Consider the following 55,098-nt stretch of genomic DNA (forward strand, 5'->3'; position numbering starts at 1 on the left):
TACCGCCTGTGGCGGTATTCGCCCTACAGGCCTGCGGAAACGCCGGCTGCCGCTCCAGCTCCGTAGGGCGAATAACCGCTCGCGGTTATCCGCCGCTTATCCGCGACATCGGCGGATAACGCCCGTGGCGTTATTCGCCCTACGGATCAGGACTTCGAAATGAACTCCTCTCTCAGGCTCATGGCGTCTCTCGTGGTCTTTCTCCGGCAACTCCGCACACCTGTCCGCTATGTCTCCGGTCCGTACAGACGCTTGCAAAAGGGGCTCGCCTGGGAAGGCGAAACGAGAAGCCGGGGCAGGCAAGGAAATCAGCTTGCCCAGCACATTCAGACTCAAGACCACGACGGCAGAAATGGCCAGCCTCAGGCCGGCAACAATGGCCGGCAGGCCTCGACGAAGCGCCGGCAGGCACCCGCACATTCGCGCTCCAGCGGCTCGTCGCCATCGCAACGCTCCGCGCATGCCAGGGCATAGCGCGCCGCCAGCTCGCAGGCGGCCGGCGCCCATGGGCTGCGGCGCTCCAGCAGCAGGGCAGCGAGGCGGCAGAGGTCGGCGCAGTCGCCGGCGTGCTGGCGTTGTTCCCTGCTGGACTCGATGCAGAGCGCCAGGTAGCGCTCGCACGCGCGGATGCAGGCCTGGGCTGCGAGCCGGCAGCGCTCTTCCGGCGCCTGGGCGGCGGCACCGCCGAGCAGGGCGTCGGCGTCGGTTTCCAGCAGGGAACCGGGGTCTTCGTTTCCGGGATCGTTGATGGCGCGGGTCATGGCGGCACCTCCTGGCGATTGCGCCCATGCGGGCCCTGTCCCTTGGGCCGGTCGCCCGCGCCGACAGTTCAGTCGATTTCGCCGTCGGCACCGCCGCTCGATTGCCTTGAACCCTCGCCTGCGGCGCCAGTCCTCACTGGTACGACCCCAGACACGACCAGGAGGCGAGAATGTCCAGCACGGTTGCCGATCAATTGCTCGAACGCTTGAGCCAGTGGGGGGTGAAGCGCGTCTTCGGCTACCCCGGCGATGGCATCAACGGGATCATGGGCGCCATGGGCCGGCGCGCCGAGGCATTCGACTATATCCGCGTGCGCCACGAGGAGATGGCGGCCTTCATGGCCGGCGCCCACGCCAAGTTCACCGGAGAGGTCGGGGTGTGCCTCGCCACCTCGGGGCCGGGCGCGATCCACCTGCTGAACGGGCTCTACGACGCGCGCATGGATCATCAGCCGGTGCTGGCCATCGTCGGCCAGCAGGCGGCTACCGCGTTGGGCAGCGACTACCAGCAGGAAGTCGATCTGCAGAGCTTGTTCAAGGACGTTTCCGCCTATGTCGAGACCGTGGTCAGCCCGGCACAACTGCTCCATGTGCTGGACCGAGCCCTGCGCGTGGCGGTCGGCGAGCGGCAGGTGGCGACGGTGATCGTGCCCAACGACGTGCAACAGATGGCGGCCCCGAAGCGCCAGCCCCACGAGCACGGCCACGTGATGTCGGCGGTGGGCTTCGTCCAGCCGCGACCCTACGCGCGCGACGCCGACCTGGAAGCCGCCGCGGCGATCCTCAATCGCGGCCGGCGCGTGGCGATCCTCGCCGGTGCCGGGGCCCTGGGCGCGCACCGGCAACTGGAAGCGGTCGCCGAGCGCCTGGCCGCCGGAGTGGCCAAGGCGCTCCTGGGCAAGGCGGCGGTTTCCGACGACCTGCCGTACGTGACCGGCTCCATCGGTCTGCTCGGCACCCGCGCCAGCAGCATGCTGATGGAGCATTGCGACACCCTGCTGATCGTCGGCAGCACTTTCCCCTACAGCGAGTTCCTACCCAAGGCCGGCCAGGCGCGGGCGGTGCAGATCGACCTGTATCCGCGCAACATCGGTATCCGCTATCCGATCGATCAGGCCTTGCTCGGCGATGCAGGGGAAACCCTGGAGCGCCTGCTGCCGCTGCTCGAGCAGAAAAAGCACGGCGCCTGGCGCCGCCGGGTCGAGCGGGCGGTGACGGCCAGTCGCGAGGAAGCCCGGCGCCAGGCCGAAGAGCCAGCCGACCCGATCAACCCGCAGCGGGTATTCCGTTCCTTGTCGGAGCAACTGCCGGACGATGCGATTCTCTGCGGCGACAGCGGCTCGCATACCAACTGGTACGCCCGCGACATCCGCATGCGCCCGGGCATGCTCGGCTCGCTGTCGGGCAAGCTGGCGACCATGGGCAGCGGCGTGCCCTACGCCATCGCCGCCAAGCTCGCCTATCCGCAGCGGCCGGTGGTGGCGATGGTCGGCGACGGCGCCATGCAGATGAACGGCAACGCCGAACTGGTCACCGTGCAGCAGTACTGGCAGCGCTGGGACTCGCCGACCTTCATCGTGCTGGTGCTGAACAACGGCGATCTCAACCAGGTGACCTGGGAGCAGCGTGCCCTGGCCGGCGACCCGGAGTTCAGCCCGGCGCAGGAAGTGATCGATTTCCCCTACGCGCGTTATGCGGACATGCTCGGCTTCAAGGGCATCCGCGTGGATCGCCCGGAGGATATCGACGCCGCCTGGGCCGAGGCCTTCGCCGCCGACCGCCCGGTGTTGCTGGAGGTGGTCACCGACCCGAACGTGCCGCCGCTGCCGCCGCACATCAGTTTCGAGCAGGCCAAGCACCTGCTTGGCGCCATGCTGCAGGACGATCCCAAGCGCTGGGGGGTGATTCGCCAGAGCGCCCGGCAGGTCCTCGCGCGGCACTGAGCAAGGCGGTCGCGGCGCTCAGTCGGCGCGGCCGCTACGCAACTGGTCGGCCAGTTCGCGGTGGTGGTAGAAGCGCGCCAGCCATTCGTCGGCGAAGCGGCGCAGGTCGGGATCGGCGGAGTTTCGGGCGATTCCCTCGAAGCGTGCGACCAGACGGTCCTGCTGGCGAATCTGCGCGTCGAGGAAACCGCGCTCGTCGAAGCCGCCGGGAGCGGCGGCCTGCCGTTCGGTCTGGCGCGGCGAGGGCAGCGCCAAGGCCTTTTCCCCGGCCAGGGCGCGCAACTGATGGTCGAACTCCTGCTGTTCGGTGAGTACGCGCTTGGCATAGAGCTGCACCGCCTTGTTTTCGGAACGGCGCATGGCTTGCTCGGCTGCCTCCACCTGGGCCTGGCTGTCGGCCAGGCTGTCGGCGAGCAGGGCGCGGGTATCAGCGGGTTCGGCCTGGACGGCCAGGGGCAACAGCAGGGCGGCGATCAGTGACAGGCGACTGGGCATGGCGAACCTCCGGACGGGACGAGTGTGCGGTGGACGCTCGCCATACCGCGCCGTTCAAAAAAACCGCCTATGCGTCCCAGGCCGCCAGCAGGCGTCGATGCTCGCGGTGCGCCGCCTCCTGCACCGTCGGCAGCAGCCGTACCCGCTGGCCTGGCAGGCATTGCGCCAGGCGCGCCAGCGCCAGCGGGGCGAGGGCGCCGAGACGGGGATAGCCGCCGATGGTCTGGCGGTCGTTGAGCAGGACGATCGGCTGGCCGTCCGGCGGCACCTGCACCGCGCCGAGGGCGATGCCTTCGGAGATCATCGATTGCTGCCGGCATTCCAGGCGCGGGCCGAGCAGACGTACGCCCATGCGGTCGGCGCGGGTATCCACCTGCCAGTCGCCGTTGAACGCATCGAACAGGCTCATGGCCGGGAAGTCGCCGATCTGCGCGCCGAGGATCAGCTCCAGGCGCGCTTCGCCGGTGCAGTCCATGATCCGTTCGCTGGGCAGGGGCAGCGCGCGCGGTCGCGCGCCATCGGCCAGCCAGCCGAGGCTGTCGCCTGCGGCCAGGGCCTTGCCGTCGGCGCGGGGGCCGCCCAGGCCTTCGCGGGCCACCGTGGCCAGGCTGCCCAACTGGCGCTCGCCGGCGAAGCCGCCGGGCGCCGCCAGGTAGGCGCGGGCGCCCTGGCGCGGGTGGGCGAAGGCCAGGCGCTGGCCGTCGCGCACGGCGAACGCGCCCCAGGCCGGCAGCGGCTGGCCATCGAGGGTCGCGCCGAGATCGCCGCCGGCCAGGGCCAACCAGCCGTCGGCACGGCATTCGGCGACGAAACCGCCGAGGGCGATCTCGATCACCGCGGCGTCCAGGGGATTGCCCAGCAGCCAGTTGGCCCAGCCCATGGACAGCCAGTCGAGGGCGCCGCCCTGGGTCACGCCGAGATGGCGGCAGCCGAAGCGGCCGCGATCCTGCAACTGGACCAGCGGGGTGCTCTGGCACACCCGCAGTCCGCCGTGGATGGAGTCGTTCATGCCTGGACCTCCAGGGGCGTGTCGTCGCCGCCGAGGCGGACGAATTCGGCGTGTCCGATGGGTTCGAAACGCACCCGGTCGCCGGCGCGCAGCAGGCTGTAGCCGTCCAGGGTGAGGTCGAACAGGCGCACCGGGCAGCGCCCGAGCAGGTTCCAGCCGCCTGGCGAGGCCTGCGGATAGACCGCCGTCTGGCGCTCGGCGATGCCGACGCTGCCGGCGGCGATGCGTTGCCGGGGAGTCGCCAGGCGTGGCGCCGCCAGGGCTTCCTCGACCAGCCCCATGAAGGCGAAGCCGGGGCTGAAACCGAGGGCGAAGACCCGGTACTCGTGCTGGCTGTGGCGGCGGATCAGCTCGGCGACGCCGAGCTGCTTGCGCCGCGCCAGGGGTTCCAGGTCGGGGCCGACCCGCGGGTCGTACCAGGTCGGCAGGACGTGCAGGCGGCCGCCGTCCTGGCGTTTCGGGCGCAAGTCGGACAGCGCCGCGGCGATCCGCGCGCGGGCTTCGCCGGGGTCGAGCTGGAGCAGGTCGTATTGCAGGAGCAGGGTGGTGTAGGACGGCACCAGGTCGAGCAGGGCGGCGCCGAACGCCGCCCGCAGGTTTTCCTCCGCCGCCAGCAGCCAGGGCATGTTGGCTTCGTCGATGCGCTCGAACAGGCGCAGGACGAAGCTGTCGATGGCGGCCACCTCGATGCGCGGTTGCGGTTGGCTCATGCCGCCTCCAGGGCGTCGCGGATGCGCCGCACCGCGGCCAGCGAGGCGGGGTTGTCACCGTGTACGCAGAGGGTCTGCGCCTCCAGCGCCAGGGCGCTGCCGTCGCTGGCTCTCAGCGGCGCGCCACGGGCCAGCAGGAGGGCCTGGGCGAGCACCGTCTCGGCGTCGTGGTGTACCGCGCCGGGCTGGCTGCGCGAGACCAGGTAGCCGGCGCCGTCGTAGGCGCGGTCGGCGAACGCCTCGAACCACAGCTCGATGCCGTGGGCCTCGCCCAGCGCGCGCGCCGCGGTGTTGTCGCGGGTGCTCATCAGCATCAGCGGCAGGGTGCGGTCGTAGGCCGCCAGTGCGCGCAGCACGGCGGCGAGGATCGCCGGGTCGCGCATCATGTCCTGGTACAGCGCGCCGTGCGGCTTGACGTAGCGTACCCGTTCGCCCTGGGCGCGGCAGAGTCCGTCGAGGGCACCGATCTGGTAGAGCAGCAGGTCTTCCACTTCCTGCGCCGAGCAGGCCAGCGAGCGCCGGCCGAAGCCGACCAGGTCGGGGTAGCCGGGGTGCGCGCCGATGCGCACGCCATGCTCCACCGCCAGGGCCACGGTGCGGCGCATGGTGCCGGGATCGCCGGCGTGGAAGCCGCAGGCGATGTTGGCGCAATCGATCAGCGGCATCACCTCGGCGTCCAGGCCCATGCTCCAGGCACCGAAGCTCTCGCCGATATCGCAGTTCAACAACAGGCTGTTCATGCTGGTTCCTTCAGGTCATTGCTCGCCGGACCTCACCACAGCGCCAGGCTGTAGCTGAGGATCAGGCGGTTTTCGTCGAGGTCGTTGGCGAAATTCGAACGCACCGTGGCGTTGCGCCATTTCACTCCGAGGTTCTTCAGCGGCCCGCTCTGCACCACGTAGCCGAGGTCGGTGTTGCGTTCCCATTCCTTGCCGTCGTTGGCCGCGCCGCGGGCGACGTTGTCGCCGGAGACGTAGCGGCTCATGAAGCTCAGGCCGGGCAGGCCGAGCGCGCCGAAATCGTAGTCGTAGCGCAGTTGCCAGGAGCGCTCGTCGACGTTGCCGAAGTCGCCGATCTGGATGAAGTTGACCAGGTACGGGTCGCTGCCGGCGATGTAGGGATAGGGATCGTCGCCGCTGATCCGCTGGTAGCCGGCGGCCACCGCGTGGGCGCCCAGGCGCAGGCTGAAGAGGGCGCCGAAGGCGCGGTTGTCCAGTTCGCGGAAGCCGCCGTCCTCGCTGGCCCGGGCGAAGCGCAGGTCGCTCTTGAGCGAGCGCTGTCCGCCGAGGTCGAGGGTGTGTACCAGGCCGGCGAAGGTCTGTCGGTAGATGTCCTTGAGCCGACCCTGGTGCAGGCTGGCGGTCAGCGCCGGGGTCAGGCGATAGTCGCCGCCGGCGAAGTCGAAGGCATCGCTGCGCCCGCCGATGCGGTTGGCGCTGAACACCTGGTAGTCGCTGGAGCTGTTCAGCTTGTTGCGGTCCAGGTGCGCGCCGCGCAGGGTCAGGCCGTCGATCTCCTGCACGTCGAGCAGCGCGCCGCGGAACAGTTCCGGCAGCAGGCGGGTGTCGTTGGCCGAGACCAGCGGGCTCTTGAAGTGCAGCGCGCCGACCTTGAGCAGGCTGTTGGAGACCCGCGCCTTGGCGGTCAGGCCGAGCTTGGCGTAGTCGTCCTGGGAACCCCCGGCGGAGCCGTCGGCCGGCAGCAGCCCGGTTCCGCCGCTGCCGCCGCCAGAGTCGAGCTTGAGGCCGAGCAGGCCGATGGCGTCGACGCCGAAGCCGACGGTGCCTTCGCTGAAGCCGGACTCCAGGCGCAGGAGGAAGCCCTGCGCCCATTCGTCGGCGTTGTTGCGCGCGCCGCTCTGGCGGAAGTCGCGGTTGAAGTAGAAGTTGCGCAGTTCGAGGCTGGCGTGGCTGTCCTCGACCAGGTCGGCCTGGGCGAGCAGCGGCCAGCCCAGCCCGCTGCCGACGAGCAGCGCGGCAGCCAGGCGGGGAGTGGGATGCATGCTGGGGTTTCCTCGGTCGACGGCTCAGAGTTCCAGTTGTTTGCCGCGGGTTTCCGGCAGGCTGAGGGCGGCGAGGATCACCACGCCGTAGGAGACCGCGGCGAAGGCGCCGATCCCCAGGCCCAGCGAGAGCTTCTGGCCGAGCATGCCGATCAGCATCGGGAACAGCGCGGCGATGGCGCGCCCGGCGTTGTAGCAGAAGCCCTGGCCGGAGCCGCGGATGCGGGTCGGGAACAGTTCGGTGAGGAACGAGCCCATGCCGCTGAAGATGCCCGAGGCGAAGAAGCCGAGCGGGAAGCCGAGCCAGAGCATGGCGCCGTTGCTTACCGGCAACTGGGTGTAGAGCAGGACCACGGTGAAGGAGCCGACGGCGAACAGGACGAAGTTCTTCTTGCGCCCGATCAGGTCGGTGAGGAAGGCACTGACCACGTAGCCGACGTAGGAGCCGAGGATCACCATCGCCAGGTAGCCGCTGGTGCCGAGCACGGTCAGCCCGCGCTCGGTCTTGAGGAAGGTCGGCAGCCAGGCGGTGATGGCGTAGTAGCCGCCGAGGGCGCCGGTGGTCAGCAGCGAGGCGCGCAGGGTGATGCTGAGCATGCCGGGGGCGAAGATCTCGTAGAAGCTGACCTTGTCGGCGCCCTGGTTGCGCTGCCTGGCCTCGCGGTAGATCGCCGGTTCCTTGACCAGCCGACGCACCACCAGGACGAACAGTGCCGGCAACAGGCCGAGCATGAACAGCGCGCGCCAGGCCTCCTCCGGCGGCAGCAGGCTGAACATCAGCGAGTAGAGGATGGCGGTGAGGCCCCAGCCGATGGCCCAGCCGGACTGCACCAGGCCGACCGCCTTGCCGCGGTCGCGGGCCTTGATCACTTCGCCGATGAGTACCGCGCCGGCGGTCCATTCGCCACCGAAGCCGAAGCCCATCAGGGTCCGCGCGACCAGCAACTGCTCGTAGTTCTGCGCGAGGCCGCAGAGGAAGGTGAAGAAGGCGAACCAGAGCACCGTCAGTTGCAGGGTCAGCACCCGGCCGATGCGGTCGGAGAGGATCCCGGCGATCCAGCCGCCGGCGGCGGAGGCGAGCAGGGTCATGGTGTGGATGAAGCCGGCTTCGCCGGTGCTGATCCCCCACAGGGCGATCAGGGTGGGGATCACGAAGCTCAGCATCTGGGTGTCCATGCCGTCCAGGCCGTAGCCGATCTTGCAGCTCCAGAAGGCCCGGCGTTCCTGCTTGTCGAGGGCGCGATACCAGCCGAAATGACCGTCCCGGGAAGCGTCCGGGCCGGCGTCGAGGGTCATGTGTTTTTCCATGGGGGCACCGATCGTCGTTATTGGTGTTATGAGGATTCGGTGGGCGCCGTCGCACCCGGTGGTCGCATTCTTCGAGGCTGGCCAGCGAGCGTCCAACTAATTTATGCGGCCGCCGGGGATAAGAAATTTCGATGGCGGAGCAGGCCGTCATGCGTCGATCATGTGCCGCCGGAAGGCGGGCGCTGGCATGGAAGCTGCTCGCTCCTGCCACCTTGTGTCCCTTGCCCGTCGGTGCCCGCCACATGAACCTGAAATTCCTCGAGACCTTCGTCTGGGTCGCGCGCCTGAAGAGCTTCCGCCTCACCGCGGAGAAGCTGTTCAGCACCCAGGCTTCCATTTCCAGCCGGATCGCCGTGCTGGAGGACGAACTCGGCGTGAAACTGTTCGTCCGCGACTCTCGCGGCGTGACCCTGACCCCGGAAGGCGACAAGGTACTGGCCTACGCCGAGCGCATGATGGACACCATGCACGCGCTGAAGCAGTCGCTCGACACCGGCGCCAGCACCCAGGGACGGATTCGCATCGGCGCCATGGACACGGTCATCCACACCTGGCTGAGCCCGTTGGTGGCCAGGGTCACGGAAACCTTCCCGGCGGTGGAGATCGAGCTGATGGCGGACACCGCGCGCAACCTCTCCGAGCAGTTGCAGAAGGGCTACCTGGACCTGATCTTCCAGACCGACTCGCTGCGCCACGAGTCGGTGCTCAACCTGGAACTGGGCAGCTACCCGCTGCGCTGGATCGTCTCCACCGGCTCGATCTACCACCGCGACTACGCCTCGCTGGCGGACCTGGCGCGGGAGCGGGTGGTGACCTTCTCCAAGCACTCGCGGCCGCACCAGGACGTGCTCGGCCTGCTGCACGCCAACGGCGTCGCGGCACCGCGCCTGAACTGCGTGAACTCGGTGGCGGCGATGACCCGCCTGCTGCGCGACGGCTTCGGCGTCGGCGCCTTGCCGCCGGCGCTGGTCAGCCAGGAACTGGAACGCGGCGAACTGACCCTGCTGCGCCTCGGCCCGCCGCCGCCGAACCTGCCGGTGGTGGTGTCCTGGCGCGGCGGCACCGGCCTGGAGCTGGTGGACGAAGTGGTGGAGCTGAGCAAGACGGTGCTGGCCGACTACGCGGCCAACGTCGGCCCGGAGTGCATGCTCCTGGCGCCGCTGAAGAAAGGAGTGGGGCGGCTGCGTTCGCGCTGATTCGGATTTTCCGATCGCCCCCGGCGGAAAAATCTCGTTGGACGCTGACCGCCGTCCGCTTCTACAAACCCGCCAACAACCACGTCCGCCAGCGCACGGAGCCGCCATGCCCGAACCGACCTTCCACGAACTCGCGCAACTGCCGCCGCCGGTCCTGCGCCAACTGATCCGCCGCGGCGACTACGCCGGCCATACCAGCGGCCTCGGCCAGCGCCACTTGCAGGCCAACCTGGTGATCCTGCAGAAATCCTGGGCCGACGAGTTCCTTCGCTTCTGTGCCCTGAACCCCCGGGCCTGCCCGCTGCTCGACGTCAGCGAACCCGGCTCGCCGCACTTCGCCCGGCTCGGCGCGGATATCGACGTGCGCAGCGACCTGCCGCGCTACAGGGTGCATCGGCGCGGCCAGGAGCCCGTCGAGGTGAACGACATCGGCGCGTTCTGGGAGGCGGATTTCGTCGCCTTCGCCATCGGCTGCTCGTTCTCCTTCGAACAGGCGTTGCTCGACGCCGGCATCGGCCTGCGCCACCTCGAGCTGGGCCGCAACGTGGCGATGTACCGCACTGCCATCGCCACCCGGCCGAGCGGTCGCCTGGCCGGCCCCACGGTGGTATCGATGCGGCCGTTGAAGGCCGCCGAGGCGATCCGGGCGATCCAGATCACCAGCCGTTTCCCGATGACCCATGGCGCACCGCTGCACCTGGGCGATCCGGCACTGATCGGCATCCGCGACCTGGCGCGACCCGACTACGGCGACCCGGTGCCGCTCGCGGCGGACGAGATCCCGCTGTTCTGGGCCTGCGGGGTCACGCCCCAGGCGGTACTCGCCGAAGCCCAGCCGGAGCTGTACATCAGCCACGCGCCGGGGCACATGCTGGTCAGCGACCGACTCTACGACGAACTCTGAGAGGCGTCGTCCTTCGCCGGACCGGGGATGATCGCCAGGTGGCGCAGGGCGTCCGGCTCCAGGCTGTAGCTCTTGCCGCTCGGCGCCTCGACGAGCCGGCCGAGGGCGTAGAGGGTGAAGTAGCGCACCGTTTCGGCGCAGCCGAGGATGTCTTCGAGGTAGCGCCGATGCGGATAGGCCTGCAAGGTTTCCGGGGCGACGTAGAGGAATACCGGCTTGCCGTCGATGCGGTCGCGGAACTTGAAGCGGAAGCCTTGCGGCCGGTTCGGCGAGCCGTAGCGCTTGGGCAGCAGGTCGGCGCCGCCGTAGAACACCTTGCCGGCGCTGCCCGGGGTGGCATAGCCGATGTGCTGGAAATAGGCGCGCAGCGCTATCCGGCCGAGGCCGCTGATGTGGATGTCCAACTGCTTGAATTCTTCCGCCGGTAGTTCGGCGCGGGCCTGGCGGAAGGTGTCGACGAGCTGTTCGAAATCGCGGGTGCGCCGCCGCCGTTGCGTTCTCTGCCGAGGCGCGGCGGGAGCGTCGGCGCGCACTGCGGCGGAGGCCGGCGGCTGTTCCTCGGCGTCCGGGTCCGCTGGTGGCGGCGCGGCTTCCTCGGCGATGGCCGGATCGAATTCCTCGACGTAGGCGTCCAGCTTGTCGCGGATGCGCCGCTGGCCGGCCTCCTCGGCGGATTCGCCCGGGCGCAGAGCGTCCTCGTCGTCCTCGACGAACCACTCGCAGTCCGGCAGGTGGGTGGAATGCGGGAACTTGCTGAAGTGCGCGGCCTTGCGGGTGTCCTGCGGCAGCTTGTCGTAGTTGCTCGCCGATACCTTGATCCCCTGTGCCCGGCACGCTTCGCTGGAGCAGAGGAAGTCGAAGCGTTTGCGCGGCTCGGCCTGGGAGAAGTATTCGCGGCGGGCACTGGCGATGGAGATCACTCGCTCCAGTTGCACGCAGTAGGCCAGTGCTATCCGTTTGAACGCCATGTTCCCAGTCCTTCCGCCGGTTCGAGCGGGCCATTATGGCGCCTGGCGATGGGTAGGCAAGCCGGCGGCCTCCCGCGCCTGCCGAAGCCGGGCGCACGGCCTCGCTCGAATTCAAGCGCAAGAACCGGAGTTCTTGCGCTTGAACGGCGAATTAGTCTGCGGGCATCATCCGCTCCCACAGGGGAAACGCCATGAGCCAGCAGCCCGATCCTTGCAACGCCTACCACACCGACGAACAGCGCTGGGCCGCCGTGCTGGCGCGCGACGCGGCGGCGGACGGGGCGTTCGTCTATGCGGTGAAGACCACCGGGGTCTATTGCCGTCCGAGTTCCTCGGCGCGTCGGCCCAGGCGCGAGAACGTCGAGTTCTTCGCCACTGCCGAGGCCGCCGAGGCCGCCGGCTATCGGCCCAGCCGGCGCGCCGCCGGCGACCGCAGCCTGGCGGCGGAGCAGCGCGCCGAGCGGGTGGCGCAGGCCTGCCGGATGATCGAGACGGCGGAGACGCCGCTGGCACTGGAGGCGCTGGCCGCCCGACTGGGCATGAGTCCGTTCCACTTCCATCGCCTGTTCAAGGCCGAAACCGGCCTGACGCCCAAGGCCTACGCCTCGGCCTATCGTGCCCGGCGCCTGCGCGAGCGCCTGGGCCAGGCATCCGCCTCGGTGACCGAGGCGATCTACGAGTCCGGTTTCAACTCCAACAGCCGTTTCTACGAGTCCTCGTCGCAACGCCTCGGCATGCGCCCGCGCGATTACCGCGATGGCGGCGCCGGCGCGGCGATCCGCTTCGCCATCGGCCAGTGCTCGCTGGGCGCGATCCTGGTGGCGCAGAGCCAGCGCGGCATCTGCGCGATCCTCCTCGGCGAGGAGCCGGAGCCGTTGCTGCGCGAGTTGCAGGACCAGTTCCCGCGCGCCCAGCTGCTCGGCGGCGACGCCGACTTCGAACGGCTGGTGGCGCAGGTGGTGGGCTTCGTCGAGTCGCCTCAACTGGGACTGGACCTGCCGCTGGACGTACGCGGTACGGCGTTCCAGGAACGGGTCTGGCAGGCGCTGCGGGAAATACCGCCGGGCAGCACGGCGAGCTATGCGCAGGTCGCCGAACGGATCGGCGCGCCGCGAGCGGTGCGCGCGGTGGCGCAGGCCTGCGCGGCGAACCGGATCGCAGTGGCGATTCCCTGCCACCGGGTGGTACGTCGCGACGGCGACATTTCCGGCTACCGCTGGGGCGTGGAGCGCAAGCGCGAACTGCTGCGCAGGGAAGAGCGGGATTGAGCCCAAGGCCAGGCGATACGCGGCCCGGAATGCAAAAAGCCCACTCGATGGTGGGCTCTATGCAATGGGGCGCTGGTCCTTCAGCTGGTTCCAGTATCCATGTCAGCGGTGAAAATTTCGTGAAATGAAACGACAACCCTGACCGTTCGTCCTTTCCTCCGTCGTTTCATTCGTCGCTGCACGCACGCGCCTGCTTCAGGTAGTGCAACACCTGGCGCTCGCCGTGGGAGTCCAGGTATACCAGGGTGGCGCGCACCACCTGGCAGGTATCGCTGGGCGCCTCGTCGACGCTCAGCACCCTGGCCACGTCCAGCGGCATGCCGTAGACGTAGTCGGCAGTCGCCGCACCGGCGATGGCCGGCACCAGCAGTAGTGCAACGCAGCAGAGGTAGAGCTTGGCTCGGTTCATGGACGGTATCTCTCCATCCCCCCGCGAAGCGACGGCGCAAGGGCGCCGCCGACGCCATGGGTGGAACCCGCTTCGTCGTTCGCGACGGGTTCGCCACCTCCGTCCAGCAGTATAGAACGGCGGCCTCAGCCGCCGTCGAGGGAAAGGATGTAGCCCAGTTGCGGTGCCGAGCGCCCGGCCAGCAGGTCCTGGTAGACCTCCAGCACCTCGCTGCCGCCGACACCGTGGCGGACCTGGATCCAGCCGCCGACGAAGGCCGAGAACTCGCCCCAGACTTCCGCCAGGCGCGCCTGGAACGCCGCGCCGCCCCAGTCCTTGAGGCGTTTTTCCGCCTGCGCCGGGGCGAAGAACAGCTTCGGCGTCGGACCCGGCAGCGCCTTCGGCAGGCCACCGCGCTGGTCCCAGTGGGCGGCGCCGACCAGGCAACTGTAGCGCAGGCGGTCGCCCAGGCGCTGGTGCAACTGGCCGAGCAGGGCGCCGTTGCCGGCGAAATCCACGCTCAGCGCGTCTCCGCTGGCGTCCAGTGCGTCCAGGCGGTCGTAGGCCAGGACCTCGTCATAGCAGCCCAGGCCTTCGACGAAGGCGCGGTTGCCCGCGGAGGTCAGGCCGACGATGCGGTAGTCCTGGCCGCGTTGCGCACGATTGCGCTGGAGGAGGAAGGCCAGGCCGATGGCGGTCTTGCTCGAGGCACTGCTCAGCAGCAGGTCGGTGGCGCCGAAGAAGGCATGCTCGGCGAGGAAGTCGTCGAGCAGGAACGAGGTGGTGAACAGCGGCCGCAGGAGCATTTGCAGGGCCTCGTCGGAGGCCCGGTAGAGCGGGTCGCTGCTGCAGCGCAGGTACTGGTTGTAGACCGACGGGAGGTTCCGGCGGTGCTCGCTGGCGTCGACGAAGCCGCTGCCGCGGACCTGCGCCGGCGCGACCAGCAGGTGGCTGGCCATCGGATAGTAGCCATAGAAGCGCTCGCCCGGTTCGACCCCCGGGCAGCGCGAGGCAAGCACCTCGGCGAAGCCCCAGACCGGGACGATGCCCAGCCCCTCGCCGGCCGGGAAGAACTCCCAGTAGCGCAGGGCATCGCCGAGGGCGGCATAGGTGACGTTGTTGGCGGTCAGGGCGAACTCGTCGACCGCCAGCAGCGCCTGGCCTTCCGCCAGCGCCTCCGGGGCGGGCAGGTTGCGCGTACGCAGGGCGGCGGTGGCGAGCTGGCGACGCTCGACGACGACTTCGGTGATGCGGGTCATGGCAGGTTCCTCCGCCTCAGGCCTTGCTCGCGGCCAGATAGGGCGCCAGGCGCCGGCCCATTTCCTCGCCGAGGGCCTGGAGGCCGCTCATGGGGCGGACCATCACTTCGAAGTCGACGATCCGGCCGTCGTCGTCGAAGCGGATCATGTCGATGCCTTTCAGTTCGCGTTCGCCGACCCGCGCGCTGAACTCCAGCACCACGCTGCGGCCGTCGGCGCTGGCCAACTGGCGGTGATAGGCGAAATCCTCGAAGACCGTGAGCACGGTATTCAGGATCATCGAGACCACCGGCGCGCCGGCATACGGCTTGTGCGCCATCGGCGAGCGGAACACGGCGTCGGGATGCAGCAGGCGCGGCAACCCGGAGAGGTCGCGGCGGGCGATCAGCCCGTGCCATTCGGCGAGGGTGGCGGCGGCGTTGGCTTCGAGCGGCAGGCTGGTCATACGGTGGCTCCTCTGGCGGGTGCTGGACTGTATCCCCGGGGCGGCCGGGGACCGGCAGCGGGGCGCAGCCTCACCATAGGGCGCGGGAAAGGCCTCGCTCAATGATCGAAAGTGACGGAAGACTGATCCTGGCGCGCAACCTGCGACTCAGCCCTGTTCGATCTGCACGATCTGCTCGCGCAGCCATTGCAGGCCGGGCGTCGCTTCCTGCTGGCGATGCCAGATCAGGTTGACCTGCACCGGGGCCATCTCGAAGGGGACGTCCGCCAGTTGCAGACCATGGCTGCCGGCGAAACGCTCGGCCAGGCGGCGCGGCACGGTGCCGAGCAGCTCGGTGCTGGCGACGATGGCCGGGATGGTCAGGTAGTGCGGCACCAGCAATTGCACCCGGCGCTGCACCCTGGCCGAGCCGAGGACGATCTCCAGCGGACTGCCGCGCCCCACCCGCGGCAGGATCGAGACGTGCTGCGCGGCCTCGTAGGCGGCGCGGTCGAGGCCGCCGCGGAAGGCCGGATGGCCCTGGCGGCCGATCACCACCAGGCGTTCCTCGCCGACCGGCCGGTAGGCCAGCTCAGGCTCGTCGAAGTACAGGTAGTCGATCGCCAGGTCCAGTTCGCCGCTGGCCAGCTGCGCCGGGATCGAGGCGCCTTCGTCGGGCCGCACCTCCAGCGTCACCCGCGGGGCCAGGGTCTTCAAGCGGGTCACCAGGCCCGGCAGCAGGCGCAACTGGGCGTAGTCGTTCATCGTCAGGCGGAAGCTCCGCGCGGTGTGCGGATCGAAGGTTTCCTGGGAGCCAAGGCCGGCCTGCAGCAGATGCAGGGCCTGGCGCACCGGCACGTACAGGGCGAGGGCGGCGGCGGTGGGTTCCAGGCCCTTGGCGGTGCGCCGGAACAGCGGCTGGTCGAGCTGTTCGCGCAGGCGGGCGAGGGCGTTGCTCACCGCCGGCTGGCTGCGATGCAGGCGGATCGCCGCGCGCGACAGGTTGCGTTCGCGCATCAGGGCATCGAAGACCAGAAGCAGGTTGAGGTCGAGCTGCTGCAAGTTCAGCTTCATGAATAATCCTCATTCTATTTATCCATTACCCTGATAAGACTGGCATCGCTACACTCGAATGCAAGCCCTTCCGCCCCGGCGGATCGGCCCGGTTCGCGGCCCAGCCAATAACAATCACACGCGAGATGCCGACCATGTCCTTCGATCCCCAACCCTTTCGCCAGCAGTACCGCGCGGCCATCCGGCCCGGCTACAACCCCTGGCTGCACGCCGGCTTCGTCCTCGCCTACGGCGGCGCCTGGATCGTCTTCTTCCTCTCCCGGCTCGAGCAGCCGAGCCTGCTGGAATGGCTGACGGTGCCGGCCGCGCTGGTGTTCTTCAACTGGGGCGAGTACCGCATCCACAAGTCCCTCGGCCACCACAAGCACCCGCTGGGGCGGATGTTCTACAAGCGCCATACCGGCGACCACCACAGCTTCTTCGTCGCCGGCCAGATGCGCTACGAACAGGCACGCGACTGGCGGGTGATCCTGTTCCCGGCCTGGCTGGTGGTGGTCTTCAGCCTCGGCGCGCTGCTCGCCTGGAGCCTGCTCGGCCTGCTGAACGACAACCTCGCCGCGCTGTTCGCCGCGACCCTGCTGCTGGGCTACCTCAGCTACGAGATCTTCCACGCCTGCGAACACCTGCCGCCGGAGCATCCGCTCAGCCGCCTGCCGTGGATCCGCCACATGCGCCGCCTGCACGAACTGCATCACCGTCGCGAGCTGATGCAGACGCACAACTTCAACCTGGTCTTCCCGTTGATGGACTGGTGCTACGGCACCCTCCACTGGGAAGCGGAACCCGCCGAGGAGCGCGCCATGACCCGCATGCAGCACCAGATCGAGATCGCCCGCGCGCCCGAGGCGACCCTCGCCTACGCCGCCAGCCCGGGGCTCTGGCCGGAATGGCATCCCTCGTCGTTACGGGTCGACGGCGCCTCGGGCCCGCTGCCGGCCGGCGCGCGCTTCGAGGAGGACATCCACGCCGGCGGCCGCGCCGGGCACCTGTCCTGGACGGTGGTCGAGTACCAGCCGGGACACCTGTGGCGCGCCAACGCCCGTGGCGACCGGGGGCTGCACCTGCGCCTGAGCTACGAATGCCAGCCGAGCGCGGCCGGCACCCGCTTCGTGCGCACCCTGGAATACCGCTTCGATGGCTGGTCGATGCGCCTGGCCAACCTGTTCCTGCTGCGCCGTCGCATCGAACGCGAGTCGGAGGAGTCCATGCAGCGCCTGCGCCGGGTCGCCGAGGCGCGGATAGCGGTGGCGGAAAGCGTATGATCGAGGGCCGCGGGGGCGGATCGCAGAAGGACACCGATGAACAAGTTTGCCGAAATGACCACCTTCGTCAGCGTGGTCGACGCCCGTAGCTTCTCCGAAGCCGCCCGCCGCCTGGGCACCACCAAGTCGCAAGTCAGCCAGCGTATCCAGCAACTGGAGAGGCGCCTGGGCCGGGTGCTGCTGAACCGCACCCGGCCGCTGAGCCTCACCGACCCCGGTCGCACCTACTACGAACACGCCTGCCGCCTGCTACAGGAGCTGGAGCAGGCGGAAGCCTCGGTGCTCGACGCCGACGACGACCTGCGCGGCCAGTTGCGCCTCTCCGCGCCGCTGGCCTTCACTCCGCGCTACCTGGCGCCGCTGCTGGCGCGCTTCGCCGAGCGCCATCCGCAATTGCGGGTGGACGTGCAGGCCGACGATCGTTTCGTCAACCTCCAGGAACCGCGCTTCGACATGGCCCTGCGCATGGGCCGGCTGGACGACTCCTGCCTGGTGGCGCGGCCGATCACCGCCAACCGCCACCTGCTCTGCGCCAGTCCCGACTACCTGGCGCGGCATGGCGTGCCGCAGCATCCCGAGGAATTACAGGCGCACGACGGGCTGGTCTACTACAACCGCGAGCCCGGCGGCATGCTCTGTCTGCCGGTGGACGGCGAACCGGCCTCGTTCCGCATCCGGGTGAGGATGCGCACCGACTCCGGGCACCAGTTGCTCGAAGGTGCGCGCGCCGGGCTCGGCCTGGCGATCCTGCCGAGCTTCCTGGCCGCCGATGCCTTGCTGGCCGGCGAGCTGCTGCCGGTCCTGCCTGGCTACTCGCCGGACGGCGGGCAGGTTTCCGTGGTCTACCGCAAGACCCAACGGACGCCCCGGAAGATCCTCGTCCTCGGCCAGTTCCTCGAAGAGGAAATCGGCGATCCGGCGCCCTGGGACCGCGCGCTCATCGAGCGTGGCCTGTTGCCGCCGGGCTGAGTTCGGAAAAACCGAACCAGCGGTTCGCCTTCCGCTGTCTGTCGCCGAGGGCGCGCCGGGCATAGCGTTGCTCCCGTCAATCGATCTGGATACGGGAGAACCCCATGCACCAACCCGAAAACCCGGCGCGCCGCACCTTGCTGGCGCAGACCGTCGCCGGCTCCGCCGCGCTCGCCCTGGGCTCGCTGCTCGGCGGCGCGCCCGGCGTGGCCAGCGCCACGGCGGAAACGCCCCGCAAGGCCTTCGATGGCGGCAGGATCGATGTGCTGATCGTCGGCGGCGGCTCCGCCGGCGCGGTCCTCGCCCGGCGCCTGAGCGAGCGCGGCGACCGCCGGGTACTGTTGCTGGAAGCCGGCCAGGCCTATCCGGCCTGGGACTACCCCAGGATCATCGCCAGCAGCGACAGCGTCGGCGGCGACCCCGCCAGCGACTGGGGCTACCAGTCCCAACCGGGGGCGATCGGGCATCCGATCCATGCGATCCGCGGCAAGGTCCTCGGCGGCAGCTCGGCGATCAACGGCGCGGTGGCGATCCGCGCGCGGCGCGAAGACTTCGCCCGCTGGAACCTGCCGGGCTGGTCCTACGACGACCTGCTGCCGGCGTTCCGCCGCCTGGAGACCCGCCAGGGCGGCGACCCGGCCCTGCACGGCGGGGACGGACCGCTGCCGGTGCGGCAACTGAGCCGCGCCGATCTCTCGCCGATGCAGAGGGCCTTCGTCGACGCCACCCTGGCCAACGGTTTCAAGGCCATCGCCGATTTCGACGGCGCCGACGCCAACGGCGTCGGGCCGTACCCGATGAATGTCGTCAACGGTGTGCGCGTCAACACCGGCATGGCCTATCTCGACAACGCCGTGCGCGGCCGCGCCAACCTGTCGATCCGCGGCGACGCGCTGGTCGACCGGGTGCTCTTCGAAGGTAAGCGCGCGGTGGGCGTGCGCCTGGCCTCCGGCGAGGAAATCCACGCCGGCGAAGTGATCCTCAGCGCCGGCGCCTACGGCAGCCCGGCGATCCTGCTGCGCTCCGGTGTCGGCCCGGCCGACGAGCTGAAGGCGCTGTCGATCCCGTTGCTTGCCGACTTGCCGGTGGGCCGCCGGCTCAAGGACCATCCGTTCTACTACAACGCCTATGCCGCCCGGCCGGAGCGTATCGGCGCGCAGTCACCGGTGATCGGCGCCAAGCTCTGGACCCATAGCTCGCGGGCGCAGAACGGCGAGCTGGACCTGCACATCACCGCCACCCACCTGTTCCCCGCCGAGATGAGCCCGACCGGGGTCGGCTTCGTCCTCGCCGTGGCCCTGACCCGGCCGCAATCGCTGGGCAGCGTGCGCCTGGCCAGCCGCGACCCGGCCGTCGCGCCGCTGATCGACCTGAACTTCCTCGCCGAGGCCGAAGACCGCGCGCGGTTGCTGGAAGGGGTCAAGCTGGCGCGCCGGATAGGCCGCAGCGAACCGCTCGCCGGGCTGATCCACGCCGAACTCGGGCCGGGGCCCGAGGCACGCAGCGATGCGCAGATCGAAGCGGCCATCCGCGCCACCCTCGATACCTACCACCACCCGACCTCCAGCGCGCCGATGGGCCGCGCCGGCGAGCGCTGGGCGGTGGTCGACCTGGAGGGCAGGGTGCATGGCCTGCAAGGATTGCGGGTGATCGACGCCTCGATCTTCCCCGATGCCATTTCGGTGGCCACCAACATCACCACCATCGCCGTTGCCGAGCACCTCGCGCAGCGCATCGCCTGACCGACCCAGGAGAACTTGCAGATGAACGGACACGCCAGACACTGGATCGACGGCGCATGGCTCGATTCCGCGCAGCGGGGACAATCCTTCGACCCGGCCAGCGGCCAGCCGATCGGCACCTACGCCGACGGCGGGCGGGCCGAGGCCGATGCGGCGATCGCCGCCGCTGTGCGCGCCTTCGAAGATGGTCCCTGGAAGGACGACCACGCGCTGCGCGCGACAGCCCTGGAGGAAATCGCCGCGGCCTTCGAGCGGCATGCCGATGCGCTCATCGACCTGCTTGCCCTGGAGAACGGCAAGATCAAGCCCGAGGCTGCCTTCGAGGTCGGCATGGTGCCGGGCAAGCTGCGCTACTACGCCGGCCTGGCGCGCAGCGAACGGGGCGCCAGCGGCACGCCGCGCCCCGACGTGGTGTCGCTGGTGCTGCGCGAGCCGATGGGCGTCGCCGGCATCATCGTGCCGTGGAATTCACCGGTGGTGCTGATGATCCGCTCCCTGGCGCCGGCGCTGGCCGCCGGTACCACCACGGTGGTGAAGATGCCGGGGCAGACCGCGCAGACCAACGCCCTGGTCGCGCGGATCATCGCCGAAGCGCCGTCGCTGCCTGCCGGGGCGGTGAACATCTTCAGCGAATCGGGTTCCGAAGGCGCCCGGCGATTGATCGACGCGGCCGAGGTGCCGGTGATCAGCTTCACCGGCTCGAGCGCCACCGGCCGAGCGATTTCCGCCGCCGGCGCGCGGCACCTGAAGCGCTTCGGCCTGGAACTGGGCGGCAAGACACCGCACCTGGTGTTCGACGACGCCGACCTGGACGCCGCCTTGCCCGTGCTGGAGAAGTCGCTGACGGTGTTCGCCGGGCAGTTCTGCATGACCGGTTCGCGCCTGCTGGTGCAGCGCGGCGTCGCCGAACGGCTACGCGAACGCCTGGCGCAGCGCCTGGAAAACCTGCGCGTGGGGCCGGCGGCGGACCCGCGCAGCGACATGGGGCCGCTGATCGACAAGGCCAACGTCGAGCGCGTCGAGCGAGCCGTACGCCAGGCCATCGCCGCCGGCGCGCGGGTGGTGGTCCGCGGCGGCCCGGTAACCGAGGGCGAGCTGGCGGCCGGCGCCTTCTACCGTCCGACCCTGCTGGAGGTCGATGATCCGGACCTGGACATCGTGCAACAGGAAACCTTCGGACCGGTGCTGACCCTGCAGGTATTCGACCGCGAGGAGGAGGGCGTCGCCCTGGCCAACCGCAGCGAGTACGGGCTGGCGGCCGGGGTCTGGACCCGCGAGGTCGCGCGTGCCTTCCGGGTGGCGCGGAAGATCCGCGCCGGCACCGTGTGGATCAACGACTGGGCCAAGGTCTACGACGAATTCGAGGAGGGCGGCTACCGCCAGTCCGGCCTCGGCCGGCTGAACGGGGTCGCCGCCCTGGACGACTTCGTCGAGTACAAGCACATCAGCCTGACCACCGGCGCGGCCTGAGCCTGGGCGAGCGGTGCGGCCGACGGCGCCGCCCGCTACTCCCAGGAGCGGGAATACACGTGTTCGCGGAACAGCTCGGGCAATCCGGAAACCTGCTTGAAACGCAGCACCTCGTCATTGTCCATGCCCAGTTCGCGGGCCACGTCGGCCTCGCTCCAGCCGGCCTTGAGCAGGGTCACCACGATCGCCGTCATCGGCAACACGCCGTGCACGCCGCGTGCTCGGTTGTGGCGGATGGTGGCGGCGATGCGCTCGCTGTCGCCTTCGCGCCCGGCGCGTATCGCGGCGATCGGCAGGTAGCCGTGCAGACGCTGGCGCAGCGCGCCCTTGGCGCTGCCCACGCGCAGGCGGTGGAAGCCGTCGACCACCTCGTAGCGCCCGTCGGCCTGCGGATAGGCGACGATGGGCTGGGTGAACCCGTCGGACTCGATGGACAGCCTCAGCAGTCGCATCTCCGGCGGCGCGACGGTATTGGGGTTGTAGTCGTTGCCGGCGACGCGCTCGGCACGCACCCACTGCACGCAATCGACCGGCTCTTCGGCGAACGGACTGTGCGCGTGGAGCAGCCGGCGGATCCGGTTGATGGTTTCAATCCGCTCGGCAAGCGGCAACCCGTGCAGTTCGCCGAACAGCGCCTCGGCCCGCTCCGTCAGTGTCTTTGTCTGTGCCATGGGCTTTCCTCATGAGCGTCACCCAGCTACCCCGGGTGGAATGCACGGCGAAGCCGTGCGGTTCGAGAAGGTGCGCGCAGGCCTGGGGCGCGCGGGTGGTACAGGCCAGCCCGAGTTGGTCGACATGCCCGAGGACCCGCTCGCGCAGGGTGCGGAACAGCCCGCGACCGCGCGCTTCCGCACGCAGGTAGGCATCGCGCAGGCGAACCACGTCGGGATGTTGCTCCAGGCTGACGAACCCCAGTATCCGCGTGTCCCCCTGGCGGCGGAGCACGAACCAGCGGTGGTAGGGACCGTCGCTCAGCGGGTAGCCGCCGCATTCGCGGCGCACCCGGGCGCTGGCGAAGAAGCGGCCCATGCTGGCGAAGAAGGCGGCCTCGTCGTCGAACGAGCGCCACTGCAGGATCTCGCAGTCTTGCGGGCGGATCACGAGCGCTTCTCCCGACCGGGGACCAGTCTGTCGATATCGGCCTGGGAGAAGCCGAAGGACAGCGAGCGGGCCATGTCCTGCTTCAGCAGGGATAGCGCAATACGCCGCCAGGACGGCTGCTTGCGACGATTCTCCAGGGCCGGGATCCCCGCGTCCGGCCAGATGGCAAGGGGATAGTCGTGCTGCCTCCACCAGAGGATGAAACGCTCGATGCGCCGCTGGTAGATGCCGCGCAGAGGCGGCGGCATGCTGCGCAGGAGGAACTGGCTGTACTCGCGCCAGGTGCCGAAGGAGGGCGGCAGGCCAAGGCCGCCACGGTAGCCGAGGAAGCGCTGGCGACAATAGCGCGCCCCATAGTTGGCGCCGGCGACGCGCCGGACTACCTTGAACCAGGTGCGTGGCTCGATCCGGTGGAACAGGTCGAGGCCCTTGCGCTGGTCGTCGCCATAGGGCTGGCAGATGCGCATCTGCGAGAACGGCACGCCGGCGCGGTACATCTGGTCGTAGAGGCGGTTATAGGCGTAGCCGTGGTCGGCGACGCAACGCCAGAGATCCTCGAAACGCCAGTCGTAGATCGGGAAGAAGCTCACCGCCTGCGGGTTGGCCCGGTCGCGCGCGCTCCAGGCCAGCGGCGCGGAGCCGCCCGGCGGCGTCCAGGCGCATTGTTTCGCCCGGCTCCTGCGCTTGACCGCCAGGTAGCGATTGAGCGATTCGTCCGAACGGATGCCGACCAGGAACGCGGTAGGCTCTTCCCTGGACAGCCAGGCGTTGAAGCCGGCGACGAACTCCTCGAACTCCATGCGGTAGCGGTAGAAGGGGAAGAACCCCGGGTCGCTGATCACCCCCGGGTGCTTCGGCAGCGGGCGCACCCAGTCGGCCTCGGCGCCGGGTTCCCAGCAGCACCAGTAGGGTTCCTCCAGGCTGGAGGCGTTGCGCAGGTTGAGTGGCAGGCAGACCCACCAGGGGCGTACGTCGGGACGCCCGAGCATCTCGCTGACGTGATCGATGGTGGCCTGGTACTGCCCCTCCAGGTCGATGAACAGTACGTCCACCGGGCTGCGTCCCAACTCGCGTGCCACGTCCAGCGCCAATTGCAGGGTGACCGAGCTGTCCTTGCCACCGGAGAAGGCGACACAGACGCGCTCGAAGTTCCGGAATACCAGTCGGAGGCGGGATAGGGTTGCGGCATGCACATCGGCATCCTGGTAATGCTTGCCTGCCATGGGTGCGAACCTCTTCTTTTAATAACTATTGAGGGAGACCGTTGCGACGACGGTCCATGTGCAATGTTTGTTTCGGAGTTTCTCCAGGCTATTTTTTCGAGAGTCGCGGCAGCCGGCACGTTCGGCGACGTTGGACTCCGAATCAGTGGATAACGGAAATATGTCCAGGCACTTGGCAGAGCGACGACCAACAGGCCCGACAACTGTCGTGCAGGAACTTTTTCAATGCTAGGCGAAGCCGTGGTTCGAGTTGTTGACTTGTCGCAAGACGGATTCTCCGAACAGCATCGGCGCAGCGCCCACTTGCAACGAGAGTGCGCACGCCGCCGTTGGCACTCGTCTGCGCACCGGACTTCTGAGCGGCGGCGGAAAAAGCTTGCTGCGCAAGGAGAAGCGCCTGCGGGTGAACATGGAAATTGCCTGGGAAAAGTCGACGGTAATTATTCGTTGAATAACAGGGAAGTGCATACTTCCAACTTGGAAGTTAACTGCATGGCACCATCCATGCATTACACGGATGACGGTTTTTATTATAAGTCCAAACTGGCGAAGACAAGCAAGAGAAGCCGGGATGCCAGAGTTCCATAGTCGGAAATACAAGCGTTGCAATGTCGACGGATAGCGCGAAGAGGCGGCGGTACCCTGCGAAACGAGGCAATTCCCCGAATGGCGGGCACTCGAACGGATTTATAAGTCCGCCGTTCGGCGTTCACCTCGACGCCTGTGCACGGGATACTTATATCGGTGGTTCGCACCACTGATTATCGATTTGAACTCGTTCGAGTCTTTACCGCGTTCCCGGCCGAAATAAAAGGCGGGTGGACGATTATTGCCTCACACAAGGAACATAGGCATGACCAGAACTTCGAACCCATGCGCAGTGGTATTGGCCTTTGCGGCAATTGCCGCTTCGGGAACCGCGATGGCGGCAAACACTATCACATTCAGCGGCGAAGTGACCGACCAGACCTGCCAGGTCGCGGTCAACGGCTTCACCGACCCCACGGTGATCCTCGACAGCGTACCGGTGAGCGCCCTCGATGGCGCAGTGGGCCGCAGCGCCGGCGAAACCGCCTTCACCCTGCAACTCACCGATTGCGTCGCGCCGACGGCCGACGAGCATTTCACCACCCTGTTCCAGGCCACCAACCCCAGCGCCGCCGGGAATCTGGTGAACACCGCCGCCAGCGGCGCGACGGGCGTGGCGCTGCAATTGCTCGATAGCGTCGGCGGCAACCCGGTCGACCTGGCCGGCGGCGCGGCGGTGCCCGCCGGCGACATCGTGCTCGCCAACGGAGCCACCAGCACCAGCTACGACTACGCGGTGCAGTACGTCTCCGAAGCGGCGACCGTGACGCCCGGTCCGGTACTCGGCGCCGTGACCTACACGCTGCGTTACGAGTGAATGCCGGCGGCGCATGCGCCGCCCCTTCCTTTTCCCAGCACTAAAGCCGGGCCCGGTCGCTGGACCGTGCCCGGCCAGGTAAGCCGCATGCCCAGACATTCGTACCGATCCGGCAGGACATCGGCGCTTCTGCTCGTCCTGCTGGCGAGCATCGCCCAGGCGCGGGCAAGCGTGGTGGTGACCGGGACCCGGGTGATCTATCCCGGCGAGGCACGGGAGAAGACCGTGCAACTGAGCAATCGCGATGCGTTTCCCAACGTCGTCCAGGCCTGGGTCGACATCGACGCCCCGGACGCGCCGCCGGATCAGGCGGACGCGCCGTTCCTGGTCAACCCGGCGGTATTCCGCATGGCCCCGGACAGCGGCCAGACGCTGCGCATCGTCTACACCGGGCAGGGCCTGCCGGGCGATCGCGAATCGCTGTTCCATCTCAACGTCCTGCAGATCCCGCCACGCAACAGCAGCCATGCGGATCGGAACCAGATGCTGCTGATGCTGCGCAATCGCCTGAAGCTGTTCTACCGCCCGGCGGGCATCCAGGGCCGTCCCGAGGACCTGCCCGGGCAACTGCGTTTCGCACTGGTCCGGCGCAGCGCCGGCTGGGCGGTGCGGGTGGACAACCCGAGCGGCTACTACGCCTCGTTCGCCAGCGCCACGCTCAGCGTCGGCCAGCGCCGCTGGCGCTTGCGCAGCGGCATGCTGGAGCCGCGCAGCCATGCCGAATGGCAGGCCGAAACCCGCGAAGCCCTGCCGCCGGGACGTGTGCGCCTGCACGCGCTGCTGATCAACGACTACGGCGCCCATATGGATATCCGTCATGACCTATCGCCATGAACGCCGCTGCCGCACCGGCACGGCCCTGATGGCGGGCGGCATGGCGCTGGCGGCGAGCGCCTTCGGTCATGCCCAGCCCGGCTACGAATTCGATGATCGCCTGTTGCTCGGCTCTTCCCTGGGCGGCGGCGACCTGTCGCGCTTCAACCAGGACGGTCGGATCGATCCGGGTCGCTATCACGTCGATGTCTACCTCAACGAGCGCTTCGCCAGCCGCAGCGAAGTGAGTTTCCGCGCCAACCCCGCCAGCGGCGCGGTGGAGCCCTGCCTCGAGGAAGACTTCCTGCGCCAGCGCCTCGGCGCCAAGCCTGGCGAAAAGCCGCGCAAGAGCGACGAAGGTGCCCACTGCGCCTTTCTCGACACGCGCCTGCCCGGCTCGCGGTTCAGCCTGGACGTCGCCCGCCTGCGCCTGGACCTCTCGGTGCCGCAGGCCTTGCTCGACCTCAAGCCGCGCGGCTACGTCAGCCCCGAGGAGTGGGACGCCGGCGACAGCATGGGCTTCGTCAACTACGACACCAACCTCTATCGCTCCGACTACCGCGGCGGCGAATCGGGACGATCGGACTACGCCTATGTCGGCCTGAACAGCGGCATCAACCTCGGCCTGTGGCGTTTGCGCCACCAGTCCAACTACACCTATTCCCGCTACAACGGGCAGGCCAGGCGCAAGTGGAACGGCATCCGCACCTATGCCCAGCGCGCCTTGCCGGCCTGGCGCAGCGAACTGACGGCGGGGGAGAGCTACACCGCCGGCAACCTGCTCGGCAGCATCGGCTACCGCGGCCTGAGCCTGGCCACCGACGACCGCATGCTGCCCGAGTCCCTGCGCCGCTATGCGCCGCAGGTGCGCGGCACAGCGGCCACCGCGGCGCGGGTGGTGATCAGCCAGAACGGCAGGAAGATCCGCGAGGTGAATGTCGCCCCCGGTCCGTTCGTCATCGACGATCTCTACGACAGCGCCTATGCCGGCGACCTGGACGTCCAGGTGTTCGAAGCCGATGGCAGCGTATCGAGCTTCAGCGTGCCGTTCGCCTCGGTCCCGGAGTCCATGCGTCCCGGCCTGTCGCGCTACAGCTTCACCCTGGGCCAGGCGCGCCAGTACGGTGACGGCGACGACCTGTTCGCCGACTTCACCTACCAGCGCGGCATGAGCAACGCCCTGACCGCCAACCTGGGACTGCGTGTCGCCGACGACTACCTGGCCATGCTGGGCGGCGGCGTCCTCGCCACCCGCTTCGGCGCCTTCGGCCTGAACAGCACCTATTCCAGCGCACGCGTCGAGGATGGCGCGCGCAAGCAGGGCTGGCGCATCGGGCTCGACTACAGCCGGACCTTCCAGCCCACCGGCACTACCCTGACCCTGGCCGGCTACCGCTATTCCACCGAAGGCTACCGCGAACTCGGCGACGTGCTCGGCTCGCGCGACGCACTGCGCCACGGGGACACCTGGGATTCCGGCAGCTACAAGCAGCGCAACCAGTTCAACCTGCTGGTGAGCCAGGCCCTCGGCGGTTACGGCAACCTCTATCTTTCCGGCTCCTCCAGCGATTTCTACGACGGCAAGAGCCGCGACACCCAATTGCAGTTCGGCTACTCCAACACCTGGGGGCAGTTGAGCTACAACCTCGCCTGGTCGCGGCAGACCACCACCTACTACCAGGAGCAGGGCGACCAGGACCCTGGCGTCGAGCTGCTCCGGCGCGACCGGCGCAGCGGCCAGCGCAACGACACCCTGACCCTCAGCGTCTCCATGCCGCTGGGTTCTTCCAGTCGGGCGCCGACGCTCAGCGCCATGGCTACCCGGCGCTCCGGCGACAGCGGTGGCGGCAGCCTGCAAACCGGGCTGAACGGTACGCTGGGCGACGAGCGTACCTGGAGCTACGCGCTGTCCGCCAACCGCGACAGCGAGGTCGCCGACACCACCTGGAACGGCACGTTGCAGAAGCAGGCGGCGCTGGCCACCGTGAATGCCGGCTATGCCCAGGGCGATCGCTACCGGCAATACAGCGGCGGCATCCGTGGCGCGCTGGTCGCCCACCGCGACGGGCTGACCCTTGGCCCCAGCGTCGGCGATACCTTCGCCCTGGTCGAGGCCAAGGGCGCCAGCGGTGCCGCGATACGCGGCGGGCAGGGCGCGCGCATCGACGGCAACGGCTATGCGCTGGCCCCCTCGCTGTCGCCCTATCGCTACAACCCGATCTCCCTCGATCCCGTTGGCATCGATCCCGACGCCGAACTGCTGGAAACCGAGCGCAAGGTCGCGCCCTACGCCGGTGCCAGCGTGCGCGTGACGTTCAGGACGCTGACCGGCCATCCGCTGCTGATCCAGGCGCGGCGCGAGGACGGCAGTGTGCTGCCGCTCGGCGCCGTGGTGGTCGACGACGGCGGGGCGGCCATCGGCATGGTCGGGCAGGGCGGCCAGGTCTATGCGCGCGCGGAAAACCAGCGGGGCAGGTTGCTGGTGCAATGGGGAACGGCGCGCAAGGAGCGTTGCGAGTTGCCCTACGACCTGGCCGGTGTGCCTCGCGACCAGGCGCTGATCCGCCTGCGCGGTACCTGCCGGGCAGCCACCACCGACTCCAACCTGGAGAACGCCAGATGAACCGCACGCTTCCCCTGCTGCCCGCGCTGGCCCTCGGCGTGTCGCTGGGGCTTCCCGTCAGTGGCCAGGCGACTTGCTACCGGGTCACCTCGGTAGGCAGCGAGACGACCACCTCGAACACCCAGATCCGCCCAGGCGAAGGTACCGCCGGCAGCTGGACCGGCGCCTGCGACACCTGCAATGGCTCGCTCGGCCTGCCCAGCGTGGTCAACGTCAGCGACGAGAGTTTCCAGCCCTATCCGACGCTCATCGCCAGCGCGGTGGCGCCGCTGACCCAGTACGGCGCCACCGGCGGCTACGACCCCGAGCGGGTGTTCTTCCGCTGTAGCGCCGGGGACGCCGTCTACGAGATGTTTTCTACCAACGGCGACGATCTCTATAGCGGCTACTACACCGGCGCCGACACGGTGGGCAACGACATCGGCCTGCAGGATGCCTACCGGACCGCCTGGCCCAACGTGCTGCTGCGCCTGACCAACGTCGAGACGGGGGAAACCATCACGCCGATCTGGAAGGAGCGCCAGCTCTCCGGGCTGGACATCGACTCGCGCGGCTTCCAGCTGGTCAAGGCGAAGAACCTCGCAGCGGTACGCGCCGAGCTGTACAGCGCGCCGCTGGAGGCGATCCGCTACTACTCGCCGACGATCCTCTCGCAGCCCTATTCCTACACCCAGCCGGCGGCCTACATCGCCATCAAGGGGCCGGGCCTGACCGCGCCGACCGTCGGCCAGGCGCACGTGGGCGGCAACTGGGGCGGCTGGTACAGCAACTGGCCGGGTGCCATCGGCCTGTACCGCTACGTGACCCTGAAACGCTATCCCACCTGCGCGGTGATGACGGTCACCCCGCACGTGCAGTTCCCGCCCATCACCCTGGCCGAGATCGATAGCGGCGGCGTGCGCGAGGCGCCCTTCGAACTCACCTTCAAGTGCCAGAGCGGCATGACCAACGGCACCGGGGCCGGCGCCACGGCGCTGGGCATCCGCGTGTCCAGCGGGGCCCTGGCGGCCAGCCCGGCGCTGGGCCTGGTCAACGCCAGTGGCGGACTGTCCTACCTGCTCTCCGACCGTTACGGGGAGCCGGGCATTGCCCGTGGGGTCGGCATCCGCATCTACCGCGACGGCACGCCGATGACGCTCCTGGCCAACGAGAACTCCGCCGGCGGCAGCAACGCCGAGGCCACCGGCTGGTACCCCGCCATCGGTGGCGCGACCCAGGCCAACGGCGGTAGCGGCGGCATCGACCTGTACCGCGAAACCTTCCGCGCGCGCCTGGAGAAACTCGCGCTCGGCAGCCAGCCCGGCGTCACGGCGGGGCGAGTCGAGGCCACGGCGCAGGTGGTTATCCGTGTCCAGTAGGCGCGCGCTCGCGCTGCTGGCCATGCTTTGCCTCGCGCCGACTAGCGAGGCCGGAGTGACCGCGGAGCGCACCCGCCTGGTGTTCGTGGAGGGCCAGCGCGAGGCCTCGTTGCTGCTGGTCAACCAGAATCCCTACCCGGTGCTGGTGCAGGCGTGGGTCGATGACGGCGCCCTCGACGGCGAACCGGATACCGCGCTGGCTCCGTTCCTGCCGCTGCCGCCCGTATTCCGCCTGGAGCCGGGACGCCAGCGCAGCCTGCGCCTGCTGGCTACCGGCCAGGCCCAGGCACGGGATCGCGAATCGCTGTACTGGCTGAACATCTACGAGATCCCCCCGCAAGCCACCGCCGAGGCCGCTGGCCGGCCCCGGCTCACGGTCACCCTGCGAACCCAGATGAAGGTGCTGTACCGCCCGCACGGCCTGCATCCGCACGCCGAGGACGCGGCCGCCGAACTGGGCTTCGCGCTGCGCGACGAGACCCTGCGGGTGGACAACCCGACGCCGTACTTCGTGTCCCTGGCGGGGCTGGCGCTGGAGATAGGGGAGACGCGCCTGGATCTGCCCGGAACGCTGCTGGCTCCGCGCTCGCAACGACGCCTCGGCCTGCCGCGGCGGGTGGACGGCGGGACGCGCGGCGAGGTGGCGTTCGACTGGATCGACGACAACGGCGTCAGCCGCCAGGAAAGGAAAGCTCTACAGTGAACAGTTCCCCACAGGCTCGCCAGCACGAGCACCCGCCGGCCGTTGCCGCCTCCCTGGCCGGCGACCTGCGCCTGGCCCGGCGTTTCCAGGCCGCCCTGGCGCGCGGTCGGGTGCGCCTGGACTGGCAGGCCGTACGGCATGCCGGGCATCCGGAATGGGAGCCGCTCTACCGGGAAACCCTGCTCAGGGTCACGGCCGCCAGCGGCGAGCCGCCGTTGCCGACCCAGGAACTGATCCTGGCGCTGGAGCGGCTCGGCCTGATACGCCTGCTCGATCGCTGCGTGCTGGGCACGGTCCTCGACCGGCTGAACGCCGAGCCTACCTTGCGCCTGGCCTGCAACCTGTCGCGCCAGAGCGCGGCGATGGATGCCTGGTGGGAAGCCGTCTGCCGATGGCTGGCCGCCCGTCCGCAGGTGGCACGGCGGCTGACGCTGGAGCTGACCGAGACCGCCGTGGGCGAGAGAGTCCCGACCCGGGAGTTCATCCGACGCCTGCGCGAACATGGCGTGCGCATCGCGATAGATGACTTCGGCGCGGCGCACAACAACCTGGACTTCGTCCTCGATGCCCGTCCCGACGTGATCAAGATCGATTGCCGGTATACCCGCGAAGCACGTCGCTCGGCGAAGGGCGCCGAAGTGCTGCGCCACCTGCTGGCCCTGTGCCGCGAACTGGCGCCCTGCGTGGTCCTGGAAGGTCTCGAGGAGGACGATGCGTTCGCCCGGCTGCCGACCGGGGACGTCTATCTCCAGGGCAACGCGATCGCGCCGCCGATGCGGGTCGAACCGCCGCTGTCCGTACGCCGGCCGAAGAGCCGGGCGCGGATCGAGGCGCTGGCGAGCCGCCAGGGGTGACCGGGGAGGGCGCCCGGCCTGGCACGGTCGGCGAAAAGTCTGAACGGTCGGCCAGCGGCGCCGTCACAGCAGCGACGATGCCGAGGTGCGTTGTGCCGAAGTCCCGGCATTTTTTCCCTGTCACGCCAACGGAGTCGACCATGAACAGAGCAATCAGCCTTCCCCTCAAGGGAGCCGCCTGGCTCCTGCTGGTCCTGGCCCTGCCTTTCGCCAACGCCCAGGACATGAACAAGACCGCGCCACAGACCTTCGTCAGCGAGGCCTCGGCGGCCGGCGTGGCGGAAATCGAAGCCGGCAAGATGGCGCTGGAAAAGAGCACCGCCGCCGATGTGAAGGTATTCGCCAAGCAGATGATCGACGACCACGGCAAGGTCAACGCCGAACTGCGCAGCCTGGCCGAGCGCAAGAAACTGGAGGTCGAAGACGACGCCAGCCTGACCGACAAGGCCAAGGCGACCCTGCTCGACCTGCGCGACGCCTCCTTCGACCCGGCCTACGCCAACAACCAGGTGGCGGCCCACGAGAAAGCCGTGGAACTCTTCACCCAGGCCGCAGACAACCTCACCGACCCGGAACTGCAGGCCTTCGCCAAGACCCACCTGCCGGCCCTGAAGCACCACCTGGAAATGGCCCGCGCGCTGGCCAAGGCGCACCCATCCAAGTAACGCCCCCGCGGGCGGAGCCTGGCCAGGCATGAGCTTCAGCCTGTGGTTGCTGGTACTGGGCTGCATCCTGCTGACGCTCGGCCTGGCCTCGGCCTACCTGCGCCTGCTGCCGGTCAGCACCTCGTTCCTCTACCTGCTGTTCGGCCTGGCCATCGGCCCGGCCGGGCTGCATGCCTGGCGCAGTGGCCTGGCGGACATCAGCGGCTGGTTCGAACACCTCGCCGAGGCGGCCCTGCTGATCTCGCTGTTCATCGGCGGCCTCAAGCTGCGCCTGCTGCTGCGCTCGCCGGCCTGGACCGCCGCCTGGCTGCTGGCCGGACCGGTCCTGCTCGGCTGTATCCTCGGCCTGACCCTGGGCGCGCATTTCCTGTTCGGCCTGGACTGGGGGCTGGCCTTGCTGGTCGCGGCGATCCTCGCGCCCACCGACCCGGTGCTGGCCAGCGACATCCAGGTCAACCACGCCGGCGACGACGATCGCCTGCGCTACGCCGTATCCGGCGAGGCGGGACTCAACGACGGCATCGCCTTTCCCTTCGTCATCGCCGCCCTGCTGCTGATCGGTCAGGGCGGCGGCCTGCCTGGCGAGTTCGACCGCAGCGGCCTGGACTGGCTGCTGCGCGACGTCCTCTGGGCCATCCCCGCCGGATTGCTGGTGGGCTATTGCCTGGGCCATGGCCTCGGCCGCCTGGCCATCCACCTGCGGGCGCGGCACACCGACACCTCGGTGTCGGCCAACGACTTCCTCGCCCTGGCGCTGATCGCGCTGTCCTATGTCGGCGCCGACGCGCTGGGCGGCTGGGGCTTCCTCGCCAGCTTCGCCGCCGGGATCGGCCTGCGCCACGCCGAGGTGGCGACGCTGGGACACGCCTCGGCACCGGCCGAGGCGCAGGCGGCCGCCGCCGACGTGCGCGAGGCCGGGCAGGCCAGCGGCGCCATCGAGTATGGCGCCGACCGCAGCGAACACCCGAAGGTGGCAGCCGGCGCGGTGATGCTCGACGTGCTCTCCTTCGGCAACCTGCTGGAGCGCTCGCTGGAAGTGCTGCTGGTGACCCTGCTCGGCGCCATGCTCTACCAGCACTGGGACTGGCGCGCGCTGCCGCTGGCGCTGCTGCTGTTCTGCGTGTGCCGGCCGGCGATGGTCTGGCTGCTGGTCGGCCGGCGGCTGATGCACCCGGCGCAGCGGCGCCTGCTCGGCTGGTTCGGCATCCGCGGCATCGGCAGCCTGTACTACCTCAGCTACGCGCTGAACCAGGGGCTGCCTACGGCGCTCGCGCATACCGCCAGCGACCTGGTGCTGAGCCTCGTCGCCCTGAGCATCTGCGTGCACGGCCTGAGCATCCAGCCGCTGCTGATGCGCCACGCGCGCAGCGTCAGTCGCCGCGATCGGGAATGATCGAGATCTTGCCGTTCTTCTCGAGGATGGCGAAGCGGATCTGCTCCATGCGTTCCAGGCCCTGGGTCTCGCGGGCGGCCAGGAGAATGTCTTCCTCGCGCAGGCGGGCCTCGGCCAGGCGTGCGTGCAATGGCCTGCCGTACTCGACGATGAGCGTCGGCGAGCCCTCGATCAGGGTGTCGAGCTTCGGATGGCGCAGCTTGAGCAGGGACAGACCGACGTCGATGACGATCAGGGTGATGATCACCAGTACCGCGTTGACCAGCGAGAAGTCGTCGCCCAGCAGCGCCTGCTGGGTGGCTTCGCCGATGATCATCAGCAGCAGCAGGTCGAAGGTGGTGATGTCGGTCAGTGAACGCCGCCCGGCGATGCGGAAGAGTACCAGCAGGACCAGGTAGAGCGCGGCGGCTCGCAGTACGGAATCCATCGTGCGCCTCCTCGGAACGGATGACTCAGGGGTAGATGAACTGGTCGAAGGCCAGGCTTTCGCCGGCGAACTCCAGTCGACTGGCGACTTCGCCGAGCTGGTTCGGCAACAACGTCAGGAACAGGCTCAGGCGACCGTCTTCGTCGAGCCTTCCCTCCAGTTCCAGGCCACCCCGCCAGCTGTGACTGCGCAGCGGTTGCGGTTGCAGGCTCTGGATGCCGTGCGCCTGTAGCAGTCCGCCGCCCAGGCGCACGCCAACCTCGGTGCCCGGCGCGCCGCGCAGATCGATGCGCAGGCGGCTGGCGGCGCCGCTGCGTTCGAAACGCTCGTAGGCCAGGGTCAGCCTGCCGCTGTCGCTGACCAGCGTCCGCGAACTCAGAGGCCCGCCGGCGAACACTCCGGTCAGCGCCAGGAGGATCACCCCGAGCAGGACCCACAGGCCCGCCCGTTCGAAACGCCAGGCGCGGCGCTGGCTTTCCAGGCGCTCCGGGATCGGATACTCGCGCTGGTCGAACGCATCGTCTGCGGCGTCTTCTGGGGCAGGGCGCATGGCTGGCTCCTTCGCTCGCGGTCTCTCAGGCTGGACCCCGGTCGACGCGGTTGGTGCCGGCGGGCTTACCAGCGGTCGGCGCGGATCGGGCAATCTGCACGATGAACAGGCGCCCTCCGGGCACTCTGCTGATCGCACTTTGCGATCAGCCCGCGCCCAATCGCCGTGGTCACGCTGCTCCGGCGCAAGCGGGGCGGACGGCGCGAACCTTGCAGCGAAGCCTTCCTGACAATCCGACAGGGAGAACCATGGTGAACGGAGAAAACAAGATCGTCCTGGTCCTCGAAGAACACGCCGACCAGCTCTGGCGGATCGAGGAATTCCTCCTCGATCGAGGCTACGCGGTGCTCAGCGCGGCGAGTCGCGACGAAGCCCTCGACCACCTGGCCTCGGACGCGGTGATCGACCTGTTCCTGCTCAGCGAGCAGCTCGAAGGTCCTCTGAGCGGCAGCATGCTCATCGAAACCAGCCTGCCGGTGCGCCCGCGGATGCGGGTGATCCTGCTCAGCGACAGCGCTCGCGTCGGCATCGACCCGGCGGCACCCTATCCGGTGCTGCTCAAACCGGTGACCCTGGAAGAACTGGGGAAAGCCATCGACCTGGTCCTGCACAGCGCGCCGGTCTGCCCCGGCGTCTGACCACCGAGGAGCCCGCCATGCCCAGCAGCAAGCCGCTCGCCGAGTACGCCCGCAAGCGCGATTTCCGCCAGACCCCGGAGCCCAGCGGCCGCAAGCCTCGCAAGGACAGCACCGGTCTGCTCCGCTATTGCGTCCAGAAGCACGACGCCAGCCGCCTGCACTACGACTTCCGCCTGGAGCTGGATGGCACCCTGAAGAGCTGGGCGGTGCCCAAGGGGCCGTGCCTCGACCCGGCGGTGAAGCGGCTCGCGGTGCAGGTTGAGGACCATCCGCTGGACTATGCCGATTTCGAAGGCAGCATCCCCCAGGGGCACTACGGCGCCGGCGATGTCATCGTCTGGGACCGAGGCGCCTGGACGCCTCTGGACGATCCGCGCGAGGGCCTGGAAAAGGGCCATCTCAGCTTCGCCCTGGATGGCGAGAAACTCTCCGGGCGTTGGCACCTGATCCGCACCAACCTGCGCGGCAAGCAGCCCCAGTGGTTCCTGGTCAAGGCCAAGGACGGCGAGGCGCGCAGCCTGGATCGCTTCGACGTGCTGAAGGAGCGTCCCGACAGCGTGCTCAGCGAGCGTACGCTGCTGCCCCGCCATGGCGAAGCCGCCACGCCCGCGGCCAGGCCGGCGCGACGCGGCAAGAGCGGGGGGAAGACGCCGATGCCCGAATGGATCGCCCCCGAGCTGGCCAGCCTGGTCGAGCAGCCTCCGCGAGGGGAGTGGGCCTACGAACTCAAGCTGGACGGCTATCGGCTGATGAGCCGCATCGAAGACGGCCACGTGCGCCTGCTGACCCGCAACGGCCATGACTGGACCGAACGCCTGCCGCACCTGGAGAAGGCCTTGGCCGGGCTCGGTCTGCAGCGCAGTTGGCTGGACGGCGAACTGGTGGTCCTCGACGAGAAGGGTCGACCGGACTTCCAGGCCCTGCAGAACGCCTTCGAGGAAGGTCGCGGCGAGAACATCCTGTACGTCCTCTTCGACCTGCCGTACCACGAAGGCGAGGATCTGCGCGATGTCGCCCTGGAGGAGCGCCGCGCGCGCCTGGAGGCGCTGCTGGAAGGGCGCGACGAAGACCCGCTGCGGTTCTCCGCGACGCTCGCGGAAGACCCCCGCGACCTGCTGGCCAGCGCCTGCAAGCTCGGTCTCGAAGGCGTGATCGGCAAGCGTCTGGGCAGCGCCTACCGTTCGCGCCGCAGCAACGACTGGATCAAGCTGAAGTGCCAGTTGCGCCAGGAGTTCGTGATCGTCGGCTATACCGAGCCGAAGGGCTCTCGCCGGCATATCGGCGCCTTGCTGCTCGGCCTCTACAGCCCTGACGAGGAGCGCCGGCTGCGCTATGCCGGCAAGGTCGGCAGCGGCTTCACCGCGGCCAGCCTGAAGAAGGTCCGTGAGCGCCTGGAACCCCTCGCGGTCCGCTCCAGCCCATTGGCGAAGGTGCCGCCGGCGCGCGAGACCGGGTCGGTGCAGTGGGTGCGCCCGCAACAGCTGTGCGAGGTTTCCTATGCGCAGATGACCCGTGGCGGGATCATCCGCCAGGCAGTGTTCCACGGCTTGCGCGAAGACAAGCCGGCGCGCGAGGTGACCGGCGAGCGTCCCGCCGGCCCGCCGTCGCTGCGCGGCGCGCGCAAGGCCGGCGCCGGTGCGTCGCGGGCGGCCACCGCCGGCGTGCGCATCAGCCATCCGCAGCGGCTGATCGACCCGTCGATCCAGGCCAGCAAGCTGGAACTCGCCGAGTTCCATGCGCGCTACGCCGACCTGCTCCTGCGCGACCTGCGCGAGCGCCCGGTGTCGCTGGTGCGCGGTCCCGACGGAATCGGCGGCGAACTGTTCTTCCAGAAGCACGCGGCGCGCCTGAAGATCCCCGGCATCGTCCAGCTCGACCCGGCGCTCGATCCCGGTCATCCGCCGCTGTTGCAGATCCGCAGCGCCGAGGCGCTGGTCGGCGCGGTGCAGATGGGCAGCATCGAATTCCATACCTGGAACGCCAGCCTGGCCAACCTGGAGCGGCCCGACCGTTTCGTCCTCGACCTCGACCCGGACCCGGCGCTGCCGTGGAAGCGCATGCTCGAAGCGACCCAGCTGAGCCTGACGTTGCTCGACGAGCTGGGCCTGCGCGCCTTCCTCAAGACCAGCGGCGGCAAGGGCATGCACCTGCTGGTGCCGCTGGAGCGCCGGCATGGCTGGGACGAGGTCAAGGATTTCGCCCAGGCCATCTCCCAGCACTTGGCGCGCCTGATGCCGGAGCGTTTCTCGGCGGTTTCCGGGCCGCGCAACCGGGTCGGCAAGATCTTCGTCGACTACCTGCGCAACAGCCGCGGCGCCAGCACCGTGGCCGCCTACTCGGTGCGCGCCCGCGAAGGGTTGCCGGTGTCGGTACCGGTGTTCCGCGAGGAACTCGACTCGCTGCAGGGCGCCAACCAATGGAACCTGCGCAGTCTGCCGCAGCGCCTCGACGAACTCGCCGGCGACGATCCCTGGGCCGACTACGCCGGCACCCGCCAGCGCATCAGCGCGGCCATGCGGCGCCAGCTCGGGCGCGGCTGACCGTCCGCGAAAAAGGCGGAACTCCCCCGGCGCACAGGGCCTCCACCGTGCAACGAGATGCCGAGGAGGCCCCCGATGGATACCGCCTACCTGATCCTCGCGCTGCTGGTCCTGTTGCTCCTGGTGGATGCCTGGGCCATCAACAGCGTGCTCCGCAGCGACAGCTCCGCCAGTCGCAAGCTCGGCTGGTCGCTGCTGATCCTGCTCCTGCCCATGCTCGGCCTGGTCCTCTGGGGCTGGACCGGCCCCCGTGGCTTGCGCCCGGTGACCTCACCGGAACACAGCAAGTGAACCCCACTGGAGACTGCCCATGAATAGCGAAACCTGTGCCTGTCCCAAATGCACCTGCCAGCCCGGCGCCGATGCCGTCGAACGCGACGGCCAGCACTATTGCTGCGCGGCCTGCGCCAGCGGCCACCCCCAGGGCGAGCCGTGTGGCGACGCCGATTGCCCCTGTGGCGGCACCACCCGGCCCCAGGTGGCGGAGGATCGCCAGCTGGACGACGCGTTGAAGGAGACCTTTCCCGCCAGCGACCCGATCTCGCCCTGAGGAGCGTGCCATGCCCGACCTGCAACTCGCGGACGAGGCCTCTCGCCTGGTGGCCTACCTGCGTAGCGCCGACCTCAGCCTGATCACCGCGGAATCCTGTACTGCCGGGCAGATCAGCGCCGAACTGTCGGCGGTGGCCGGCAGCGGCAAGGTGATGGAAGGCGGCTTCGTCGTCTATTCGCCGGCGGCCAAGCTTGCCCTGCTGGGGCTCGACCCGAACTGGCTGGAGCGTTTCAACCTGACCAGCGTGGAGGTCGCCGAGGCCATGGCCAGGGCGGCCCTGCAACGCAGTCCGGCGAGCGCCGCGCTGGCGGTCACGGGGTTGCTCGGCAGTGAAGCGAAGGACGGCATCCCGCCCGGTACCGTGTGCTTTGCCTGGGCCTTCCGGTTGCCCGCCGGCCTCGCCCTGTTCTCGCGCCGCGAGCGCTTCCATGGCGACCCCGCGCGGATGCGCCGGGAAGCCACCCGCTGGGCGCTGCGGCGCCTGCCCGAATTCCATCAACGCGCCTTGCGCGGCGAACGCGCCTGAGGCGTCCGACAGAGAGGAAACCACCATGAGCGAACAGCGACAGACCCTGCCGGCGCAGCACCAGGATCAACGTCCCGGCCACGAAAGCGAGATGCAGCCGAAGCCGGAGTTCGTTTCCGCCGATTACCGTCCGGCGGCCAAGCTGGAGGGTAAGGTGGCCCTGGTCACCGGCGGCGACAGTGGTATCGGCCGCGCGGTGGCGGTGGCTTTCGCCCGCGAGAAGGCGGATGTGCTGCTGGTCTACCTGGATGAGAACGAAGACGCGGCGAAGACCCGCGAGATCATCGAGTCGCTCGGCCGCCAGTGCCTGGCGTTCGCCGGCGACGTCGCCGACGCCGGCTTCTGCCGCCAGGTGGTGGACACGCTAAGGCAGAAATGGGGGCGCCTCGACGTGCTGGTCAACAACGCCGGCGAGCAGCATCCGCAGGCGCGCCTGGAGGACATCAGCGAAGAGCAGTGGGAGAAGACCTTCCGCACCAACATCTTCGGCATGTTCCAGTTGACCAAGGCGGCCCTGCCGCTGATGGGCAAGGGCGGGGCGATCATCAACACCACCTCGATCACCGCCTACAAGGGCAACCCCCAGCTGATCGACTATTCCTCGACCAAGGGCGCGATCACCTCGTTCACCCGGTCGCTGTCGATGAACCTGGTCAACCGCGGCATCCGCGTCAACGCCGTGGCCCCGGGCCCGATCTGGACGCCGCTGATCCCGTCCACCTTCAGCGCCGAGAAGGTCGCCCACTTCGGCGCGGATACGCCGATGGGCCGGCCCGGCCAGCCGGAGGAGCTGGCCGCCAGCTACGTCTACCTGGCCTGCAACGACTCGTCCTACGTCAGCGGCCAGGTGCTGCACGTCAACGGCGGTACGGTAGTCAACGGCTGAGGCGCCCCGGCGGCCGCGTTCACTCGCGTGCCGCCGCCGGCAGCAGGGGGTAGACCCGCACCGCGCTCAGACGCTGCGGGAACAGCAGGGGATAGCAGAGTTGCAGGCGAACGTGCGCCTCGCTGGTGCTGAGGGTTGGCGCGAAAGTGGTGAGCACGGTCCGGCCGGGTTGTCCGGCGTCTGAGAAATGAACCATGAAAGCCTGCATCGGAGCGCTCCTGCCGGGATACGGGAAAGGTCACTGCTCAGTGAAGCTGCGCTCCAGCTCTCGCGCCAGTTCGCGCACCGACCGTTGGCAACGGCATTCCTCCCGACTGACGCCGGCGCCCGGCGGTTCCGTCGTGCGGCCCAGGCGGGCCGCCGGCGAAAAAGAATGAACCATCGCGGCCGCCGCGACTCCGCTTCTAGGTAGCCGGAACGGCCGGCCGCGACGCAGACAAGGAGCACGGCGATGAAACGCGACTGGGGGTTGATCAGGGATCTGCTGGAGCATCTGGAAAGCCTTGGCTTCGGCCAGCACTGGGAAGCGCGCGAGCTGCCCGGTCATTGCCGCGAGGCGGTGGCCTACCACTTGCAGTTGCTCAACCAGGCGCAACTGCTCTGCGGCAGCGTCCAGCATTCCTGGACCGGCCAGGAGCACTGGGTGGTCCACCACCTGACCCTGGCCGGCCACGACCTGCTCGACCGCCTGCGCCAGGAAAGCGCGGCGGCCGCCGTGCCGGTACGCAAGAGCGCCTGAGAAAACCCCGCAAGCACCGGCCTGCAGCGGCGGGCCGGAAGGAAGCCCGGCGATGCCCGACAGCCAAGACCAGACCCCGAGCACGGTCCAGACCCTGAAAGCCAGCATCCTCGCCAAGCTGCGCTACAGCGTCGGCCGCGACCCATCCACCGCCTGCCCGCACGACTGGTTCGAAGCGGTGGCCCTGGCGGTGCGCGACCACATCATCGACCACTGGGAGGAGGCCACCCCGCAAGGCGAAGCGCCCGCGCGCAAGCGGGTCTACTACCTGTCCCTGGAGTTCCTCATCGGTCGCCTGTTGCTGGACAACCTCGGCAACCTCGGGCTGCTCGAGGAAACCCGCCAGGCCCTTGCCGAGCTGGGCGTCGACCTGCAGCGGATCGTTGCCCTGGAGCCGGACGCGGCGCTCGGCAACGGCGGCCTCGGACGCCTGGCGGCATGCTTCATGGAAAGCATGGCCAGCCTCGACATTCCCGCGCATGGCTATGGCATCCGCTACGAGCATGGCCTGTTCCGCCAGGTGCTGACCGACGGCTGGCAGCAGGAGCAGACCGAGACCTGGCTGGATTTCGGCAATCCCTGGGAGTTCGAACGACCCGAGGTCAGCTACTACATCGACTTCGGCGGCAGCGTGCAGGTCGACAGCGAGCACAGTGGCCGTGCCATCTGGCGGCCGGACGAGCGGATCCGGGCGATCGCCTACGACACGCCGATCGTCGGCTGGCGGCGTGCCAGCGTCAACACCCTGCGCCTGTGGCGCGCCCGCGCCGAGGAAGACCTGCAACTGGACCGTTTCAACGCCGGCGACCATATCGGCGCGGTGGTCGACGTGGTCAAGGCGGAGAGCATCTCGCGGGTGCTGTATCCGGCCGACAGCACCGAGGCCGGTCAGGAACTGCGCCTGCGCCAGGAGTACTTCTTCGTCTCAGCCTCGCTGCAGGACCTGCTCGAACGCCACCTGCGCCATCATCACGACCTGCGTAGCCTGCCGGAACAGGTGGCGATCCAGCTCAACGACACCCACCCGGCGATCGCCGTCGCCGAGCTGATGCGGCAACTGGTGGACGTGCACCAATTGGCCTGGCCGGACGCCTGGGCGCTGAGCGTGGCGACCCTGTCCTACACCAACCACACGCTGCTCCCGGAAGCCCTGGAATCCTGGCCGGTGGCGCTGATGGAGCGCCTGCTGCCGCGCCACATGCAGATCATCTACCTGATCAACGCCTTCCATATAGACGCGCTGCGCGCCCAGGACATCCACGACTTCGACCTGTTGCGTTCGGTCAGCCTGATCGAGGAGGGCCACGGCCGGCGGGTGCGCATGGGCAACCTGGCGTTCCTCGGTTCGCACCAGATCAACGGGGTATCGGCCTTGCACACCGAGCTGATGCGCGAAACCGTGTTCCATGACCTGCATCGCCTCTACCCGCAGCGCATCAGCAACAAGACCAACGGCGTGTCGTTCCGCCGCTGGCTGTTCCAGGCCAACCCGGGGTTGACCGAGCTGCTGGTGGAGACCCTCGGCGCCGACCTGCTGGACACCCCGGAACGGCGCCTGCCGGACCTCGAGGAGCACGTCGAGGACGCCAGGCTGCGGGCGCGCTTCGCCGAGCAGCGCCGGCAGAACAAGACCGCCCTGGCGCGCCTGGTGCTGGACAGCCTCGGCGTGGCGATCGAACCGGAAGCGCTGTTCGATGTGCATATCAAGCGTATCCACGAATACAAGCGGCAGTTGCTCAACCTGCTGCACACCGTGGCGCTGTACCAGGAGATCCGCAACGACCCGACCGCCGACCGCGTGCCGCGGGTGAAGATCTTCGCCGGCAAGGCTGCCGCCAGCTACCACCAGGCCAAGCTGATCATCAAGCTGGCCAACGACATCGCCCGCACCATCAACGACGACCCCACCGTGCGCGGCCTGCTCAAGCTGGTGTTCCTGCCCAACTACAACGTCAGCCTGGCCGAGGCGATCATTCCCGCGGCGGACCTCTCCGAGCAGATTTCCACCGCCGGGCTCGAGGCCTCCGGCACCAGCAACATGAAGTTCGCCCTCAACGGCGCGCTGACCATCGGCACCCTGGACGGCGCCAACGTCGAGATGAGCCAGCGGATCGGCCTGGAACACATGTTCATCTTCGGCCTCAGCGCCCAGCAGGTGGAGCAGCGCCGGCAAGCCGGGGAGCTGGAGATGGGCGGGGTGATCGCGGCCTCGCCGCGGCTGGAGGAAGCCCTGGAGGCGATCCGCAGTGGGCTGTTCTCGGCCGACGACCGCAGCCGCTACGAAGGGCTGGTGGACGGCCTGGTGCACGACGACCGCTTCATGCTCTGCGCCGACTTCGAGGCCTACTGGCATGCGCAGTGCCGGGTCGAGGAAGTCTGGCGCGAGCCCGATCGCTGGTGGCGCTCGGCGTTGCTCAACGTGGCGCGGATCGGCTGGTTCAGCGCCGACCGGACGATCAGCGAATACGCCCGGGATATCTGGAAGCTATGAAGGGCCTTACCAGAAGCCGGCCGGGTGACGGCGTTCGGGGCCCTCCAGGCGAAGGTCGAAGGCGCGGCGGAAGAATACCGCCAGCTCGCTGTCCAGCACCATCGGGTTGATCGACGCCAGCTCGGCCGGCAGGCTGTGCCATTCCTGGGCCCCGGCCAGGTACTGGCGATGGATGACCCGCTCGCCGGGAATCGCCAGCAGGCTGTAGTGGCTTTTCTCGCCTCCCGGCTCGCCGACTTCCAGGCGCAGGCGAGGATGGCCGTCCTCGTCGAGGTCGAGGTCCACGTTGCAGTCCAGGCCGTAGCTGCGCGCCTCTTCGCAGGAGTCGACGAAAAGCGGTTTCGCCACCTGTTCGACGAGAGAAATGAAATAGTGCTGGAATCGCACTTCGTCACTGTTTTCCATGGCGAGTTCCATTTGTTTTAAAGTTCGAAGATTAATTATTGAATGGGTCTATCGGAATGTCAGGGATTGCAATAGAAAAGAATAATTAAGTGCCTCCGCCTGGGTCTTCTTCGGTATTCGCTCCATGATATTCGGGGTAGGGTTCCTGATCGCTGTCTCCCGGTTCGAAATTCCATTCATGGCAATCGCGATCGGGTTCTTCGTTGCTTACCACGGGATCGCTGTAGGCCGGATGCTCGTAGGGTTTCATGGTGCTCCTCCGAGATGTGCGGGCTTTCATCTGACGCAATCCGGGGATTTCTGTCAATGCTGGCAATGGAATAAGGCAAGGATCTTTGAACCCTATGGATTGCGCTCGAAACATGCTGGCAAAACGCTTCGCTTTCATTCGCTGAAAATAATCTGAACCCCTGGCGAAACACCCTCTCAGAGTTAGGGCATGCGCAACGCATGCGTCCATGAAATCTGTTCTGAAGAGATTATTCGGAGGAAATAGAAATGGCACAGCATCAAGGTGGTAAAGGCAACTTCGCGGAAGACCCGAAACGTGCTTCGGAGGCCGGCAAGAAGGGCGGCCAGGCCAGCGGCGGCAACTTCAAGAACGATCCGCAGCGGGCCTCCGAGGCTGGCAAGAAAGGTGGCCAGCGCAGCCACGGCGGGAACTGATAACCGCGCAGTGAAGTGAATGGGGCGGAGCAGGGAGGCATCCGCCCCATTTTCATGCCCAGGATGAGGAGAGGAAACCGATGAGCGAGCAGAACAACGAGCAGCGCAGCCAGGCGGCCGGCACCGACACCGTCGACCGTGGCAACAGCAACGCCAAGCTGGAACAGCTGGAGGCCTATCGCGAGGACGCCACCGGAGAGGCCCTGAGCACCAATACCGGCACCCGCATCGCCGATAACCAGAACACCCTGAAGGCCGGCGAGCGCGGACCGTCGTTGCTCGAAGACTTCATCATGCGCGAGAAGATCACCCACTTCGACCACGAGCGCATTCCCGAGCGCGTGGTCCACGCTCGTGGCTCGGCGGCGCATGGCTACTTCGAGGCCTACGAGGACCTCAGCGACCTGACCAAGGCCGGCTTCCTCGCCGAGGCGGGCAAGCGTACCCCGGTCTTCGTGCGTTTCTCCACCGTGCAGGGGCCGCGCGGGTCCGCGGATACGGTGCGTGACGTACGCGGCTTCGCCGTGAAGTTCTATACCGACGAAGGCAACTTCGACCTGGTCGGCAACAACATGCCGGTGTTCTTCATCCAGGATGCGATCAAGTTCCCGGACTTCGTCCATGCGGTGAAACCCGAACCGCACAACGAGATTCCCACCGGAGCGTCTGCCCACGACACCTTCTGGGACTTCGTTTCGCTGACCCCGGAGTCGGCGCACATGGTCATGTGGCTGATGTCCGATCGCGCCATTCCGATCGCCTACCGCAACATGCAGGGCTTCGGCGTGCACACCTTCCGCCTGGTCAACGCGGCCGGCGAGAGCGTGCTGGTCAAGTTCCACTGGCGACCGAAGTCCGGGACCTGCTCGCTGGTCTGGGACGAGGCGCAGAAGCTCGCCGGCAAGGACCCCGACTTCAACCGGCGGACCCTCTGGGAGGACATCGAGAAGGGCGACTATCCCGAATGGGAACTGGGCCTGCAGGTGATCCCGGAGAACCAGCAGGACAGCTTCGACTTCGACCTGCTCGACCCCACCAAGCTGGTGCCCGAGGAGTTGGTGCCGGTAAGGGTGGTGGGACGGATGGTACTCAACCGCAACCCCGACAATTTCTTCGCCGAGACCGAACAGGTGGCGTTCCACGTCGGCCACGTGGTCCCCGGAATCGACTTCACCAACGACCCGCTGTTGCAGGGTCGGCTGTTCTCCTATACCGACACCCAACTGCTGCGCCTGAGCGGGCCGAACTTCAACGAAATCCCGATCAACCGCCCGCTGTGTCCGTTCCACAACAACCAGCGCGACGCGCCGCACCGGCAGACCATCAACCGCGGCCGGGCTTCCTATGAACCGAACTCGATCGACGGCGGCTGGCCGAAGGAAACCCCGCCGGCGGCGCGCAACGGCGGCTTCTCCAGCTACCACGAGCCGGTCAGCGGCAGCAAGCTGCGCAAGCGCGCCGACTCCTTCGCCGATCATTTCAGCCAGGCCGCTTTGTTCTGGCACAGCATGAGCGAGGCCGAGCAGGCGCATATCGTCGCCGCCTACAGCTTCGAACTGTCCAAGGTCGAGCGGCAATCGATCCGTGAGCGCGAAGTCAACCAGATACTCCTCAACATCGATCCGCAACTGGCCGCCAGGGTCGCGGCGAACGTCGGTGTGCAGCTCGCCGCGCCGGCCAACCCGGCACCGCAGCCGAAGCCGTCGCCGGCGCTGAGCCAGATGAACCTGCTGTCCGGCGACATCCGTTCGCGCAAGGTGGCGATCCTGATCGCCGACGGCGTCGCCGAGAGCGACGTCAGCGACCTACGCGACGCGCTCCGACAGGAGGGCGCGGACGCCAAGCTGATCGCCCCCAGCGCTTCGCCGGTGCAGGCCGAAAACGGTGCCGAACTGATCCCGGAGGGAACCTGGGACGGCCTGCCGTCGGTAGCCTTCGACGCGGTCTTCGTGCCTGGTGGCGCGGCCAGCAGCCAGGCCATCGGCGCGGACGGACGCGGTCTGCACTACCTGCTGGAAGCCTACAAGCACCTGAAGCCAGTGGCCTTCGCTGGCGATGCCCAGGCGCTGGCCAGCCAGCTTTCGTTGCCTGGCGACCCCGGCGTGGTGCTCGGCGCCACGGCCACCGATGTCTTCCCCGGTCTGCGCCAGGCATTGATGCAGCACCGGATCTGGCAGCGCGAGGCGGCGACCAAGGCGATCCCCGCCTGAGGAGCGCCGCTGGCGAATCCGATCGCACCTTCCCGTCGTCTCGTCGGTCACAGCTGGAAAGGGCGGCTGGCCGAGCGATTCGGCGGGAGGACCCGGATGACCTTGCGTTGCCTGATCGGCGGTTGCGACTGGTGCCGGCAACCGGCGTTGCGACTGGGTGAGGAAACCTTCGACTGCGAGCGCTGCCTGCGTTGCGGTGCCCTGCGCTACAGCGGGATACAACGCCGATGAGCGCCTGGGAGACGCTGTGGAAGATCCTCGGCGAGGAGTTCGCCGATCTCGCCGACTTCGAGCAGACCGCCCGCGCCGCGTTGCGCCTGCTGCTGGCGGCGGCGCTCGGCGCGGTACTCGGCTACGAGCGCGAGCAGAGCGGCAAGGCCGCCGGCCTGCGCACGCATATGCTGGTAACCCTCGGCGCGGCGCTGTTCGTCATGCCGCTGCAATTGCAGGGTGGCGGGGCGGACGCGCTGAGCCGGGTGATCCAGGGCACCGTCGCCGGCATCGGCTTCCTCTGCGCCGGCACCATCCTCAAGGCAGGACGGGAAAGCCGGGTCAGGGGCCTGACCACCGCGGCGGGACTCTGGGCCAGCACCGCCATAGGCGTCGCGGTCGGACTCGGTCACCAGGGTACCGCGGTGCTCGGGACGGTCCTGGCGCTACTGGTGCTGCATGTCCTGGCCTGCCTGAACCGTTCGCCGCCATCTTCCGATAGCCATTGAGGAGAGTTCCGTCATGTTCAAGGACTTCGACGCCTGTACCGCCTGGACCGACGCGATGCAGGAGCGCTGCCAGCCGGTCGGCCTGATCCTCTATCAGCCCAAGCGGCGTGGCGCGGCGGTACGCATGCTGTGGGTAGTGACCCCGGGTTGCAGTTGCCTGAGCGACGCCGAGACCGCCGCCGACAACCTGCTCCAGCGCATCACCGACATCGCCGCCGACGGCCGCGTGCGCTACGCGGACGGCGGCACGCTGTAACCATCAAGAGGAGGAAACCGGCATGGCGCGTGCGATCTGGAAAGGCGCGATCAGCTTCGGCCTGGTGCATATACCGGTGAGCCTGTCGGCGGCGACCTCGTCGCAGGGCATCGATTTCGACTGGCTCGACCAGCGCAGCATGGAGCCGGTCGGCTACAAACGGGTGAACAAGGTCACCGGCAAGGAGATCGAGCGCGAGAACATCGTCAAGGGCGTGGAGTACGAAAAGGGTCGCTACGTGGTGCTGAGCGAGGAAGAAATCCGCGCGGCGCATCCCAAGTCGACCCAGACCATCGAGATCTTCGCTTTCGTCGATAGCCAGGAAATTCCCCTGCAGCACTTCGATACCCCGTACTACCTGGCCCCCGACCGGCGCGGAGGCAAGGTCTACGCGTTGCTCCGGGAGACCCTGGAGCGCACCGGCAAGGTCGCCCTGGCCAACGTCGTCCTGCACACCCGCCAGCACCTGGCGCTCCTGCGGCCTCTGCAGGACGCCCTGGTGCTGATCACCCTGCGCTGGCCGTCGCAGGTGCGCAGCCTGGATGGCCTGGAGCTGGACGAAAGCGTCACCGAGGCGAAACTCGACAAGCGCGAGCTGGAGATGGCCAAGCGCCTGGTGGAGGACATGGCCTCCCACTGGGAGCCGGACGAATACAAGGACAGCTTCAGCGACAAGATCATGAAGCTGGTCGAGGAAAAGGCCGCCAAGGGCCAACTGCACGCGGTGGAGGAAGAGGAGGAGGTGGCCGGCAAGGGCGCCGACATCATCGATCTCACCGACCTGCTCAAGCGCAGCCTGCGTTCCCGCGCCGGCGGCGGCAAGGACAAGGACAAGGGTAGCGAAAAGGCCGGGGCCGACGCGAAGGGTCGCGCCAAGTCCGGTGCCTCGCGTTCGCGGCGCAAGGCCTGAGGCGAACCGCTGGGTAAATCAACCTGAACCAATCGGTCGCCGGCGGGCTCGGAATCAATGATCGTCCGCGCCGCCGGCCATTCGAGGCCGGCGGACGCCTCGCGACCCATCGCCGAACCCACGTCCCGGAGGAGCGCGCCTCGATGAGTTCGATTGTCCGCAACAGCGACGATGATCCGCTGGTCATCGCCATCCAGCAGCCCCGTATCGCCATCGAGTCGGTCAGCCCGGTGGTGGAAGAGGGCGCCTATCCCGCGAAGACCGAGAGCGACCGCGACCTGCGCCTGGCCGCGCGAATCTTCGCCGATGGCCATGAGGTACTCGGTGCCGAGGTGGTCTGGCGGCGTGTCGGGGAAACCGCGGAGCGGCGCCTGCCGCTGCTGCCCGAAGGCAACGATTTCTGGAGCGCGCAGTTGCGCACGCCGCCCTGCGGCCGCCTGTACTTCCGTATCGAGGCCTGGATCGACCGTTTCGCCGGCTACCGCCGCGAATTGCGTGCCAAGCATGGCGCACGCCTGCCGCTGGACCTGGAGCTGCGCGAGGGCGACGAGCTGCTGCAGCGCTGCGCCGAGCGCGGCGGTCCGGAGATCGCCGCCGCCTGTGCGCCGCTGGCCGAACGCCTGCAGGCCTGCCAGAGCGTCGAGGAGCGGGTGGCGCTGTGGCTGGCGGCGCAGACCGGCGAACTGTTGCGTCTGGTCGGCCCGCGCGAGCACCTGGTGCGCAGCCGCGAATACCCGGTGGAGGTGGAGCGACCGCTGGCGCGCTTCGCCAGTTGGTACGAGCTGTTCCCTCGCTCGGAAAGCGGCGACCCGACACGCCACGGTACCTTCGACGATGTGATCCGGCGCCTGCCGCAGATCGCCGCGATGGGCTTCGACGTTCTCTATTTCCCGCCGATCCACCCCATCGGCCGCACCCATCGCAAGGGCCGCAACAATTCCTTGCGTGCCGAGGCCGGCGACCCCGGCAGCCCGTATGCGATCGGCAGCGAGGAGGGCGGCCACGAGGCGATCCATCCCGAACTGGGCGACCGCGAGGATTTCCGCCGGCTGCTCGTTGCGGTGCGCGAGCACGGCATGGAACTGGCGCTGGACTTCGCCATCCAGTGCTCCCCCGACCACCCCTGGCTGCGCGAGCATCCCGGCTGGTTCGCCTGGCGTCCGGACGGTAGCTTGCGCTACGCGGAGAACCCGCCGAAGAAGTACGAGGACATCGTCAACGTCGACTTCTACGCCGAACAGGCCCTGCCGAGCCTGTGGGAAGCCTTGCGCGACGTGGTGCTGGGCTGGGTCGAGCAGGGCGTGACGCTGTTTCGCGTCGACAACCCGCACACCAAGCCACTGCCGTTCTGGGAGTGGCTGATCGCCGAAGTGCGCGGCCGCCATCCGCAGGTGATCTTCCTTTCCGAGGCGTTCACCCGTCCGGCGATGATGGCGCGCCTGGGCAAGGTCGGCTTCAGCCAGAGCTACACCTATTTCACCTGGCGCAACGACAAGCAGGAACTGGCGGAGTACTTCGCCGAACTCAACCAGCCACCCTGGCGCGACTGCTACCGGCCGAACTTCTTCGTCAACACCCCGGACATCAATCCCTGGTTCCTGCAAAGCTCCGGCCGCCCCGGCTTCCTCATCCGTGCCGCCCTGGCGACCATGGGTTCGGGGCTGTGGGGCATGTACTCCGGCTTCGAGCTGTGCGAGGCGGCGGCCTTGCCGGGCAAGGAGGAGTACCTCGACTCGGAGAAATACCAGTTGCGTCCGCGCGACTACCAGGCGCCGGGCAACATCGTCGCCGAGATCGCCCGGCTCAACCGCATCCGCCGGGAAAACCCGGCATTGCAGACGCACCTCGGGTTCCAGGCCTACAACGCCTGGAACGACCGCATCCTGTATTTCGGCAAGCGCACCGCGGACCTCGCCAACTTCGTCCTGGTGGCGGTCTGCCTGGACCCGCACGAAGCCCAGGAGGCGCATTTCGAACTGCCGCTGTGGGAGTTCGGCCTGCCCGACGACGCCAGCCTCCAGGGCGAGGACCTGATGAACGGGCATCGCTGGGTCTGGCACGGCAAGGTCCAGTGGATGCGCATCGAACCCTGGCACCTGCCGTTCGGCATCTGGCGCGTGCGGCGCGTCGACGCATAAGGAGAAACCCATGGCCAGACGCGAGAAACCGGTCTTTCTCAACGACCCGCAATGGTACAAGGACGCGGTGATCTACCAGGTCCACGTGAAATCCTTCTACGACGCCAACAACGATGGCATCGGCGACTTCGCCGGGCTGATCGAGAAGCTCGACTACATCGCCGACCTCGGCGTGAACACTCTCTGGCTGCTGCCGTTCTACCCGTCGCCACGCCGCGACGACGGCTACGACATCGCCCAGTACCGTGGCGTGCACAGCGACTACGGCAGCCTCGCCGACGCCCGCCGGTTCATCGCCGAGGCCCATCGACGCGGTCTGCGGGTGATTACCGAGCTGGTGATCAACCACACCTCCGACCAGCATCCCTGGTTCATCCGCGCCCGTCACGCGAAGAAGGGCTCGCGCGCCCGCGACTACTACGTCTGGTCGGACAGCGACGAGAAATACCAGGGTACGCGGATCATCTTCATCGACACCGAGCAGTCCAACTGGACCTGGGACCCGGTAGCCCAACAGTACTACTGGCACCGCTTCTATTCCCACCAGCCGGACCTGAACTTCGACAACCCGCAGGTCCTGCGCGAGGTGCTCGGGGTGATGCGCTACTGGCTGGACATGGGCGTCGACGGCCTGCGCCTGGACGCGATTCCCTACCTGATCGAACGCGACGGCACCAGCAGCGAGAACCTGCCGGAGACCCACCAGGTGCTCAAGCGCATCCGCGCCGAGCTGGACGCGCACTATCCCGACCGCATGCTGCTGGCCGAGGCCAACCAGTGGCCGGAAGACACCCGGCCGTACTTCGGCGGCGAGGATGGCGGCGAGGGCGACGAATGCCACATGGCCTTCCACTTCCCGCTGATGCCGCGCATGTACATGGCCATCGCCCAGGAGGATCGCTATCCGATCACCGACATCCTGCGCCAGACCCCGGACATCCCGGCCAATTGCCAATGGGCGATCTTCCTGCGCAACCACGACGAGCTGACCCTGGAGATGGTCACCGACGACGAGCGCGACTATCTCTGGAACCACTATGCCGCCGACCGCCGCGCGCGCCTCAACCTGGGCATCCGCCGGCGCCTGGCGCCGCTGGTGGAGCGTGACCGGCGGCGCATCGAGCTGCTGCACAGCCTGCTGTTGTCGATGCCGGGCACGCCGACCCTGTACTACGGCGACGAGATCGGCATGGGCGACAACATCTACCTCGGCGACCGCGACGGCGTGCGCACGCCGATGCAGTGGTCGGTGGACCGCAACGGCGGCTTCTCCCGCGCCGACCCGGCGAAGCTGGTGCTGCCGCCGATCCTCGACCCGCTGTACGGCTACCAGACGATCAACGTCGAGGCGCAGGCGCGCGACCCGCATTCGCTGCTCAACTGGATGCGCCGCCTGCTCGCCGTGCGCAGCCAGCAGAAGGCCTTCGGCCGCGGCAGCCTGAAGATGCTCGCGCCGAGCAACCGACGGATCCTCGCCTACCTGCGCGAATACGCCGAGGGCGAACGGCAGGACAGCATCCTCTGCGTGGCCAACCTGTCGCGCGCGGCCCAGGCGGTGGAACTGGACCTCGCCAGCCATGCCGGCAAGGTGCCGGTGGAGATGATCGGCGGCATGTCGTTCCCGCCGATCGGCGAGCTGACCTACCTGCTGACCCTGCCGCCCTACGGCTTCTACTGGTTCTACCTGGCCGACGCGACGCAGATGCCGAGCTGGCACGTGGCCGCCGACGAGCGCCTGCCGGAACTGCCGACCCTGGTGGTCAAGCAGCGCCTCGGCGAGCTGCTGCAGGGCGCATCGCGGAACATCCTGGAAGGCGAGACGCTGCCGGCCTACCTGCCGAAGCGCCGCTGGTTCGCCGGCGAGAAAGGCCAGCCACGGCTCTGCTACATCGTTCCGCTGGACGAGGCGGAGCCGCGCTGTGCGCTGTGCGAAGTGGAGATCGACGGGCTGCGCTACCAGTTGCCGCTGGGCTTCCTCGACGCCGACCAGCGCGGCGACAGCCTGCCTCAGTTGCTGGCCCTGGCGCGCCTGCGGCGCGGGCGCAAGGTCGGCCTGCTGACCGACGCCGCCAGCCTGCCGCTGTTCGCCCGCAAGGTCCTCGCGCAACTCCGCGCCGAGGCGGTGATCGCCCACGGCGACGGCGAGATCCAGTTCATCCCGGCGGCGGGACTGGCGGAACTGGACGACATCGCCGACGAAGACGTCCTGCCGTTCTCGGTGGAACAGTCCAACAGCTCGATCCGCTTCGGCGAGCGCATGGTCCTCAAGGTGCTGCGCAAGATCCTTCCGGGGCTGCACCCGGAAATCGAGGTCGGCGGCTACCTGACCCGCCACGGCTACCCCGGCATCGCCCCGTTGCTCGGCGAGGTACGGCGGGTCGGCGCGGATGGCGAGCCGCACACGCTGATGATCCTGCAGGGCTACCTGAACAACCAGGGCGACGCCTGGAACTGGACCCTGGACAACCTGGAGCGAGCCGTGCGCGACGAGATATCCGCGGCCAGCGAGGCGCTCGAAGGGCAATACGACAGCCTCGCCGAACTGCGCGGCTTCGCCGCCAACCTCGGCGCCCGGCTCGGCGAGATGCACAGCGTACTGGCCGGCGAGTCGGACGATCCGGCCTTCGGCAGCCGCGAGAGCGACGAAGCCAGCGTCCAGGCCTGGGCGCTGCGCATCGCCGAACAGTTGCGCGAAGCCGGCAAACGCCTGAGCGAGCCGCCACGGCCGTTGCAGGGCGAGGCGGCGGAACAGGCGCGGCGCCTGCTGGAACGCCTGCCGGTGCTGCTCGAACGCCTGCCGCTGCTGGCCCGGCAGGCAGCCGGCGGGCTGCTGATCAGGGTTCACGGCGACCTGCACCTGGGCCAGGTGCTGATGGTCCAGGGCGACGCACGCTTCATCGACTTCGAGGGCGAGCCGGCGCGCAGCCTGGAAGAGCGCCGCCAGCGCCACAGTCCGATGAAGGACGTCGGCGGCATGCTGCGCTCGTTCGACTACGCGGCGGCGATGGTCCTGCGCAACGCGCAGAGCACCGATAGCTCGGAACAGGCCGACAGCGCCCGGCGCAAGGTCGCCATGCGCTATCGCAGCGAAGCCCGCGACGCCTTCCTGGTCGGCTACCGCGCCGCCGCAGCGGGCCTCGCGCACGCCTGGCACGGCCGCGAAGGCGAGGGCGCGGCGCTGGCCCTGGCCTGCCTGGAAAAGGCCGCCTACGAACTGCTCTACGAAGCCGACTACCGCCCCGACTGGCTGGAAGTGCCTCTCGCCGGTCTGGCCGAACTCACCGAACACCTCCTGAAGGGCAAGAACCGATGAGCGAACCGATGTCCGAACGCGAACGCTGGCAACTGGAGCTGGACAAGCTGCAGCGCGGCCTGCAGGGCGATCCATTCGCCTTCCTCGGCCCGCAGCGCGACCCCGGCGGCGAAGGCGGCGTGCTGCGCGCCTACCTGCCCGGCGCGCAGCGTGTCGAGCTGCTCGACGAAGACGGCGCGACGCTCGCCGAACTGGAGCAGAGCGACCCCGGCAGCGGCTTGTTCCAGCGCCACCTGGAGCCCCTGCCGCCGCGCTACCGCCTGCGCGTGCACTGGCCGGACGGCGTGCAGGAAAGCGAAGACCCCTATGCCTTCGGGCCGTTGCTCGGCGAACTCGACCTTTACCTGTTCGCCGAAGGCAACCACCGCCAACTGGCCTCCTGCCTGGGCGCGCAACTGACCCGTCACGAAGGCGTGGAGGGCGTGCGCTTCGCGGTCTGGGCGCCGAACGCCGTGCGCGTCTCGGTGGTCGGCGATTTCAACGGCTGGGACGGGCGCCGTCACCCGATGCGACGACGCTATCCATCCGGCGTCTGGGAACTGTTCGTCCCGCGCCTCGGCGAGGGCGAACTGTACAAGTACGAGTTGCAGGGCCACGACGGCCTCCTGCCGCTGAAGGCCGACCCCCTGGCGCTGGCCTGCGAGACGCCGCCCGGAACCGCTTCGAAGACCTGCGCGGCGTTGCGCCACGAGTGGCGCGACCAGGACTGGCTGGCCCGGCGCGCGGAGCACCAGGGCTATGCGGCACCGCTGTCGATCTATGAAGTCCACGCCGGCTCCTGGCGCCACCGCGACGGCCGGCCGCCGCACTGGTCGGAACTGGCGGAGGAGCTGATTCCCTACGTGCGCCAGCTCGGCTTCACCCATATCGAGCTGATGCCGGTGATGGAACATCCCTTCGGCGGCTCCTGGGGCTACCAGCCGCTCGGGTTGTTCGCCCCCACCGCGCGCTACGGCACGCCGGAGGACTTCGCCGCGTTCGTCGACGCCTGCCACCAGGCCGGCATCGGCGTGATCCTCGACTGGGTGCCGGCGCATTTTCCCACCGACGCCCACGGCCTGGGCCGTTTCGACGGCACGGCGCTGTACGAGTACGAACATCCCTTCGAAGGCTTCCACCAGGACTGGGATACCTACATCTACAACCTTGGCCGCAGCGAGGTGCACGGCTTCATGCTGGCCTCGGCGCTGCACTGGCTGCGCACCTACCACGTCGACGGCCTGCGGGTGGATGCGGTGGCCTCGATGCTCTATCGCGACTATTCGCGCAAGGAAGGCGAATGGCTGCCGAACCGCCATGGCGGCCGGGAGAACCTGGAGGCCATCGACTTCCTCCATCACCTCAACCAGGTGGTCGCCAGCGAGACCCCCGGCGCGCTGGTGATCGCCGAGGAATCCACCGCCTGGCCCGGCGTCAGCCGTCCGGTGGCGGAGGGCGGCCTGGGCTTCAGCCATAAGTGGAACATGGGCTGGATGCACGACAGCCTGGCGTACATCGGCGAAGACCCGCTGCACCGGCGCTATCACCACCACCAGTTGACCTTCGGCCTGCTCTACGCCTTCTCCGAGCATTTCATCCTGCCGATCTCCCACGACGAGGTGGTACATGGCAAGCACTCGCTACTGGACAAGATGCCCGGCGACCGCTGGCAGAAGTTCGCCAACCTGCGCCTGTACCTGAGCTTCATGTGGTCGCACCCGGGCAAGAAGCTGCTGTTCATGGGATGCGAGTTCGGCCAGTGGCGCGAGTGGAACCACGACGGCGAACTGGACTGGTACCTGCTGCGCTATCCGGAGCATCAGGGCGTACAGGACCTGGTGGCGGCCCTCAACCGGCTGTAC

General features: G+C 68.4%; 52 protein-coding genes and 1 pseudogene (1 of these 53 only partly in view). 33 read left to right on the top strand and 20 right to left on the bottom strand.

What is annotated here, in order from left to right:
- Positions 1–362: 362 nt before the first annotated feature.
- Positions 363–761: a four-helix bundle copper-binding protein gene (locus HMPREF2924_RS33135; RefSeq protein WP_003088822.1), complete on the bottom strand. Its 399-nt coding sequence runs from the start codon at positions 759–761 to the stop codon at positions 363–365.
- A gap of 170 nt (positions 762–931) precedes the next feature.
- Here HMPREF2924_RS33135 and HMPREF2924_RS33140 point away from each other — a divergent pair, with 170 nt between their 5' ends.
- A complete protein-coding gene (locus tag HMPREF2924_RS33140; protein WP_003088823.1) occupies positions 932–2,704 on the top strand; it encodes a thiamine pyrophosphate-requiring protein in 1,773 nt (590 codons plus the stop codon).
- A gap of 18 nt (positions 2,705–2,722) precedes the next feature.
- Here HMPREF2924_RS33140 and HMPREF2924_RS33145 read toward each other — a convergent pair whose 3' ends face one another.
- The 6 genes from HMPREF2924_RS33145 to HMPREF2924_RS33170 all read right to left on the bottom strand — a co-directional run bounded on the left by HMPREF2924_RS33145 (position 2,723) and on the right by HMPREF2924_RS33170 (position 8,216).
- Positions 2,723–3,199, bottom strand: a complete 477-nt coding sequence (locus tag HMPREF2924_RS33145; protein ID WP_003121670.1) for a DUF4142 domain-containing protein — start codon at positions 3,197–3,199, stop codon at positions 2,723–2,725.
- Positions 3,200–3,266: 67 nt separating this feature from the next.
- Positions 3,267–4,208 carry a 5-oxoprolinase subunit C family protein gene (locus HMPREF2924_RS33150; protein WP_023094076.1) on the bottom strand — a complete coding sequence of 314 codons (942 nt, stop codon included), beginning with the start codon at positions 4,206–4,208 and terminating at the stop codon, positions 3,267–3,269.
- On the bottom strand, positions 4,205–4,918 hold the full coding sequence (locus tag HMPREF2924_RS33155; RefSeq protein WP_003132226.1) for a 5-oxoprolinase subunit B family protein: 714 nt from the start codon (positions 4,916–4,918) through the stop codon (positions 4,205–4,207). Before HMPREF2924_RS33155 ends, HMPREF2924_RS33150 begins: the two co-directional genes overlap by 4 nt.
- Positions 4,915–5,658, bottom strand: coding sequence for a 5-oxoprolinase subunit PxpA (locus tag HMPREF2924_RS33160; protein WP_003088826.1), 744 nt, complete (start codon positions 5,656–5,658; stop codon positions 4,915–4,917). Before HMPREF2924_RS33160 ends, HMPREF2924_RS33155 begins: the two co-directional genes overlap by 4 nt.
- Before the next feature lie 32 nt (positions 5,659–5,690).
- Positions 5,691–6,920: an OprD family porin gene (locus HMPREF2924_RS33165; protein WP_003132224.1), complete on the bottom strand. Its 1,230-nt coding sequence runs from the start codon at positions 6,918–6,920 to the stop codon at positions 5,691–5,693.
- A gap of 24 nt (positions 6,921–6,944) precedes the next feature.
- Positions 6,945–8,216: an MFS transporter gene (locus HMPREF2924_RS33170; protein WP_003088828.1), complete on the bottom strand. Its 1,272-nt coding sequence runs from the start codon at positions 8,214–8,216 to the stop codon at positions 6,945–6,947.
- Between the two features lie 254 nt (positions 8,217–8,470).
- Between HMPREF2924_RS33170 and HMPREF2924_RS33175 the strand changes: the two genes are divergently transcribed.
- Both HMPREF2924_RS33175 and HMPREF2924_RS33180 read left to right on the top strand, forming a co-directional pair.
- Positions 8,471–9,424: a LysR family transcriptional regulator gene (locus HMPREF2924_RS33175; protein ID WP_003088829.1), complete on the top strand. Its 954-nt coding sequence runs from the start codon at positions 8,471–8,473 to the stop codon at positions 9,422–9,424.
- A 106-nt stretch (positions 9,425–9,530) separates the two neighbouring features.
- Entirely contained in the window at positions 9,531–10,328 is a 798-nt protein-coding gene (locus HMPREF2924_RS33180) for a putative hydro-lyase (RefSeq protein ID WP_003132222.1), read from the top strand.
- Here the strand turns inward: HMPREF2924_RS33180 and HMPREF2924_RS33185 are convergent.
- Positions 10,313–11,296 (bottom strand): hypothetical protein, encoded by a 984-nt coding sequence (locus HMPREF2924_RS33185; protein WP_003132220.1) that lies wholly within the window; start codon positions 11,294–11,296, stop codon positions 10,313–10,315. The genes HMPREF2924_RS33180 and HMPREF2924_RS33185 overlap by 16 nt on opposite strands.
- A 191-nt stretch (positions 11,297–11,487) precedes the next feature.
- Here HMPREF2924_RS33185 and ada point away from each other — a divergent pair, with 191 nt between their 5' ends.
- Positions 11,488–12,564, top strand: a complete 1,077-nt coding sequence (gene ada / locus HMPREF2924_RS33190) for a bifunctional DNA-binding transcriptional regulator/O6-methylguanine-DNA methyltransferase Ada (RefSeq protein ID WP_003132212.1) — start codon at positions 11,488–11,490, stop codon at positions 12,562–12,564.
- 166 nt (positions 12,565–12,730) lie between these two features.
- On the opposite strand, the gene HMPREF2924_RS33195 is transcribed toward ada, so the two are convergent.
- The 4 genes from HMPREF2924_RS33195 to HMPREF2924_RS33210 all read right to left on the bottom strand — a co-directional run bounded on the left by HMPREF2924_RS33195 (position 12,731) and on the right by HMPREF2924_RS33210 (position 15,709).
- Positions 12,731–12,973, bottom strand: a complete 243-nt coding sequence (locus HMPREF2924_RS33195; protein ID WP_003088835.1) for a DUF2790 domain-containing protein — start codon at positions 12,971–12,973, stop codon at positions 12,731–12,733.
- A gap of 125 nt (positions 12,974–13,098) precedes the next feature.
- Entirely contained in the window at positions 13,099–14,211 is a 1,113-nt protein-coding gene (locus HMPREF2924_RS33200) for a DUF2855 family protein (RefSeq protein WP_003132210.1), read from the bottom strand.
- Between the two features lie 16 nt (positions 14,212–14,227).
- A complete protein-coding gene (locus tag HMPREF2924_RS33205; protein WP_003088837.1) occupies positions 14,228–14,656 on the bottom strand; it encodes a nuclear transport factor 2 family protein in 429 nt (142 codons plus the stop codon).
- Between the two features lie 147 nt (positions 14,657–14,803).
- A complete protein-coding gene (locus HMPREF2924_RS33210; protein WP_003132209.1) occupies positions 14,804–15,709 on the bottom strand; it encodes a LysR family transcriptional regulator BsrA in 906 nt (301 codons plus the stop codon).
- A gap of 125 nt (positions 15,710–15,834) precedes the next feature.
- Between HMPREF2924_RS33210 and HMPREF2924_RS33215 the strand changes: the two genes are divergently transcribed.
- From HMPREF2924_RS33215 to HMPREF2924_RS33230, 4 genes are all read left to right on the top strand, one after another.
- A complete protein-coding gene (locus HMPREF2924_RS33215; RefSeq protein WP_003132207.1) occupies positions 15,835–16,971 on the top strand; it encodes an SRPBCC family protein in 1,137 nt (378 codons plus the stop codon).
- A 36-nt stretch (positions 16,972–17,007) separates the two neighbouring features.
- Positions 17,008–17,940 carry a LysR family transcriptional regulator gene (locus HMPREF2924_RS33220; RefSeq protein WP_003088848.1) on the top strand — a complete coding sequence of 311 codons (933 nt, stop codon included), beginning with the start codon at positions 17,008–17,010 and terminating at the stop codon, positions 17,938–17,940.
- 104 nt (positions 17,941–18,044) lie between these two features.
- Positions 18,045–19,682, top strand: coding sequence for a GMC family oxidoreductase (locus HMPREF2924_RS33225; RefSeq protein ID WP_003132203.1), 1,638 nt, complete (start codon positions 18,045–18,047; stop codon positions 19,680–19,682).
- A gap of 21 nt (positions 19,683–19,703) precedes the next feature.
- The gene (locus HMPREF2924_RS33230) at positions 19,704–21,152 is read left to right on the top strand and encodes an aldehyde dehydrogenase family protein (RefSeq protein WP_003132201.1); all 1,449 of its coding nucleotides are present in this window, start codon (positions 19,704–19,706) and stop codon (positions 21,150–21,152) included.
- Positions 21,153–21,187: 35 nt separating this feature from the next.
- Here the strand turns inward: HMPREF2924_RS33230 and HMPREF2924_RS33235 are convergent, their stop codons facing one another.
- Genes HMPREF2924_RS33235 through HMPREF2924_RS33245 form a run of 3 tightly spaced genes read right to left on the bottom strand, consistent with a single transcriptional unit; the run spans position 21,188 to position 23,476 of the window.
- On the bottom strand, positions 21,188–21,823 hold the full coding sequence (locus HMPREF2924_RS33235) for an IbrB-like domain-containing protein (RefSeq protein ID WP_003132199.1): 636 nt from the start codon (positions 21,821–21,823) through the stop codon (positions 21,188–21,190).
- A complete protein-coding gene (locus HMPREF2924_RS33240; RefSeq protein WP_016561858.1) occupies positions 21,741–22,253 on the bottom strand; it encodes a GNAT family N-acetyltransferase in 513 nt (170 codons plus the stop codon). The genes HMPREF2924_RS33235 and HMPREF2924_RS33240 overlap by 83 nt, the downstream gene beginning before the upstream one ends.
- Complete coding sequence (locus tag HMPREF2924_RS33245; RefSeq protein ID WP_003088855.1) at positions 22,250–23,476, bottom strand: phosphoadenosine phosphosulfate reductase; 1,227 nt, start codon at positions 23,474–23,476, stop codon at positions 22,250–22,252. Before HMPREF2924_RS33245 ends, HMPREF2924_RS33240 begins: the two co-directional genes overlap by 4 nt.
- 853 nt (positions 23,477–24,329) lie before the next feature.
- Between HMPREF2924_RS33245 and HMPREF2924_RS33250 the strand changes: the two genes are divergently transcribed.
- From HMPREF2924_RS33250 to HMPREF2924_RS33285, 8 genes are all read left to right on the top strand, one after another.
- Positions 24,330–24,881 (top strand): fimbrial protein, encoded by a 552-nt coding sequence (locus HMPREF2924_RS33250; protein ID WP_003120281.1) that lies wholly within the window; start codon positions 24,330–24,332, stop codon positions 24,879–24,881.
- Between the two features lie 87 nt (positions 24,882–24,968).
- A complete protein-coding gene (locus HMPREF2924_RS33255) occupies positions 24,969–25,715 on the top strand; it encodes a fimbrial biogenesis chaperone (protein ID WP_003088863.1) in 747 nt (248 codons plus the stop codon).
- On the top strand, positions 25,699–28,317 hold the full coding sequence (locus HMPREF2924_RS33260; protein WP_003088865.1) for a fimbria/pilus outer membrane usher protein: 2,619 nt from the start codon (positions 25,699–25,701) through the stop codon (positions 28,315–28,317). The genes HMPREF2924_RS33255 and HMPREF2924_RS33260 overlap by 17 nt, the downstream gene beginning before the upstream one ends.
- Positions 28,314–29,675: a fimbrial protein gene (locus HMPREF2924_RS33265; protein ID WP_003088866.1), complete on the top strand. Its 1,362-nt coding sequence runs from the start codon at positions 28,314–28,316 to the stop codon at positions 29,673–29,675. The genes HMPREF2924_RS33260 and HMPREF2924_RS33265 overlap by 4 nt, the downstream gene beginning before the upstream one ends.
- On the top strand, positions 29,665–30,378 hold the full coding sequence (locus HMPREF2924_RS33270; RefSeq protein ID WP_003113635.1) for a fimbrial biogenesis chaperone: 714 nt from the start codon (positions 29,665–29,667) through the stop codon (positions 30,376–30,378). The genes HMPREF2924_RS33265 and HMPREF2924_RS33270 overlap by 11 nt, the downstream gene beginning before the upstream one ends.
- Positions 30,375–31,232, top strand: coding sequence for an EAL domain-containing protein (locus HMPREF2924_RS33275; RefSeq protein ID WP_023094747.1), 858 nt, complete (start codon positions 30,375–30,377; stop codon positions 31,230–31,232). The genes HMPREF2924_RS33270 and HMPREF2924_RS33275 overlap by 4 nt, the downstream gene beginning before the upstream one ends.
- 140 nt (positions 31,233–31,372) lie before the next feature.
- Entirely contained in the window at positions 31,373–31,897 is a 525-nt protein-coding gene (locus HMPREF2924_RS33280) for a DUF4142 domain-containing protein (RefSeq protein WP_003088871.1), read from the top strand.
- Between the two features lie 28 nt (positions 31,898–31,925).
- Positions 31,926–33,290 carry a cation:proton antiporter gene (locus tag HMPREF2924_RS33285; RefSeq protein ID WP_003132181.1) on the top strand — a complete coding sequence of 455 codons (1,365 nt, stop codon included), beginning with the start codon at positions 31,926–31,928 and terminating at the stop codon, positions 33,288–33,290.
- Here HMPREF2924_RS33285 and HMPREF2924_RS33290 read toward each other — a convergent pair.
- On the bottom strand, positions 33,268–33,717 hold the full coding sequence (locus HMPREF2924_RS33290; RefSeq protein WP_003088873.1) for a DUF421 domain-containing protein: 450 nt from the start codon (positions 33,715–33,717) through the stop codon (positions 33,268–33,270). The genes HMPREF2924_RS33285 and HMPREF2924_RS33290 overlap by 23 nt on opposite strands.
- 25 nt (positions 33,718–33,742) lie before the next feature.
- Positions 33,743–34,267 carry a hypothetical protein gene (locus HMPREF2924_RS33295; RefSeq protein WP_003132178.1) on the bottom strand — a complete coding sequence of 175 codons (525 nt, stop codon included), beginning with the start codon at positions 34,265–34,267 and terminating at the stop codon, positions 33,743–33,745.
- Positions 34,268–34,515: 248 nt separating this feature from the next.
- Here HMPREF2924_RS33295 and HMPREF2924_RS33300 point away from each other — a divergent pair, with 248 nt between their 5' ends.
- From HMPREF2924_RS33300 to HMPREF2924_RS33325, 6 genes and pseudogenes are all read left to right on the top strand, one after another.
- Positions 34,516–34,905 carry a response regulator gene (locus tag HMPREF2924_RS33300; RefSeq protein WP_003088884.1) on the top strand — a complete coding sequence of 130 codons (390 nt, stop codon included), beginning with the start codon at positions 34,516–34,518 and terminating at the stop codon, positions 34,903–34,905.
- A 17-nt stretch (positions 34,906–34,922) separates the two neighbouring features.
- Positions 34,923–37,445 (top strand): DNA ligase D, encoded by a 2,523-nt coding sequence (gene ligD, locus HMPREF2924_RS33305; RefSeq protein ID WP_023094746.1) that lies wholly within the window; start codon positions 34,923–34,925, stop codon positions 37,443–37,445.
- A gap of 75 nt (positions 37,446–37,520) precedes the next feature.
- Positions 37,521–37,736 carry a PLDc N-terminal domain-containing protein gene (locus HMPREF2924_RS33310; RefSeq protein ID WP_023094745.1) on the top strand — a complete coding sequence of 72 codons (216 nt, stop codon included), beginning with the start codon at positions 37,521–37,523 and terminating at the stop codon, positions 37,734–37,736.
- Positions 37,737–37,755: 19 nt separating this feature from the next.
- Positions 37,756–37,995 (top strand): metallothionein, encoded by a 240-nt coding sequence (locus tag HMPREF2924_RS33315; protein WP_003088895.1) that lies wholly within the window; start codon positions 37,756–37,758, stop codon positions 37,993–37,995.
- 10 nt (positions 37,996–38,005) lie between these two features.
- Positions 38,006–38,553 (top strand): annotated as a pseudogene (locus tag HMPREF2924_RS33320) (CinA family protein).
- Complete coding sequence (locus HMPREF2924_RS33325; RefSeq protein WP_003109865.1) at positions 38,550–39,410, top strand: SDR family oxidoreductase; 861 nt, start codon at positions 38,550–38,552, stop codon at positions 39,408–39,410. Before HMPREF2924_RS33320 ends, HMPREF2924_RS33325 begins: the two are co-directional and overlap by 4 nt.
- Before the next feature lie 19 nt (positions 39,411–39,429).
- Here the strand turns inward: HMPREF2924_RS33325 and HMPREF2924_RS33330 are convergent, their stop codons facing one another.
- Positions 39,430–39,618, bottom strand: coding sequence for a hypothetical protein (locus HMPREF2924_RS33330; protein ID WP_003088902.1), 189 nt, complete (start codon positions 39,616–39,618; stop codon positions 39,430–39,432).
- A gap of 243 nt (positions 39,619–39,861) precedes the next feature.
- Here HMPREF2924_RS33330 and HMPREF2924_RS33335 point away from each other — a divergent pair, with 243 nt between their 5' ends.
- Both HMPREF2924_RS33335 and HMPREF2924_RS33340 read left to right on the top strand, forming a co-directional pair.
- Positions 39,862–40,149, top strand: a complete 288-nt coding sequence (locus tag HMPREF2924_RS33335; protein ID WP_003088904.1) for a DUF2513 domain-containing protein — start codon at positions 39,862–39,864, stop codon at positions 40,147–40,149.
- A 52-nt stretch (positions 40,150–40,201) separates the two neighbouring features.
- Positions 40,202–42,640 (top strand): glycogen/starch/alpha-glucan phosphorylase, encoded by a 2,439-nt coding sequence (locus tag HMPREF2924_RS33340; protein ID WP_004363539.1) that lies wholly within the window; start codon positions 40,202–40,204, stop codon positions 42,638–42,640.
- A 6-nt stretch (positions 42,641–42,646) separates the two neighbouring features.
- Here HMPREF2924_RS33340 and HMPREF2924_RS33345 read toward each other — a convergent pair whose 3' ends face one another.
- Together HMPREF2924_RS33345 and HMPREF2924_RS35990 are read right to left on the bottom strand one after the other, a co-directional pair.
- Positions 42,647–43,045, bottom strand: a complete 399-nt coding sequence (locus HMPREF2924_RS33345; protein WP_003100818.1) for a hypothetical protein — start codon at positions 43,043–43,045, stop codon at positions 42,647–42,649.
- Positions 43,046–43,130: 85 nt separating this feature from the next.
- On the bottom strand, positions 43,131–43,295 hold the full coding sequence (locus HMPREF2924_RS35990; protein WP_003109864.1) for a hypothetical protein: 165 nt from the start codon (positions 43,293–43,295) through the stop codon (positions 43,131–43,133).
- Between the two features lie 248 nt (positions 43,296–43,543).
- Between HMPREF2924_RS35990 and HMPREF2924_RS33350 the strand changes: the two genes are divergently transcribed.
- The 9 genes from HMPREF2924_RS33350 to glgB all read left to right on the top strand — a co-directional run.
- Positions 43,544–43,711, top strand: coding sequence for a con-10 family general stress protein (locus HMPREF2924_RS33350; protein ID WP_003088912.1), 168 nt, complete (start codon positions 43,544–43,546; stop codon positions 43,709–43,711).
- Positions 43,712–43,791: 80 nt separating this feature from the next.
- The gene (gene katE, locus HMPREF2924_RS33355; protein WP_003132162.1) at positions 43,792–45,921 is read left to right on the top strand and encodes a catalase HPII; all 2,130 of its coding nucleotides are present in this window, start codon (positions 43,792–43,794) and stop codon (positions 45,919–45,921) included.
- A 96-nt stretch (positions 45,922–46,017) separates the two neighbouring features.
- Positions 46,018–46,152 carry a PSPA7_2676 family Cys-rich small protein gene (locus tag HMPREF2924_RS36745; protein ID WP_003088917.1) on the top strand — a complete coding sequence of 45 codons (135 nt, stop codon included), beginning with the start codon at positions 46,018–46,020 and terminating at the stop codon, positions 46,150–46,152.
- On the top strand, positions 46,149–46,640 hold the full coding sequence (locus HMPREF2924_RS33365; protein WP_003088919.1) for an MgtC/SapB family protein: 492 nt from the start codon (positions 46,149–46,151) through the stop codon (positions 46,638–46,640). Before HMPREF2924_RS36745 ends, HMPREF2924_RS33365 begins: the two co-directional genes overlap by 4 nt.
- A gap of 13 nt (positions 46,641–46,653) precedes the next feature.
- The gene (locus HMPREF2924_RS33370; protein ID WP_003088922.1) at positions 46,654–46,896 is read left to right on the top strand and encodes a hypothetical protein; all 243 of its coding nucleotides are present in this window, start codon (positions 46,654–46,656) and stop codon (positions 46,894–46,896) included.
- Positions 46,897–46,918: 22 nt separating this feature from the next.
- Positions 46,919–47,806 carry a non-homologous end joining protein Ku gene (locus HMPREF2924_RS33375; protein ID WP_003132159.1) on the top strand — a complete coding sequence of 296 codons (888 nt, stop codon included), beginning with the start codon at positions 46,919–46,921 and terminating at the stop codon, positions 47,804–47,806.
- Positions 47,807–47,949: 143 nt separating this feature from the next.
- Positions 47,950–49,944 carry an alpha-1,4-glucan--maltose-1-phosphate maltosyltransferase gene (locus tag HMPREF2924_RS33380; protein WP_023094744.1) on the top strand — a complete coding sequence of 665 codons (1,995 nt, stop codon included), beginning with the start codon at positions 47,950–47,952 and terminating at the stop codon, positions 49,942–49,944.
- Positions 49,945–49,954: 10 nt separating this feature from the next.
- Positions 49,955–53,257, top strand: coding sequence for a maltose alpha-D-glucosyltransferase (gene treS / locus HMPREF2924_RS33385; protein ID WP_003132152.1), 3,303 nt, complete (start codon positions 49,955–49,957; stop codon positions 53,255–53,257).
- Positions 53,254–55,098 carry the 5' portion of a 1,4-alpha-glucan branching protein GlgB gene (gene glgB, locus HMPREF2924_RS33390; RefSeq protein WP_003132151.1) on the top strand. 354 nt of this gene lie beyond the right edge of the window, so 1,845 of the gene's 2,199 nt are visible here — the first part of the coding sequence; its start codon is at positions 53,254–53,256; its stop codon lies beyond the right edge, outside the window. Before treS ends, glgB begins: the two co-directional genes overlap by 4 nt.

The sequence above is a fragment of the Pseudomonas sp. HMSC063H08 genome (genome assembly GCF_001813645.1).
Lineage (GTDB): Bacteria > Pseudomonadota > Gammaproteobacteria > Pseudomonadales > Pseudomonadaceae > Pseudomonas > Pseudomonas aeruginosa.

Excerpts from the sequence above, each read along its gene's own strand:
- HMPREF2924_RS33335 (WP_003088904.1), top strand. The coding sequence starts at position 39,862 with ATGAAACGCGACTGGGGGTTGATCAGGGATCTGCTGGAGCATCTGGAA.
- HMPREF2924_RS33235 (WP_003132199.1), bottom strand. The coding sequence starts at position 21,823 with ATGGCACAGACAAAGACACTGACGGAGCGGGCCGAGGCGCTGTTCGGC.
- HMPREF2924_RS33150 (WP_023094076.1), bottom strand. The coding sequence starts at position 4,208 with ATGAACGACTCCATCCACGGCGGACTGCGGGTGTGCCAGAGCACCCCG.
- HMPREF2924_RS33260 (WP_003088865.1), top strand. The coding sequence starts at position 25,699 with ATGACCTATCGCCATGAACGCCGCTGCCGCACCGGCACGGCCCTGATG.
- HMPREF2924_RS33310 (WP_023094745.1), top strand. The coding sequence starts at position 37,521 with ATGGATACCGCCTACCTGATCCTCGCGCTGCTGGTCCTGTTGCTCCTG.
- HMPREF2924_RS33205 (WP_003088837.1), bottom strand. The coding sequence starts at position 14,656 with ATGACCAGCCTGCCGCTCGAAGCCAACGCCGCCGCCACCCTCGCCGAA.
- HMPREF2924_RS33255 (WP_003088863.1), top strand. The coding sequence starts at position 24,969 with ATGCCCAGACATTCGTACCGATCCGGCAGGACATCGGCGCTTCTGCTC.
- HMPREF2924_RS33180 (WP_003132222.1), top strand. The coding sequence starts at position 9,531 with ATGCCCGAACCGACCTTCCACGAACTCGCGCAACTGCCGCCGCCGGTC.
- HMPREF2924_RS33230 (WP_003132201.1), top strand. The coding sequence starts at position 19,704 with ATGAACGGACACGCCAGACACTGGATCGACGGCGCATGGCTCGATTCC.
- HMPREF2924_RS33185 (WP_003132220.1), bottom strand. The coding sequence starts at position 11,296 with ATGGCGTTCAAACGGATAGCACTGGCCTACTGCGTGCAACTGGAGCGA.
- HMPREF2924_RS33210 (WP_003132209.1), bottom strand. The coding sequence starts at position 15,709 with ATGAAGCTGAACTTGCAGCAGCTCGACCTCAACCTGCTTCTGGTCTTC.
- HMPREF2924_RS33225 (WP_003132203.1), top strand. The coding sequence starts at position 18,045 with ATGCACCAACCCGAAAACCCGGCGCGCCGCACCTTGCTGGCGCAGACC.
- HMPREF2924_RS33200 (WP_003132210.1), bottom strand. The coding sequence starts at position 14,211 with ATGACCCGCATCACCGAAGTCGTCGTCGAGCGTCGCCAGCTCGCCACC.
- ada (WP_003132212.1), top strand. The coding sequence starts at position 11,488 with ATGAGCCAGCAGCCCGATCCTTGCAACGCCTACCACACCGACGAACAG.
- ligD (WP_023094746.1), top strand. The coding sequence starts at position 34,923 with ATGCCCAGCAGCAAGCCGCTCGCCGAGTACGCCCGCAAGCGCGATTTC.
- HMPREF2924_RS33195 (WP_003088835.1), bottom strand. The coding sequence starts at position 12,973 with ATGAACCGAGCCAAGCTCTACCTCTGCTGCGTTGCACTACTGCTGGTG.
- HMPREF2924_RS35990 (WP_003109864.1), bottom strand. The coding sequence starts at position 43,295 with ATGAAACCCTACGAGCATCCGGCCTACAGCGATCCCGTGGTAAGCAAC.
- HMPREF2924_RS33315 (WP_003088895.1), top strand. The coding sequence starts at position 37,756 with ATGAATAGCGAAACCTGTGCCTGTCCCAAATGCACCTGCCAGCCCGGC.
- HMPREF2924_RS33265 (WP_003088866.1), top strand. The coding sequence starts at position 28,314 with ATGAACCGCACGCTTCCCCTGCTGCCCGCGCTGGCCCTCGGCGTGTCG.
- treS (WP_003132152.1), top strand. The coding sequence starts at position 49,955 with ATGGCCAGACGCGAGAAACCGGTCTTTCTCAACGACCCGCAATGGTAC.
- HMPREF2924_RS33215 (WP_003132207.1), top strand. The coding sequence starts at position 15,835 with ATGCCGACCATGTCCTTCGATCCCCAACCCTTTCGCCAGCAGTACCGC.
- HMPREF2924_RS33140 (WP_003088823.1), top strand. The coding sequence starts at position 932 with ATGTCCAGCACGGTTGCCGATCAATTGCTCGAACGCTTGAGCCAGTGG.
- HMPREF2924_RS33155 (WP_003132226.1), bottom strand. The coding sequence starts at position 4,918 with ATGAGCCAACCGCAACCGCGCATCGAGGTGGCCGCCATCGACAGCTTC.
- HMPREF2924_RS33280 (WP_003088871.1), top strand. The coding sequence starts at position 31,373 with ATGAACAGAGCAATCAGCCTTCCCCTCAAGGGAGCCGCCTGGCTCCTG.
- HMPREF2924_RS33300 (WP_003088884.1), top strand. The coding sequence starts at position 34,516 with ATGGTGAACGGAGAAAACAAGATCGTCCTGGTCCTCGAAGAACACGCC.
- HMPREF2924_RS33325 (WP_003109865.1), top strand. The coding sequence starts at position 38,550 with ATGAGCGAACAGCGACAGACCCTGCCGGCGCAGCACCAGGATCAACGT.
- HMPREF2924_RS33380 (WP_023094744.1), top strand. The coding sequence starts at position 47,950 with ATGAGTTCGATTGTCCGCAACAGCGACGATGATCCGCTGGTCATCGCC.
- HMPREF2924_RS36745 (WP_003088917.1), top strand. The coding sequence starts at position 46,018 with ATGACCTTGCGTTGCCTGATCGGCGGTTGCGACTGGTGCCGGCAACCG.
- HMPREF2924_RS33365 (WP_003088919.1), top strand. The coding sequence starts at position 46,149 with ATGAGCGCCTGGGAGACGCTGTGGAAGATCCTCGGCGAGGAGTTCGCC.
- HMPREF2924_RS33245 (WP_003088855.1), bottom strand. The coding sequence starts at position 23,476 with ATGGCAGGCAAGCATTACCAGGATGCCGATGTGCATGCCGCAACCCTA.
- HMPREF2924_RS33175 (WP_003088829.1), top strand. The coding sequence starts at position 8,471 with ATGAACCTGAAATTCCTCGAGACCTTCGTCTGGGTCGCGCGCCTGAAG.
- HMPREF2924_RS33135 (WP_003088822.1), bottom strand. The coding sequence starts at position 761 with ATGACCCGCGCCATCAACGATCCCGGAAACGAAGACCCCGGTTCCCTG.
- HMPREF2924_RS33370 (WP_003088922.1), top strand. The coding sequence starts at position 46,654 with ATGTTCAAGGACTTCGACGCCTGTACCGCCTGGACCGACGCGATGCAG.
- HMPREF2924_RS33330 (WP_003088902.1), bottom strand. The coding sequence starts at position 39,618 with ATGCAGGCTTTCATGGTTCATTTCTCAGACGCCGGACAACCCGGCCGG.
- HMPREF2924_RS33250 (WP_003120281.1), top strand. The coding sequence starts at position 24,330 with ATGACCAGAACTTCGAACCCATGCGCAGTGGTATTGGCCTTTGCGGCA.
- HMPREF2924_RS33220 (WP_003088848.1), top strand. The coding sequence starts at position 17,008 with ATGAACAAGTTTGCCGAAATGACCACCTTCGTCAGCGTGGTCGACGCC.
- HMPREF2924_RS33350 (WP_003088912.1), top strand. The coding sequence starts at position 43,544 with ATGGCACAGCATCAAGGTGGTAAAGGCAACTTCGCGGAAGACCCGAAA.
- HMPREF2924_RS33170 (WP_003088828.1), bottom strand. The coding sequence starts at position 8,216 with ATGACCCTCGACGCCGGCCCGGACGCTTCCCGGGACGGTCATTTCGGC.
- HMPREF2924_RS33290 (WP_003088873.1), bottom strand. The coding sequence starts at position 33,717 with ATGGATTCCGTACTGCGAGCCGCCGCGCTCTACCTGGTCCTGCTGGTA.
- HMPREF2924_RS33295 (WP_003132178.1), bottom strand. The coding sequence starts at position 34,267 with ATGCGCCCTGCCCCAGAAGACGCCGCAGACGATGCGTTCGACCAGCGC.
- HMPREF2924_RS33340 (WP_004363539.1), top strand. The coding sequence starts at position 40,202 with ATGCCCGACAGCCAAGACCAGACCCCGAGCACGGTCCAGACCCTGAAA.
- HMPREF2924_RS33165 (WP_003132224.1), bottom strand. The coding sequence starts at position 6,920 with ATGCATCCCACTCCCCGCCTGGCTGCCGCGCTGCTCGTCGGCAGCGGG.
- HMPREF2924_RS33145 (WP_003121670.1), bottom strand. The coding sequence starts at position 3,199 with ATGCCCAGTCGCCTGTCACTGATCGCCGCCCTGCTGTTGCCCCTGGCC.
- HMPREF2924_RS33160 (WP_003088826.1), bottom strand. The coding sequence starts at position 5,658 with ATGAACAGCCTGTTGTTGAACTGCGATATCGGCGAGAGCTTCGGTGCC.
- HMPREF2924_RS33375 (WP_003132159.1), top strand. The coding sequence starts at position 46,919 with ATGGCGCGTGCGATCTGGAAAGGCGCGATCAGCTTCGGCCTGGTGCAT.
- HMPREF2924_RS33285 (WP_003132181.1), top strand. The coding sequence starts at position 31,926 with ATGAGCTTCAGCCTGTGGTTGCTGGTACTGGGCTGCATCCTGCTGACG.
- HMPREF2924_RS33345 (WP_003100818.1), bottom strand. The coding sequence starts at position 43,045 with ATGGAAAACAGTGACGAAGTGCGATTCCAGCACTATTTCATTTCTCTC.
- katE (WP_003132162.1), top strand. The coding sequence starts at position 43,792 with ATGAGCGAGCAGAACAACGAGCAGCGCAGCCAGGCGGCCGGCACCGAC.